General features: G+C 65.7%; 56 protein-coding genes (1 of these 56 cut by a window edge). 22 read left to right on the plus strand and 34 right to left on the minus strand.

Annotated elements, in window-relative coordinates; translation table 11 throughout:
• A protein-coding gene (gene glmS, locus AC06E9_RS04620; protein WP_121040048.1) for a glutamine--fructose-6-phosphate transaminase (isomerizing) crosses the window boundary here: on the minus strand, nt 1-879 show its beginning. It extends 963 nt beyond the left edge of the window; the window shows 879 of its 1,842 coding nt (coding positions 1-879); its start codon is at nt 877-879; its stop codon lies beyond the left edge, outside the window.
• A gap of 204 nt (nt 880-1,083) precedes the next feature.
• On the opposite strand from glmS, the gene AC06E9_RS04625 reads away from it, so the two are divergent.
• From AC06E9_RS04625 to AC06E9_RS04655, 7 genes are all read left to right on the plus strand, one after another.
• Nucleotides 1,084-2,349 (plus strand): efflux RND transporter periplasmic adaptor subunit, encoded by a 1,266-nt coding sequence (locus AC06E9_RS04625; RefSeq protein ID WP_121040051.1) that lies wholly within the window; start codon nt 1,084-1,086, stop codon nt 2,347-2,349.
• Nucleotides 2,350-2,392: 43 nt separating this feature from the next.
• Entirely contained in the window at nt 2,393-3,118 is a 726-nt protein-coding gene (locus AC06E9_RS04630) for an ABC transporter ATP-binding protein (protein WP_121040054.1), read from the plus strand.
• 8 nt (nt 3,119-3,126) lie between these two features.
• Nucleotides 3,127-4,431: an ABC transporter permease gene (locus AC06E9_RS04635; protein WP_121040057.1), complete on the plus strand. Its 1,305-nt coding sequence runs from the start codon at nt 3,127-3,129 to the stop codon at nt 4,429-4,431.
• A 16-nt stretch (nt 4,432-4,447) separates the two neighbouring features.
• Nucleotides 4,448-5,668, plus strand: a complete 1,221-nt coding sequence (locus tag AC06E9_RS04640) for an ABC transporter permease (RefSeq protein ID WP_121040060.1) — start codon at nt 4,448-4,450, stop codon at nt 5,666-5,668.
• Between the two features lies 1 nt (nt 5,669).
• Complete coding sequence (locus AC06E9_RS04645) at nt 5,670-6,071, plus strand: PDZ domain-containing protein (RefSeq protein WP_152151091.1); 402 nt, start codon at nt 5,670-5,672, stop codon at nt 6,069-6,071.
• Between the two features lie 78 nt (nt 6,072-6,149).
• The gene (locus AC06E9_RS04650; RefSeq protein WP_478055557.1) at nt 6,150-7,490 is read left to right on the plus strand and encodes a sigma-54-dependent transcriptional regulator; all 1,341 of its coding nucleotides are present in this window, start codon (nt 6,150-6,152) and stop codon (nt 7,488-7,490) included.
• Nucleotides 7,487-8,854: a sensor histidine kinase gene (locus AC06E9_RS04655; protein WP_121040069.1), complete on the plus strand. Its 1,368-nt coding sequence runs from the start codon at nt 7,487-7,489 to the stop codon at nt 8,852-8,854. The genes AC06E9_RS04650 and AC06E9_RS04655 overlap by 4 nt, the downstream gene beginning before the upstream one ends.
• A 19-nt stretch (nt 8,855-8,873) precedes the next feature.
• Here the strand turns inward: AC06E9_RS04655 and glmU are convergent, their stop codons facing one another.
• Entirely contained in the window at nt 8,874-10,238 is a 1,365-nt protein-coding gene (gene glmU / locus AC06E9_RS04660) for a bifunctional UDP-N-acetylglucosamine diphosphorylase/glucosamine-1-phosphate N-acetyltransferase GlmU (protein ID WP_121040072.1), read from the minus strand.
• 85 nt (nt 10,239-10,323) lie between these two features.
• Here glmU and AC06E9_RS04665 point away from each other — a divergent pair, with 85 nt between their 5' ends.
• On the plus strand, nt 10,324-10,707 hold the full coding sequence (locus AC06E9_RS04665; protein ID WP_478055558.1) for a GtrA family protein: 384 nt from the start codon (nt 10,324-10,326) through the stop codon (nt 10,705-10,707).
• A gap of 85 nt (nt 10,708-10,792) precedes the next feature.
• On the opposite strand, the gene AC06E9_RS04670 is transcribed toward AC06E9_RS04665, so the two are convergent.
• The 9 genes from AC06E9_RS04670 to AC06E9_RS04710 all read right to left on the minus strand — a co-directional run bounded on the left by AC06E9_RS04670 (nt 10,793) and on the right by AC06E9_RS04710 (nt 18,019).
• Complete coding sequence (locus AC06E9_RS04670; protein ID WP_019183637.1) at nt 10,793-11,215, minus strand: F0F1 ATP synthase subunit epsilon; 423 nt, start codon at nt 11,213-11,215, stop codon at nt 10,793-10,795.
• Between the two features lie 115 nt (nt 11,216-11,330).
• Nucleotides 11,331-12,737: a F0F1 ATP synthase subunit beta gene (gene atpD / locus AC06E9_RS04675; RefSeq protein WP_121040078.1), complete on the minus strand. Its 1,407-nt coding sequence runs from the start codon at nt 12,735-12,737 to the stop codon at nt 11,331-11,333.
• Between the two features lie 37 nt (nt 12,738-12,774).
• On the minus strand, nt 12,775-13,638 hold the full coding sequence (gene atpG, locus AC06E9_RS04680) for a F0F1 ATP synthase subunit gamma (RefSeq protein ID WP_088433765.1): 864 nt from the start codon (nt 13,636-13,638) through the stop codon (nt 12,775-12,777).
• Between the two features lie 76 nt (nt 13,639-13,714).
• On the minus strand, nt 13,715-15,262 hold the full coding sequence (gene atpA, locus AC06E9_RS04685) for a F0F1 ATP synthase subunit alpha (RefSeq protein ID WP_088433869.1): 1,548 nt from the start codon (nt 15,260-15,262) through the stop codon (nt 13,715-13,717).
• Between the two features lie 44 nt (nt 15,263-15,306).
• Entirely contained in the window at nt 15,307-15,834 is a 528-nt protein-coding gene (locus AC06E9_RS04690; protein WP_088433764.1) for a F0F1 ATP synthase subunit delta, read from the minus strand.
• A 3-nt stretch (nt 15,835-15,837) separates the two neighbouring features.
• Nucleotides 15,838-16,308 (minus strand): F0F1 ATP synthase subunit B, encoded by a 471-nt coding sequence (locus AC06E9_RS04695; RefSeq protein ID WP_088433763.1) that lies wholly within the window; start codon nt 16,306-16,308, stop codon nt 15,838-15,840.
• Between the two features lie 111 nt (nt 16,309-16,419).
• Nucleotides 16,420-16,722 carry a F0F1 ATP synthase subunit C gene (atpE, locus tag AC06E9_RS04700; protein ID WP_088433762.1) on the minus strand — a complete coding sequence of 101 codons (303 nt, stop codon included), beginning with the start codon at nt 16,720-16,722 and terminating at the stop codon, nt 16,420-16,422.
• 66 nt (nt 16,723-16,788) lie between these two features.
• Nucleotides 16,789-17,619 carry a F0F1 ATP synthase subunit A gene (gene atpB, locus AC06E9_RS04705; RefSeq protein ID WP_121040081.1) on the minus strand — a complete coding sequence of 277 codons (831 nt, stop codon included), beginning with the start codon at nt 17,617-17,619 and terminating at the stop codon, nt 16,789-16,791.
• Nucleotides 17,620-17,650: 31 nt separating this feature from the next.
• Nucleotides 17,651-18,019, minus strand: coding sequence for a hypothetical protein (locus tag AC06E9_RS04710; protein WP_172407534.1), 369 nt, complete (start codon nt 18,017-18,019; stop codon nt 17,651-17,653).
• Between the two features lie 538 nt (nt 18,020-18,557).
• Between AC06E9_RS04710 and AC06E9_RS04715 the strand changes: the two genes are divergently transcribed.
• Nucleotides 18,558-19,376 (plus strand): TonB-dependent receptor, encoded by an 819-nt coding sequence (locus AC06E9_RS04715; RefSeq protein WP_121040084.1) that lies wholly within the window; start codon nt 18,558-18,560, stop codon nt 19,374-19,376.
• Between the two features lie 489 nt (nt 19,377-19,865).
• Here the strand turns inward: AC06E9_RS04715 and lpdA are convergent, their stop codons facing one another.
• The 4 genes from lpdA to AC06E9_RS04735 all read right to left on the minus strand — a co-directional run bounded on the left by lpdA (nt 19,866) and on the right by AC06E9_RS04735 (nt 24,467).
• Entirely contained in the window at nt 19,866-21,680 is a 1,815-nt protein-coding gene (gene lpdA, locus AC06E9_RS04720) for a dihydrolipoyl dehydrogenase (protein WP_478055562.1), read from the minus strand.
• Between the two features lie 17 nt (nt 21,681-21,697).
• The gene (locus AC06E9_RS04725) at nt 21,698-22,345 is read right to left on the minus strand and encodes a hypothetical protein (protein WP_428999808.1); all 648 of its coding nucleotides are present in this window, start codon (nt 22,343-22,345) and stop codon (nt 21,698-21,700) included.
• Nucleotides 22,342-23,745, minus strand: coding sequence for a dihydrolipoyllysine-residue acetyltransferase (gene aceF, locus AC06E9_RS04730; protein WP_121040090.1), 1,404 nt, complete (start codon nt 23,743-23,745; stop codon nt 22,342-22,344). Before aceF ends, AC06E9_RS04725 begins: the two co-directional genes overlap by 4 nt.
• 200 nt (nt 23,746-23,945) lie before the next feature.
• Nucleotides 23,946-24,467 (minus strand): DNA-deoxyinosine glycosylase, encoded by a 522-nt coding sequence (locus AC06E9_RS04735; RefSeq protein WP_152151083.1) that lies wholly within the window; start codon nt 24,465-24,467, stop codon nt 23,946-23,948.
• A 192-nt stretch (nt 24,468-24,659) separates the two neighbouring features.
• On the opposite strand from AC06E9_RS04735, the gene AC06E9_RS04740 reads away from it, so the two are divergent.
• From AC06E9_RS04740 to glpK, 3 genes are all read left to right on the plus strand, one after another.
• On the plus strand, nt 24,660-25,292 hold the full coding sequence (locus AC06E9_RS04740; protein ID WP_019183623.1) for an OmpW/AlkL family protein: 633 nt from the start codon (nt 24,660-24,662) through the stop codon (nt 25,290-25,292).
• Nucleotides 25,293-25,454: 162 nt separating this feature from the next.
• Nucleotides 25,455-26,948, plus strand: coding sequence for a glycerol-3-phosphate dehydrogenase (gene glpD / locus AC06E9_RS04745; RefSeq protein ID WP_478055564.1), 1,494 nt, complete (start codon nt 25,455-25,457; stop codon nt 26,946-26,948).
• 48 nt (nt 26,949-26,996) lie between these two features.
• Nucleotides 26,997-28,496, plus strand: a complete 1,500-nt coding sequence (gene glpK / locus AC06E9_RS04750; RefSeq protein ID WP_152151079.1) for a glycerol kinase GlpK — start codon at nt 26,997-26,999, stop codon at nt 28,494-28,496.
• Between the two features lie 72 nt (nt 28,497-28,568).
• Here the strand turns inward: glpK and AC06E9_RS04755 are convergent, their stop codons facing one another.
• Nucleotides 28,569-29,363 (minus strand): MetQ/NlpA family ABC transporter substrate-binding protein, encoded by a 795-nt coding sequence (locus AC06E9_RS04755; RefSeq protein WP_121040102.1) that lies wholly within the window; start codon nt 29,361-29,363, stop codon nt 28,569-28,571.
• A 113-nt stretch (nt 29,364-29,476) separates the two neighbouring features.
• Entirely contained in the window at nt 29,477-30,442 is a 966-nt protein-coding gene (locus AC06E9_RS04760; protein WP_121040104.1) for a helix-turn-helix transcriptional regulator, read from the minus strand.
• Between the two features lie 90 nt (nt 30,443-30,532).
• Between AC06E9_RS04760 and AC06E9_RS04765 the strand changes: the two genes are divergently transcribed.
• Both AC06E9_RS04765 and AC06E9_RS04770 read left to right on the plus strand, forming a co-directional pair.
• Nucleotides 30,533-31,144, plus strand: coding sequence for a hypothetical protein (locus AC06E9_RS04765; protein WP_478055565.1), 612 nt, complete (start codon nt 30,533-30,535; stop codon nt 31,142-31,144).
• Between the two features lie 122 nt (nt 31,145-31,266).
• Complete coding sequence (locus AC06E9_RS04770) at nt 31,267-32,043, plus strand: DUF481 domain-containing protein (RefSeq protein ID WP_121040108.1); 777 nt, start codon at nt 31,267-31,269, stop codon at nt 32,041-32,043.
• A gap of 111 nt (nt 32,044-32,154) precedes the next feature.
• Here the strand turns inward: AC06E9_RS04770 and hemC are convergent, their stop codons facing one another.
• The 6 genes from hemC to AC06E9_RS04800 form a co-directional block, all read right to left on the minus strand.
• A complete protein-coding gene (gene hemC, locus AC06E9_RS04775) occupies nt 32,155-33,066 on the minus strand; it encodes a hydroxymethylbilane synthase (protein ID WP_478055566.1) in 912 nt (303 codons plus the stop codon).
• Nucleotides 33,067-33,121: 55 nt separating this feature from the next.
• Nucleotides 33,122-33,850: a LytR/AlgR family response regulator transcription factor gene (locus AC06E9_RS04780; protein WP_121040113.1), complete on the minus strand. Its 729-nt coding sequence runs from the start codon at nt 33,848-33,850 to the stop codon at nt 33,122-33,124.
• A gap of 10 nt (nt 33,851-33,860) precedes the next feature.
• Entirely contained in the window at nt 33,861-34,907 is a 1,047-nt protein-coding gene (locus AC06E9_RS04785; protein WP_478055567.1) for a sensor histidine kinase, read from the minus strand.
• 4 nt (nt 34,908-34,911) lie between these two features.
• Entirely contained in the window at nt 34,912-35,577 is a 666-nt protein-coding gene (locus AC06E9_RS04790; protein WP_282257418.1) for an alpha/beta hydrolase, read from the minus strand.
• Between the two features lie 75 nt (nt 35,578-35,652).
• On the minus strand, nt 35,653-37,560 hold the full coding sequence (mdoH, locus tag AC06E9_RS04795; protein ID WP_282257146.1) for a glucans biosynthesis glucosyltransferase MdoH: 1,908 nt from the start codon (nt 37,558-37,560) through the stop codon (nt 35,653-35,655).
• A 471-nt stretch (nt 37,561-38,031) separates the two neighbouring features.
• A complete protein-coding gene (locus AC06E9_RS04800; RefSeq protein WP_121040121.1) occupies nt 38,032-38,211 on the minus strand; it encodes a hypothetical protein in 180 nt (59 codons plus the stop codon).
• A gap of 194 nt (nt 38,212-38,405) precedes the next feature.
• On the opposite strand from AC06E9_RS04800, the gene AC06E9_RS04805 reads away from it, so the two are divergent.
• Complete coding sequence (locus tag AC06E9_RS04805) at nt 38,406-38,795, plus strand: DUF2628 domain-containing protein (protein WP_478055569.1); 390 nt, start codon at nt 38,406-38,408, stop codon at nt 38,793-38,795.
• Between the two features lie 30 nt (nt 38,796-38,825).
• Here the strand turns inward: AC06E9_RS04805 and arsC are convergent, their stop codons facing one another.
• Nucleotides 38,826-39,260 (minus strand): arsenate reductase (glutaredoxin), encoded by a 435-nt coding sequence (gene arsC / locus AC06E9_RS04810; RefSeq protein WP_461769535.1) that lies wholly within the window; start codon nt 39,258-39,260, stop codon nt 38,826-38,828.
• Nucleotides 39,257-40,006 (minus strand): arsenical resistance protein ArsH, encoded by a 750-nt coding sequence (arsH, locus tag AC06E9_RS04815; protein ID WP_121040125.1) that lies wholly within the window; start codon nt 40,004-40,006, stop codon nt 39,257-39,259. The genes arsC and arsH overlap by 4 nt, the downstream gene beginning before the upstream one ends.
• Nucleotides 40,007-40,045: 39 nt before the next feature.
• On the opposite strand from arsH, the gene AC06E9_RS04820 reads away from it, so the two are divergent.
• The 3 genes from AC06E9_RS04820 to AC06E9_RS04830 all read left to right on the plus strand — a co-directional run bounded on the left by AC06E9_RS04820 (nt 40,046) and on the right by AC06E9_RS04830 (nt 42,095).
• Nucleotides 40,046-40,372 (plus strand): ArsR/SmtB family transcription factor, encoded by a 327-nt coding sequence (locus AC06E9_RS04820; RefSeq protein ID WP_121040127.1) that lies wholly within the window; start codon nt 40,046-40,048, stop codon nt 40,370-40,372.
• 25 nt (nt 40,373-40,397) lie between these two features.
• Nucleotides 40,398-41,468: an ACR3 family arsenite efflux transporter gene (gene arsB / locus AC06E9_RS04825; protein ID WP_478055571.1), complete on the plus strand. Its 1,071-nt coding sequence runs from the start codon at nt 40,398-40,400 to the stop codon at nt 41,466-41,468.
• Between the two features lie 72 nt (nt 41,469-41,540).
• Nucleotides 41,541-42,095 (plus strand): DUF1003 domain-containing protein, encoded by a 555-nt coding sequence (locus AC06E9_RS04830; RefSeq protein ID WP_478055572.1) that lies wholly within the window; start codon nt 41,541-41,543, stop codon nt 42,093-42,095.
• A 15-nt stretch (nt 42,096-42,110) separates the two neighbouring features.
• On the opposite strand, the gene arcD is transcribed toward AC06E9_RS04830, so the two are convergent.
• The 4 genes from arcD to AC06E9_RS04850 all read right to left on the minus strand — a co-directional run bounded on the left by arcD (nt 42,111) and on the right by AC06E9_RS04850 (nt 49,034).
• On the minus strand, nt 42,111-43,535 hold the full coding sequence (gene arcD / locus AC06E9_RS04835) for an arginine-ornithine antiporter (protein WP_121040133.1): 1,425 nt from the start codon (nt 43,533-43,535) through the stop codon (nt 42,111-42,113).
• A 91-nt stretch (nt 43,536-43,626) separates the two neighbouring features.
• Nucleotides 43,627-46,221, minus strand: coding sequence for a methyl-accepting chemotaxis protein (locus AC06E9_RS04840; RefSeq protein WP_478055573.1), 2,595 nt, complete (start codon nt 46,219-46,221; stop codon nt 43,627-43,629).
• A gap of 330 nt (nt 46,222-46,551) precedes the next feature.
• Nucleotides 46,552-48,018 carry a SulP family inorganic anion transporter gene (locus AC06E9_RS04845; protein ID WP_121040137.1) on the minus strand — a complete coding sequence of 489 codons (1,467 nt, stop codon included), beginning with the start codon at nt 48,016-48,018 and terminating at the stop codon, nt 46,552-46,554.
• Between the two features lie 176 nt (nt 48,019-48,194).
• On the minus strand, nt 48,195-49,034 hold the full coding sequence (locus AC06E9_RS04850) for a helix-turn-helix domain-containing protein (protein WP_121040139.1): 840 nt from the start codon (nt 49,032-49,034) through the stop codon (nt 48,195-48,197).
• A gap of 166 nt (nt 49,035-49,200) precedes the next feature.
• Here AC06E9_RS04850 and AC06E9_RS04855 point away from each other — a divergent pair, with 166 nt between their 5' ends.
• The gene (locus AC06E9_RS04855) at nt 49,201-51,402 is read left to right on the plus strand and encodes a TonB-dependent receptor (RefSeq protein WP_121040141.1); all 2,202 of its coding nucleotides are present in this window, start codon (nt 49,201-49,203) and stop codon (nt 51,400-51,402) included.
• A 33-nt stretch (nt 51,403-51,435) separates the two neighbouring features.
• Here the strand turns inward: AC06E9_RS04855 and AC06E9_RS04860 are convergent, their stop codons facing one another.
• Nucleotides 51,436-52,485 carry a DUF5694 domain-containing protein gene (locus AC06E9_RS04860; RefSeq protein WP_259462123.1) on the minus strand — a complete coding sequence of 350 codons (1,050 nt, stop codon included), beginning with the start codon at nt 52,483-52,485 and terminating at the stop codon, nt 51,436-51,438.
• A 193-nt stretch (nt 52,486-52,678) separates the two neighbouring features.
• Between AC06E9_RS04860 and AC06E9_RS04865 the strand changes: the two genes are divergently transcribed.
• Together AC06E9_RS04865 and AC06E9_RS04870 are read left to right on the plus strand one after the other, a co-directional pair.
• Nucleotides 52,679-52,801, plus strand: coding sequence for a Sec-independent protein translocase family protein (locus AC06E9_RS04865; protein ID WP_259462124.1), 123 nt, complete (start codon nt 52,679-52,681; stop codon nt 52,799-52,801).
• 68 nt (nt 52,802-52,869) lie between these two features.
• A complete protein-coding gene (locus tag AC06E9_RS04870; protein WP_147433871.1) occupies nt 52,870-53,433 on the plus strand; it encodes a hypothetical protein in 564 nt (187 codons plus the stop codon).
• Nucleotides 53,434-53,461: 28 nt separating this feature from the next.
• On the opposite strand, the gene AC06E9_RS04875 is transcribed toward AC06E9_RS04870, so the two are convergent.
• Together AC06E9_RS04875 and AC06E9_RS04880 are read right to left on the minus strand one after the other, a co-directional pair.
• On the minus strand, nt 53,462-53,812 hold the full coding sequence (locus tag AC06E9_RS04875) for an outer membrane protein assembly factor BamE (RefSeq protein ID WP_070471870.1): 351 nt from the start codon (nt 53,810-53,812) through the stop codon (nt 53,462-53,464).
• 11 nt (nt 53,813-53,823) lie between these two features.
• Nucleotides 53,824-54,006, minus strand: a complete 183-nt coding sequence (locus AC06E9_RS04880; protein WP_121040147.1) for a hypothetical protein — start codon at nt 54,004-54,006, stop codon at nt 53,824-53,826.
• A 595-nt stretch (nt 54,007-54,601) separates the two neighbouring features.
• Between AC06E9_RS04880 and AC06E9_RS04885 the strand changes: the two genes are divergently transcribed.
• Nucleotides 54,602-55,003, plus strand: coding sequence for a hypothetical protein (locus tag AC06E9_RS04885; protein ID WP_121040149.1), 402 nt, complete (start codon nt 54,602-54,604; stop codon nt 55,001-55,003).
• Nucleotides 55,004-55,388: 385 nt separating this feature from the next.
• Here AC06E9_RS04885 and AC06E9_RS04890 read toward each other — a convergent pair whose 3' ends face one another.
• Complete coding sequence (locus AC06E9_RS04890; protein ID WP_478055574.1) at nt 55,389-55,580, minus strand: YegP family protein; 192 nt, start codon at nt 55,578-55,580, stop codon at nt 55,389-55,391.
• 216 nt (nt 55,581-55,796) lie between these two features.
• Nucleotides 55,797-56,055: TIR domain-containing protein (locus tag AC06E9_RS04895; RefSeq protein WP_478055575.1), on the minus strand; the 259-nt coding region annotated here is incomplete at its 5' end.

Consider the following 56,055-nt stretch of genomic DNA (forward strand, 5'->3'; position numbering starts at 1 on the left):
CAGCACGGCTTCGGCATTCTTGCCGAACAGGGTCGCCGGGAAGCCACCGGCGTCGATCGCCGCTTCGATGGTGTCGCCCAGCGCGCGCGGCTGCTCGTGGATTTCCTTCTGCATGAAGTGGCGGTACGGGCCCAGCTCCAGCGACGCCAGCGACACATCCGACAGGTGCACCTCACGCACGATCGGCTGGTTGTGCTCGTCGTAGACCTGCACGCCGTCGCGGCGGATGTCGGCGGTGTCGCCCTCTTCCAGGAAGATCACCGTGCGGGTGGCCTGGAGGATCGCCGAGACATCGGAGGCGACGAAGTTCTCGCCCTCGCCCACGCCGACCAGCAGCGGGCAGCCCATGCGCGCGCACACAAAGTGCTCCGGCTCGGCACGGCTCATCACCGCCAGCGCGTAGGCACCGGTCAATTCCTTGACCGTGCGCTGCAGCGCCGCCAGCAGGCTGTCGCCTTCCTTGAGGTGATGGTGCATCAGGTGCGCGATCACTTCGGTGTCGGTCTGCGACTCGAAGGTGTAGCCCAGCGCGCGCAGCTTCTCGCGCTGTTCTTCGTGGTTCTCGATGATGCCGTTGTGGACCAGTGCCACGCCGTGGCTGATGTGCGGGTGCGCATTGGCCTCGGTCACGCCACCGTGGGTGGCCCAGCGGGTGTGGCCGATGCCGAGCAGCGATTGGAAACCTTCGCTCGTGGCGGCCTTCTCCATCTCGGCCACCCGGCCGGTACGGCGCACACGACGGACATCAGGCTCGGCGGCGGCGGTATCGATCACGGCAATGCCGGAGGAGTCGTAGCCCCGGTATTCCAGTCGCTTCAGGCCTTCGATGAGGACCGGTACCACGTCGCGATGCGCGATCGCTCCCACAATGCCGCACATAGATTCAGATCCCAGCTGGTTAGCCTCGCATTCTAGCGTGGCCGCCCCGGCGGCTTGGGCGCTGCCGGCTTAACGAAAGTGTCCGGTCCGGTGTCCGCGGACACGCGGACACGCCGCCCCGATCGCAAGCCCTTGTTTTGAAAGGGTGAAAAGTTGGCACGAAGTCTGCTTTGGTACTTCACAACCCAACCGCGAACGAGCCCCATGATCCGCGACACTTCCGCCCAGGACCAGACCCTTTCCTCGCATGCCGCGCCCGCCCCGTGGAAGCGCTGGCTGTGGCCGGCGGTCGCCGCCCTGGTCGTGCTGCTGGCGATCGGCTTCGCCGCCCGCGCCTGGCTCGGCGCCAGCCGCTCGTTCGACAGCGCACGTGTCCGCGTGGCCGAGGTCACCCGGGGCGACATGGTCCGCGACATCGCTGCGGACGGCCGTGTGATCGCGGCCAACAACCCGGTGCTGTATGCGATCTCCGCCGGCAACGTGGATCTGAAGGTCGTGGCCGGTGATGTGGTCAAGCAGGGCCAGGAGCTGGCCGTGATCGACAGCCCTGAGCTGCGCAGCAAGCTGGCCCAGGAACAGGCCACGCTGGCCGGGCTGCAGGCCGAGGCGAGCCGCGCGAGCCTGGATGCCACGCTGGCCCGCGCCACCGCCCAGAAAGACACCGACCAGGCCGTGATCGAACGCCAGGCCGCGGTGCGCGACCTGGAGCGCTACAAACGCGGCTTCGATGGTGGCGCGGTGCCGCAGGTGGATGTCGCCAAGGCCGAGGACACCGTCAAGAAGAGCGACATCCAGCTCGAGCACGCCCGCAAGGACGCCATGCTCAAGGCCCAGGGCGCCGATCTGGATGCGCGCAACAAGCGCCTGCTGGCCGACCGCCAGCGCGCCGTGGTCACCGAAGTCGAACGTCAGGTCGACGCGCTCACCCTGCGCGCGCCGTTCGATGGCCAGGTCGGCCAGGTGCAAGCCACCCAGCACACCAACGTCGTCGCCAATGCGCCGATCCTGGGCGTGGTCGACCTGTCCCGCTTCGAGATCGAGATCAAGGTGCCGGAGAGCTTCGCGCGCGAGCTGTCGATCGGCATGCCGGCACAGCTGACCGGCGGCAGCGGCCAGTTCGCCGGTGAGATCTCCGCGGTGTCCCCGGAAGTGGTCGCCGGTGAGGTCAACGCCCGCATCCGCTTTGCTGACAAGCAGCCACAGGGCCTGCGCCAGAGCCAGCGGATGCAGGCACGCGTGCTGCTCGATACCCGCCGCAACGCACTCAAGATCGAACGTGGCCCGTTCGTCGAACAGGGCAACGGCTACGCCTACGTCATGGACGGCAGCAGTGCGGTCCGTCGCCCGGTCAAGCTCGGTGTGAGCAGCTTGGGCGAAGTGGAAATCCTCTCTGGCCTGCAGCCCGGCGATCGCGTCGTGGTGTCCGGCAGTGATCTGTTCGGCGACGCCGAGCGCGTCTCCATCAACTGATTCAGTCCCTTTCGATCTTCTCGACCCTCAAAGGAAAACAGCCATGCTTGAAATGCGCTCGGTCGCCAAAGTCTTCCGCACCGAACAGGTGGAAACCCATGCCCTGCGGTCGCTGGACCTGCATGTCCGCGAAGGGGAGTTCGTCGCCGTGACCGGTCCGTCCGGTTCGGGCAAGACCACCTTCCTCAACATCGCCGGCCTGCTGGAGACCTTCACCAGCGGCACCTATCTGCTCGATGGCCAGGACGTCAGCCAACTCGGTGACGACGCTCGCAGCCGCCTGCGCAACCAGAAGATTGGCTTCATCTTCCAGGGCTTCAACCTGATCTCCGACCTGAACCTGTTCGACAACGTCGATGTGCCGCTGCGCTACCGCGGCATGCCCGCGGCCGAACGCAAGCAGCGCATCGAGCACGCGCTTGGCCAGGTGGGCCTGGCCTCGCGCATGAAGCACTACCCGGCCGAACTGTCCGGTGGCCAGCAGCAGCGCGCCGCGATCGCACGTGCACTGGCCGGCAGCCCGCGCCTGCTGCTGGCCGATGAACCGACCGGCAACCTGGACAGCCAGATGGCCCGGGGCGTGATGGAGCTGCTGGAAGAGATCAATTCCAAGGGCACCACGATCGTGATGGTCACCCACGATCCGGAACTGGCCGCGCGCGCCAAGCGCAACGTGCACATCGTCGATGGCCAGGTCACCGACCTGCTGCGCGATCCGGTGCTCGCCACGCCGCGCCCCGCGGTTGCCGCCGCCATCGCCAACGACTGAGGCCGGCCATGATTGCTTACTACTTCCGACTGGCCCTGCGCAGCTTCCGGCGCAACAAAGTGCTGACCGCGCTGATGGTGATCGCCATCGCGCTGGGTATCGGCGCTTCGATGACCACGCTGACCGTGTTCCATGTGTTGTCCGGTGATCCGATTCCGCAGAAGAGCGACCGGCTGTTCAGCGTCCTGGTTGATCCACAGCCCCTGCTCGGTTATCAGCCCGGAGAAGAGCCCGCCGATCAGCTGACCCGATTCGATGCGGACAAGCTGCTTCGTGAGAAGCATGCCAAGCGCCAGGCGATGATGACCGGCGGTGGCGTCACCATTGAGCCGGACAGCAGCACGCTGCGCCCGTTCAGCACCGATGCGCGCTACACCTCGAGCGATTTCTTCCCGATGTTCGATACCCCGTTCCTGTACGGCCAAGGGTGGAAGGAGACTGAGGATGAAGGTCGCGGCCGGGTCGCGGTGATTTCCAAGACACTCAACCAGAAGCTGTTCGAGGGCGCCAACAGCGTCGGCAAATCGGTGCGCGTCAACGGCAACACCATGACCGTCGTTGGCGTGCTCGGCGACTGGCACCCCAATCCGCACTTCTATGATCTGTATACCGGTCGCTACGGCGACAGCGAGGACGTCTTCCTGCCGTTCTCCACGGCGATCGAGTTGAAGTTCGACCGCAACGGCAGTATCGACTGCTTCGGTCGTCGCAACGAGACCGATCCCACCGGGCCCAGCGCAAGCTGCACCTGGATCCAGTACTGGGTGGAGCTGGAAAACCCCGGCCAGGCCGCAGAGTACCGCCGCTACCTGGAGAACTACTCCGATCAGCAGCGTGCTGCCGGTCGCTTTGAACGACCCAACAACGTGCGCCTGCGCAATGTCATGGAATGGCTGGACTTCAAGAAGGTCGTCCCCGGTGATGTGCGCCTGCAGTTGTGGCTGGCGATGGGCTTCCTGCTGGTCTGCCTGATCAACACGGTGGGCCTGCTGCTGGCCAAATTCCTGCGTCGCAGTGGTGAGATCGGGGTACGCCGTGCGCTGGGTGCCAGCCGTGGCCAGATCTTCCTGCAATCGTTGATCGAGGCCGGCACGGTCGGCCTGGCCGGGGGCCTGCTCGGCCTGGTACTGGCGATGGTCGGGCTGTATGCAGTGCGCCAACAACCCGTGGACTACGCCAAGTTGGCCACGCTGGATGGACAGATGCTGCTGATGACCTTCGCGCTGACCCTGGTCGCCAGCCTGCTGGCTGGATTCCTGCCGGCGCTGCGCGCCATGCAGGTCACGCCCGCCATCCAACTCAAATCGCAGTAAGGATCCGGAGCACACCATGGATATCCGTCCCATCCTCTCCACCCTGCGCCGGCACAAGACCGCCGCGGCACTGATCGTGCTGGAGATCGCCCTGACCTGCGCCATCGTCTGCAATGCGCTGTTCCTTATTGGTCAGCGCATCGAGAAGATCAACCAGCCCAGCGGCATCGCCGAAACCGAACTGATCGAAGTCAGGCTGGGCGGCATCGGCCCCCAGGTCAACGCCGTGGCACGTACCCGCGAGGATCTGGCGGCGTTGCACGCGCTTCCCGGCGTCAAAAGCGCAGTGACGCTGAATCAGATCCCGTTCCGCAACAGCTCCTGGAATACCAGCCTGGGCCTGGTCCCCGATCAGGAGCGCCCAACGCTGAGCTCCTCCCAGTACTTCGCCCGGGAAGGTGCGCTGGATACGCTGGGCGTGGAGCTGATCGCCGGTCGCGATTTCCAGCCCGATGAATATCGCGATCTGGAAGAGGTCAAGAACGACGAAGTCGCGGCGGACAAGGGCTCGGCGGTGGTTGTCACCAAGGCAATTGCCGACAAGATGTTCCCCGGCGGCGATGCACTGGGCAAGACGATCTACAGCGGCTCCATGCCGCTGCGCATCATCGGCATCGTCAAGGTGCTGGCTCGCCCGACGGCACGTGATGGTGACACGCAGTTCTCGATCGTGCTGCCGCTTCGGACCACCTATGACGAGGGCTTCTACCTGGTGCGTGTCACCGATCCAACCCGCCGCGACGAAGTGCTCAAGTCCGCCGTCGCAGCCCTGGAGCGGGTGGACGCCAGCCGCCTGGTGCACGGCAAGTACACCTACGAGGAACAACGCAACAAGTACTTCGCCAATGACCGCGCCATGGTCGGCCTGCTCATCACCGTGTGCGTGGCATTGCTGGTCGTCACTGCACTGGGCATCGTCGGCCTGGCCAGCTTCTGGGTGCAGCAGCGCACCAAGCAGATCGGCATCCGCCGTGCGCTGGGGGCAACCCGCAGCCAGATCCTGCGCTACTTCCAGACCGAGAACTTCCTGTTGGCCACCGTGGGGATCGTGTTGGGCATGTTGATGGCCTACACGATCAACCTGTGGCTGATGAACAACTACGAGCTGCCGCGCATGCCCATCAGCTACCTGCCGATCGGCGCGGTGCTGCTGTGGCTGCTCGGCCAGATCGCTGTCTTCGGCCCGGCCCGTCGTGCCGCCGCCGTCCCCCCTGCCGTTGCCACCCGGAGTGCCTGAAATGCGCCAGACCAAACTCGCTACCCTGTTGTTCTCCCTCCTGCTGGCCAGCGCTCCCGCGCTGGCCGCCACCCAGACCGATACCGCGCGCCTGGAGTGGCGCGATGACAGCCACCACCTGGTGGTGGATGCACGGGATGGCATCGTGCGCGTTACCACCACCGAGCCAAGCACCTATTTCGGCGTGCGCAGCGGCGATCGGATTCTGCGTGTGGATGGCCAGCCCGTCCGGCGCATGGCCGACCTCACCCATGCACTGGTCGGCAACAAGGCCACCCGGGTGCCCGTCGTCGTGCTGCGCAAGGGCAACCAGGTGACCGTCGATGTCAACACCGCCGCCTGGAGCGACGTCCTGGCGGTGCAGACCCCGCCCATCCCCCAGGCGCCTGGCGCCGGCAACTGAGCCAAGCGCGCCGGGCCATCTGCCCCTTGGCCCGGCGCTCCGGTACTCTTGATTCCACTTCCGGCCCTACGCTGACGCATGCCCTCGATCCTGATCATTGACGACAACGCCAGCGTCGGCACCGCCCTCGACGTGCTGTTCTCGCTGCACGACATCGAGGCGCTGCATGCGATCTCGCCCGAACAAGGGCTGGCGATCCTGGAACAACAGCCGGTGGATCTGGTGATCCAGGACATGAACTTCACCGAAGACACCACCTCCGGCGAAGAAGGCGAAGCATTGTTCCAGCAGATCCGCGCGCGCCATCCGGATCTGCCGGTGATCCTGTTGACCGCCTGGACACATCTGAGCAGTGCGGTCGATCTGGTCAAGGCGGGCGCTGCGGACTACCTGGCCAAGCCATGGGACGACCGCAAGCTGCTGATCACGGTCAACAACCTGCTGGAGCTGTCGGAAACCCGCCGCGAACTGGACCGCCGCCGCGACCGCGAGCAACGGGATCGCTCGGCGCTGGAGGCCCGCTACGATCTGCGCGGCGCCGTGGTGGCCGATCCGGCCAGTGAGCGTGTGGTCAACCTGGCCTGCCAGGTGGCACGCTCGGCACTGCCGGTGCTGATCACCGGCCCCAACGGCGCAGGCAAGGAGAAGATCGCCGAGATCATCCAGGCCAACTCGCTGGTAGCCAAGGGAGCGTTCGTCGCGCTCAACTGCGGCGCGATTCCGTCCGAGCTGATCGAGGCGGAGTTGTTCGGTGCCGAGGCCGGTGCCTACACCGGTGCCAACAAGGCACGCGAAGGCAAGTTCGAGGCCGCCGATGGCGGCACCCTGTTCCTGGATGAGATCGGCAATCTCTCTGCCAGTGGACAGATGAAACTGCTGCGCGTGCTGGAAACCGGCCGCTTCGAACGGCTGGGCTCCAACCGCGAGCGGCAGGTCAAGGTGCGCGTCATCAGTGCGACCAACGCCGATCTGCCCGCGATGATCCGCGATGGCCAGTTCCGCGAGGATCTTTACTACCGCCTCAATACCGTCGAGCTGGCGCTGCCACCGCTGGCCGAGCGGCCCGGCGACATCCTGCCGCTGGCCGAACGCTTCCTGGACAGTGGCAAGCCACTGTCCACCGCTGCGGCCACCGCGCTTCAGCGGCATCCCTGGCCGGGCAATGTGCGCGAGCTGCGCAACGTGCTGCAGCGCGCCCAACTGTTCGCCACCGGACCGGGCATCGAGGCAGGCGACCTCAACCTGCCGCGCGCCGCGGCCCCGCGCGCGGCCAGCCCGACCGTGGACCCGGACCGCAGCCGCATCGAAACCGCGCTGGCCCACAACCACGGCATCATCGCCCAGACGGCGGCCGAGCTCGGGCTCAGCCGCCAGGCGCTGTATCGGCGCATGGACCGTTACGGCATCCCGCGCGAATGAAGCGGCGCTCGTTCACCTTCCGGCTGTTCCTGCGCCTGCTGCCGGTGCTGGCACTGGCGGCTGCATTTCCGTGGTATCTGGCGTTCTGGCTGGACCATGGCTGGGCGGTTACGTGCATCTCGGTTGTCGTGCTGCTGGCGCTGATGTGGTGGAGCCTGCGCCGCGCGACGGCGCCGATCCGCTCATTGCTGCGCGCCCTGTCCGGCACCACCAGCAGCTACCGCGACGGCGAATACAACTTCGGCATCTATTGGCCCTCAAATGATGAGCTGGGCGATCTGGTCCAGGCCCACCGCGAACTCGGCGATGTGCTGCGTGCGCAGCGCCAGGACCTGGTCCAGCGCGAGCTGCTGCTGGACACCATGGTGCAGAACACGCCGGTGTCGATGCTGTTGCTGGCGCACGGCGGCGACGGCGTGCAGCGCGTGGTGTTCTCCAACCTGGCGGCGCGCAAGCTGCTGCACAACGGTTGGAAGCTGGAAGGCCAGCGCATGGACGACGTCATGGCGACGATGCCGATCGAGCTGCGCGATGCCATCGCCCGCGGGGGCGACAGCCTGTTCGCGGTGCGCGGGGAAGGCCAGGACAATGATGATGAACGTGATGAAGACGACGAGCAGATCTATCACCTGTCCCGCCGCAACTTCCATCTCAACGGCCGCCCGCACGACCTGCTGTTGATCCGCCTGCTGACCGCTGAGCTGCGCCGTCAGGAAGTGCAGACCTGGAAGAAGGTGATCCGGGTGATCAGCCACGAGTTGAACAATTCGCTGGCCCCGATCGCCTCGTTGGCGCATTCCGGTGGCGAGCTGGTCCGGCGCGGCAAGACGGAACGGCTGGAAGAAGTGTTCACTACCATCGAAGAGCGCGCCCGCCACCTGGAAGGGTTCATCCGGGGCTACGCGCGCTTCGCCAAGCTGCCGCAGCCGCAGTTGCAGACCGTGCAGTGGAACCTGTTCCTGACCGGCCTTCAGCACCAGATCCCGTTCCGCATGGCCGGAATTCCCGATGATCTGCACAGCCGGGTGGACATCGCCCAGCTCGGGCAGGCGCTGTTGAACCTGCTCAAGAACGCGCATGAAGCCTGCGCGGACGCCGAACCACCGAATGAGGATGTCGAGCTGCGCCTGACCCGCCTGCCGCAGTGGCTGCGGCTGGAGGTATTGGACCGCGGCAAGGGCATGAACGAAGCGGTGCTGCAGAACGCGTTGATGCCCTTCTATTCCACCAAGCGCAACGGCACCGGCCTCGGCCTGGCGCTGACGCGCGAGATCGTCGAAGCGCACGGCGGCCGCATTTCATTGCAGAACCGCCGCGAAGGTGGCCTGTGCGTGGCGGTGTTCCTGCCTGCCGACACCCGCTAGCGCCGGCCGCAGGCCGGCACTACTTCTTCGTGGGGCGCTTCCAGCCGTCGATGGTTTCCTGGCGTGCGCGTGCGACGGTCAGCTTGTCCGCCGGCGCGCCACGGGTGATCACCGAGCCGGCCGCCACCGTGGCGCCCTCGCCGATCACGACCGGCGCAACCAGCGAGCTGTTGGACCCGATGAAGGCACGGTCGCCGATGGTCGTCTGCGATTTGTTTACGCCGTCGTAGTTGCAGGTGATGGTGCCCGCGCCGATGTTGACCTTGCTGCCGATCACTGCATCACCCAGGTAGGTGAGGTGGTTGGCCTTGCTGCCCGCGCCGAGCACGACCTTCTTGGTTTCCACGAAGTTGCCGACGTGCGCGCCCTCCGCGAGGACGGTACCTGGACGCAGCCGGGCGAACGGACCGATCTCCGCCGCGCCTTCGCTGATCACCCCGTCCAGATCGCAGTGCGGCTTGACCACGGTGCCCGCGGCCAGGCTGACATCCTTGAGCCGGGTGAACGCACCGATGCTGACGCCATCGCCCAGCACCACGCGTCCCTCCAGGATCACGTTGACGTCGATCTGCACGTCACTGCCCACGGTCACCGTGCCACGGATATCCAGCCGTGCCGGGTCCAGTACGCGCGCGCCCTGTGCGCACAACGCACGCACTTCACGCAGCTGCCAGGCGCGTTCGAGCTGGGCCAGCTGCCACGGGTCGTTGGCACCCTCGGCGTCCTGCGGATCCTGCACGAACGCCATCTCGGCCGGGGTGTAATCGCTGGCTGCCGCAGCAAAGATGTCGGTCAGGTAGTACTCGCCCTGCGCGTTCGCATTGGAGAGCTGGGACAACCAACGGCGCAGTGCCGTGGATTCGGCGGTGATGATGCCGGTATTGATGGTGCGGATGCTGCGCTGTTCGTCGGTGGCGTCTTTCTGCTCGACGATCGCGCCGACCTTGCCCTCGGCATTGCGCACGATGCGGCCATAGCCGGTCGGATCGGCCACCTCGGCCACCAGCACGGCCAGGCGGCCCGGCTGCGACAGCAGGTGGCGCAGCGTCTCGCCGCGGATCAACGGCACGTCGCCGTACAACACCAGAACGGTTGCCGCATCCGGCACTTCCGGCATGGCCTGCAGCACGGCATGCCCGGTGCCCAGCTGCTCGCCCTGCTCGGCCCAGCGCAGGTCAGGCTGATCGGCAAATGCCTGGCGCACCGCTTCGCCGCCATGGCCGTACACCACGTGGATCGCTTCAGGCTGCAGCTGGCGTGCGGTGTCGATGACGTGGGCGAGCATCGGGCGCCCGGCGATCGGCTGCAGCACCTTGGGCAGGGCCGACTTCATGCGCTTGCCGGCGCCGGCGGCCAGGATGATCACGTGCAGGGGCTGGGTCATGGGTAGATCACGTTCCGGGAATCGTTGATGGGAATTCTAGTGCGACGCTCGTTAACATGTGGGATTGTCCGCACCCGGAGTGCACGTGAGTCTCCTCCGCCAAGGCAGCCGCTATCTCGTCGTGGGCCTGATCCAGCTGGTGTTGGACTGGGCCGTGTTCGTGGCTGCCACCGTATTGGGAATGCCAGCCGCACCCGGCAACCTGCTGGGGCGCGTGAGCGGCATGCTGCTCGGCTTCTGGCTCAACGGCCGCTACACCTTCGCCCGCGATGGCGAGCACCGTCTGGGCTGGCCGCGTTTCGTGCGCTTCGCGCTGCTGTGGGCGGTGCTGACCGCGATCAGCACGCTGCTGGTGACGCTGGCGGCCGAGCACATGGGGCTACGCTATGCGTGGCTGGCCAAACCCTTGGTCGAAGGCGCACTGGCCGGTCTGTCGTTCCTGCTGATGCGGACCCTGATCTTCCGCTGATCCGGCGTACCGGGAGGCAGGCGAAAAAAAACGCCGGCAAGCCGGCGTTTTCCCCTTCGCGGATGGCGCCGTCGCGCCGCCCCGCTTAGTGCTTGAGGTTCTTGCGCAGGCGCTCAAGCGCCTGCAGCTGGGCGGACACTTCCGCCAGGCGCTGCTGCGCTTCGGCCACTTCCATTGCTTCACCACGGTTGGCCAGGATGCGCTCGGCTTCTTCCTTGGCCTTGCGGACCGAGGCTTCGTCGATGTCCTGGGCACGGATCGCGGTGTCGGCCAGCACGGTCACGACCTGCGGCTGCACTTCGAGAATGCCGCCGGAGATGGCGAAGTCGATCTGCTCGCCGCTCGGCGTGGTCACCACCACCTTGCCCGGCTTCAGGCGGGTGATCAGCGGGGCATGCTTGGGCGCGATGCCCAGCTCACCCAGCTCACCGGTGGCCACGACCAGGGTCGCCTCACCACGGAAGATTTCCTGCTCGGCGCTGACGATGTCGCAACGGATGGTGCTCATGAAACTCTTCTCGCTTTAGGGTGGGCTCGCGCCCACCGCAGGATGTCCTCAGCGGTGGGCGTGCGCCCACCCCGTGTGACGGGTCGGGACGGGCATCTCGCCCGTCCCCGCCGCATCAGGCCTTTTCAGCCATCTTCTTGGCCTTCTCGACCGCTTCTTCGATGCTGCCGACCATGTAGAACGCCTGTTCCGGCAGGTGGTCGTATTCGCCATCGACGATGGCCTTGAAGCCACGGATGGTGTCCTTCAGCGACACGTACTTGCCCGGCGAACCGGTGAACACTTCGGCCACGTGGAACGGCTGGCTGAAGAAGCGCTCGATCTTGCGGGCGCGGGTCACGGCCTGCTTGTCTTCTTCGGACAGTTCGTCCATGCCCAGGATGGCGATGATGTCCTTCAGTTCCTTGTACTTCTGCAAGGTCTGCTGGACGCGCTGGGCGGTGTCGTAATGCTCGTGGCCGATGACCAGCGGGTCCATCTGGCGGCTGGTCGAGTCGAGCGGATCCACGGCCGGGTAGATACCCAGCGAGGCGATCGAACGCGACAGGGTCACGGTCGAATCCAAGTGGGCGAAGGTGGTGGCCGGCGACGGATCGGTCAAGTCATCGGCGGGCACGTAGACGGCCTGGATCGAGGTGATCGAGCCGTTCTTGGTGGAGGTGATGCGCTCCTGCAGGACGCCCATTTCCTCGGCCAGGGTCGGCTGGTAACCCACGGCCGACGGCATACGGCCCAGCAGTGCCGACACTTCGGTACCGGCCAGGGTGTAGCGGTAGATGTTGTCGACGAACAGCAGCACGTCCTTGCCCTTGCCGTTTTCGTCCTTCTCATCGCGGAAGTACTCGGCCATGGTCAGGCCGGTCAGGGCGACGCGCAGACGGTTGCCCGGCGGCTCGTTCATCTGGCCGTACACCATCGCGACCTTGTCCAGGACGTTGGAGTCCTTCATCTCGTGGTAGAAGTCGTTGCCCTCACGGGTACGCTCACCCACGCCGGCGAACACGGACAGACCGCTGTGCGCCTTGGCGATGTTGTTGATCAGTTCCATCATGTTGACGGTCTTGCCGACGCCGGCGCCGCCGAACAGGCCGACCTTGCCGCCCTTGGCGAACGGGCACATCAGGTCGATGACCTTGATGCCGGTTTCCAGCAGCTCGGTGGCCGGGGACTGGTCTTCGTACGACGGCGCGGCACGATGGATTTCCCAGGTGTCGCTGGCGGTGACCGGACCGGCTTCGTCGATCGGGCGACCCAGCACGTCCATGATGCGGCCCAGCGTGCCTGCGCCGACCGGCACCGAGATGGCGCGTTCGGTGTTGGTGGCGACCAGGTTGCGCTTCAGGCCGTCGGTGGAGCCCAGCGCGATGCAACGGACCACGCCGTCACCCAGCTGCTGCTGCACTTCCAGCGTGATTTCGGTGTTGTCCACCTTCAGCGCGTGGTACACCTTCGGCACCGACTCGCGGGGGAATTCGACGTCGACGACGGCGCCGATGATCTGAACGATCTTGCCCTGACTCATTGCTGCAATCCTCTAATGTGTGCTTTGACTGTGCGCGTCAGACTGCTGCCGCGCCGCCGACGATTTCGGAGATTTCCTGGGTGATCGCTGCCTGGCGGGCCTTGTTGTAGACCAGCTGCAGGGTTCCGATCAGCTTGTTCGCGTTGTCACTGGCCGACTTCATCGCGACCATGCGGGCTGCATGCTCGGACGCGACGTTTTCCAGCACCGCCTGGTACACCAGCGACTCGACGTACCGCGTCATCACGTGCTCGAGCACGGTCGCAGCGTCGGGTTCGTACAGGTAGTCCCAGTCGTGATGCGCGACCTGCTTCTCAGCAGCCGGCAACGGCAGCAGCTGATCGAAGCTGGCTTTCTGCGTCATCGTATTGATGAAGCGGTTGTAGACCAGGTACACGCGGTCGACCTTGCCGTCGGTGAATGCATCGAGCATCACCTTGATCACGCCGATCAGCTGTTCCAGGTGCGGCACATCGCCCATGTGGGTGACCGTGCCGACCATGTTGACCTTGACGCGACGGAAGAAGGTCGACGCCTTCTGGCCGACGGTGACCACATCGATCTCGGCACCCTTGTCCTGCCACTGGCGCACTTCGCCCAGCATCTTGCGGAACAGGTTGTTGTTCAGGCCGCCGGCCAGACCGCGGTCGGACGAGACCACGATGTAACCGACGCGCTTGACCTCGTCACGCTGGACCAGGAACGGATGCTGGTAATCGGTGCTGGCCTGGGCCAGGTGACCGATCACCTGCTTCATCGCCTGCGCATACGGACGCGACGTCTTCATCCGCTCCTGCGCCTTGCGGATTTTGGAGGCCGAGACCATTTCGAGCGCACGCGTCACCTTGCGGGTGTTCTGCACGCTCTTGATCTTGGTTTTGATTTCGCGTCCGCTTGCCATCTCTTATTCCCGTAGAGCGAAGGGGTGCTCCGCTTTGTCACAGTGAAGCGGGGCAACGCCCCGCTCTACATGCGGCTTACCAGCTGCCGGTGGTCTTGAACTCGGTGATGCCCTTCTTGAAGGCAGCCTCGATATCGTTGTCCCAGCCGCCGGTCGCGTTGATCTTGTTGATCAGCTCGCCCTGGGTGTTGGCGAAGTGGGCATGCAGACCTTCTTCCAGCGCCAGCAGCTTGTTGACCGGCACGTCGTCGAGGTAACCCTCGTTGACGGCGTAGATCGACAGCGCCTGGTTGGCGATGGACATCGGGGCGTACTGCTTCTGCTTCATCAGCTCGGTGACGCGCTGACCGCGCTCAAGCTGCTTGCGGGTGGCTTCGTCCAGGTCCGAGGCGAACTGCGCGAACGCCGCCAGCTCACGGTACTGGGCCAGCGAGATACGGATGCCGCCGGACAGCTTCTTGATGATCTTGGTCTGGGCCGCACCACCGACGCGCGACACCGAGATACCGGCGTTCACGGCCGGGCGGATGCCCGAGTTGAACAGATCGGTTTCCAGGAAGATCTGGCCGTCGGTGATGGAGATCACGTTGGTCGGCACGAAGGCCGAGACGTCACCGGCCTGGGTTTCGATGATCGGCAGCGCGGTGAGCGAGCCGGTCTTGCCCTTGACGGCGCCGTTGGTGAACTTTTCCACATACTCTTCGGACACGCGGGCAGCGCGCTCGAGCAGGCGGGAGTGCAGGTAGAACACGTCACCCGGGTAGGCTTCACGGCCCGGCGGACGCTTCAGCAGCAGCGAGATCTGGCGGTAGGCCACGGCCTGCTTGGACAGATCGTCGTACACGATCAGCGCGTCTTCGCCGCGGTCCATGAAGTACTCACCCATGGTGCAGCCCGAGTAGGCGCTGATGTACTGCATCGCGGCCGATTCGGACGCGGTCGCAGCGACCACCACGGTGTGCGCCAGGGCGCCGTTCTCTTCCAGCTTGCGCACGATGTTGGCCACGGTCGACGCCTTCTGGCCGATCGCGACGTACACGCACTTGATGCCGGTTTCTTTCTGGTTGATCACCGCATCGATGGCCAGGGCGGTCTTGCCGGTCTGGCGGTCACCGATGACCAGCTCGCGCTGGCCGCGGCCGATCGGGATCATCGAGTCGACGGACTTGTAACCGGTCTGCACCGGCTGGTCGACCGACTTGCGCCAGATCACGCCCGGCGCAACGCGCTCCACCGGCGCGGTGGCCTTGGCCGCGATCGGGCCCTTGCCGTCGATCGGCTCGCCGAGCGCGTTCACGACGCGGCCCAGCATTTCCGGACCGACCGGCACTTCCAGGATGCGACCGGTGGTCTTGGCGACGTCGCCTTCGCGCAGGTTCTGGTAATCACCCAGCACCACGGCGCCGACCGAGTCGCGCTCCAGGTTCAGGGCCAGTGCGAAGGTGTTGTTCGGCAGTTCGATCATTTCGCCCTGCATCACGTCGGCCAGACCGAAGATGCGCACGATGCCGTCGGACACGCTGGTCACGGTGCCTTCGTTGCGCGATTCCGCGGCCAGCTTGACCTTCTCGATGCGGTTCTTGATCAGTTCGCTGATTTCGGAGGGGTTGAGCGTGGTTGCCATCGTCAAGTCCTAGTGCCGGCGATCACGCCGGACGTTAAATGAATTCAGTTAGCGAGCGCGGTCTGCAGGCGCGACAGCTTGCCCTTGAGCGAGCCATCGATGACCACATCACCGGCGTCGATCACGGCACCGCCGATCAGCGACGCATCCACTGCGGTCGTCACATCCACCTCGGCGCCGAAGCGCTTGCGCAGCGCGGCCTTGATGGCGTCCAGTTCGGCGCCGGACAATTCGGTGGCCGAGGTCACCGTGGCCTTGACCACGTGTTCGGCTTCAGCGCGCAGCTGGTCGTACATGCCGGCGATTTCCGGCAGCAGCGGCAGACGGTGCGCATCGGCCAGGATGGCCAGGAAGCGACCGAAGGTCTCGCTGGACGATTCCGGCACCAGCATCGCGACGGCATCGCCACGATCCAGTTCCGGGTTCGACAGCAAGGCCGCCACGCGCGGGTCGGCAGCTACGTGGGCGGAGAACGCAAGCGCGTCCGACCACGGCGCGAACGTGCCTTCGTCGCGCGCGGTCGCGAACGCGGCGCGGGCATACGGGCGTGCAAGCGTGAGGGCCTGGCTCATCGATCAGATCTCCGAGGCCAGCTCGTCGAGCAGCGCCTTGTGGGCGTTGGCGTCGATTTCGCGCTTGAGCAGCTTTTCGGCACCGCTTACGGCCAGCGCGGACACCTGCTTGCGCAGATCTTCACGGGCACGGTTGGCGGCAGCGTCGATCTCGGCGTAGGCCAGATCTTTCTGGCGGTTGGCTTCGACGATGGCTTCATTCTTGGCGGCATCAACGATCTGGTTGGCGCGTGCATGGGCCTGATCGATGATCTCGTTGGCCTTGGTGCGCGCATCCTTCAGTGCATCGTTGACCTTTTCCTGGGCCTGGGCCAGGTCTTTCTGGCTGCGGTCAGCAGCGGCAAGGCCTTCAGCGATCTTCTGCTGACGCTCTTCGATGGCGTTCATCAACGGCGGCCAGATCTTGGTCGCGATGATCCAGATCAGTCCGGCAAACGCCAGTGCCTGGGCAACGAGGGTAAAACCGATATCCATGGGGTTCGCTCAATCTGGGGTGATGGGGTGGTTGCGCCGCCCGAAGCGGCGCAGCCGTCCTTCATCCGCGATCAGGCGCACAAGGCGCCTGATCGTTTCGCTTTCGCTGGATCAGCCCGCAACGGCCGGCAGACGTGCAACGAACTCGCCGATGGTCGGGTTGGCAAAGGCCAGCAGCAGGCCGACGGCGACCGAGATGATGAACGCGGCATCGATCAGGCCGGCGGTGATGAACATGCGGACCTGCAGCACCGGAATCAGTTCCGGCTGGCGCGCGGCCGATTCCAGGAACTTACCGGACATGATGGCCAGACCGAGACCGGCACCCAGCGCGGCCAGGCCGATCATGATGCCGACGGCGAGGACGGTGGAGCTCTGGACTTGGGCGAGGTTGGTCAGGACGGCGAAGTACATGGTTTTCTCCTGGAACTTTGGATAACTAAGGGTTTAGAAACAAACGGATGAAGGGTGAAGCGAAACTCAGTGAGCGTCTTCCGACAGGCTCAGGTACACGATGGACAACATCATGAAGATGAACGCCTGCAGCGGAATCACCAGCAGGTGGAACAGCATCCAGCCCAAGCCGAATGCACCGCCTGCGATGGCACCGGCGATACCCGCACCGCCCAGCACCCAGATCAGCAGGAAGACGATCTCACCGCCGAACATGTTGCCGAACAGTCGCATCGCCAGCGAAATCGGCTTGCTCAGCCACTCGACGATGTTGAGGATCAGGTTGAACGGGAGCATCCACTTGCCGAACGGCGCGGTCAGGAATTCCTTGGTGAAGCCACCCAGGCCCTTGGAGCGCAGCGCGAAGAACAGCATCAGGAAGAACACGCTGATCGACATGCCCAGGGTGGCATTGACGTCGGCGGTGGGAACCGGCTTCCAGAACGCGTAATCATGCGGATGGGCGGCGCCCATCATGCCGGCCACCCACTGGGTGAAGGCATTCATCGGGTAGCCGATGAAATCCGCAGGAATCATCTTGATGAGGTTCATCAAGAGGATCCAGAAGAAGATGGTGATCGCGATCGGGGTCACCAGCTTGCTGGTGCCGTGGTAGGTGTCCTTGGCCTGGCGGTCAACGAACTCCAGGCAGATCTCGATGAACGCCTGCCACTTGCCCGGGACGCCTGCGGTCGCTTTGCGCGTGGCCATCCAGAAGGCGAACACCATGATCAGGCCCATCAGGACCGACGTGGCGATAGTATCCAGATGCAACGCCCACGGGCTGTCACGCATCACCACAAGATTCTGCAGGTGATGTTGGATGTAGGAGGTGGGAGTTAGCGCCTCGCCTGCCATGTGTCCGGAACCTTGAGTTAAATAAATTGGATCAGCGCCTGGCCAGAGCCAGGACCTGGAACATCAACCCGACGGCGATACCGGCCAGCAGCGCCAGTGCAGGCAGCTTGAAGACCAGGAACCCCACCATCAGGACGCCGAATACGAGCACCCACTTTGCCACCACCGCCAGGATCAGGCGGGTCATCGCCGAACCTGCCGCCTGCACCCCGCCGCCCAGCGCCATCCGCGCGGCGACCCAGCCGGCTGCAGAAACCGCCACACCGGAGAGCAGCGCCCCCAGAGCGGCCTTCGGGCCTCCCCACAGCAGCAGGGCAAGAGCCAGGACAGCCACTGCAGCCAGCGGGTAAACCGCTGCGCGCAGCATCAGTCGCCGACCCGCGTCAACGGAGTTCAGCACGTGAATGTCCTGCATGGTTGTGAGTAGGAAAGGCCGAGGCAGCAAGCCAGCGCCTCGTCGAGCCGCCAAATTATAGCAATGGGACAATTTGAGAGACAACCGCTGCCTGTTCATCCCGGATGTAAGCCCGCCGTTGGGGGGTTGTGGAAACCTGTTCCACCCTCGGGCCAATCCCACTGCGCAAAGAGGCGCCCGATGCGGCAGTGCAACATGTTGAACTTTGGTCGCGCACCCGGGTCAGACCCATCAGCCTGCCGTTGAATCCTCGTCGGCGTCCCGCGCGCAGGCCAGTACAGGGTGGCCCCGAAGCCCTCTCCGGGGCCACCCTCTTTTTGCGGTGCTGCCTGTGTGATCCAGAATCAGGCCCAGCGCGGCCGGTCGTGAACGGTGATTCCATCCGAAAACGGCCACGGGGCAGACCTGTGTGCCCTCTGTCTGCATGAACGGTACACACTGCGTCCACCATACCTTCACGAATGGTGGACGTCGCAGTGGGCAATGTGACGGCACATCACTAGAACCACCGCAAGGACCCCCGATGCGCCCGATGCTCTCCCTGCTTGCCGTGCCAGTCGCTCTGGCCGCACTCTCCTACGCCGCTCCGTCCCACGCCGCCGAAGGCGATGACCGCTTCGCCCTGCGCCTGGGTGCGATGCAGATCGATTCGGACAACACGATCCGTGGCAACACCAACATCGCGGGTCAGGACGTTGGCTTCTCCGAAGATTTCGGCCTCGGTGGCAAGGAATGGGAGCCGCGCATTGACGGCATGTTCCGTATCAGCAACCGCCAGCGCCTGCTGTTCAACTACTTCAAGTACGACAAGGATCGCCGCGAGACCCTCGATCAGGGTGTCAGCTTCGGCGATACCACTGTGCCGGCCGGCAGCTTCATCAAGGGTGAGCTGAAGTACCAGGTCGCCAGCCTGGTGTATGACTACTCGGTGGTGGACACCGAGAAGTTCGACCTCGGCCTGCAGCTGGGTGCCGAGTACGCCAAGGTCAGCACCAAGGCCTACGCCGATGTCGGCGACCTGTACCAGGGCGAGTTCCTGGACGAGAAGGCCGACGGTGTGGCGCCGGTGGTCGGTGCACGCTTGAGCTTCACGCCGTCCGAGAAGTGGATGATCACCTTCCAGGGCCAGTACCTGAACACCAAGTGGGGCAACTTCGACGATTACGACGGCGACCTGAGCCGCGCCAATGCGATCGTCGATTACCGCTTCACCAAGAACTTCGGCGTGTTCGCCGGCTACGACTGGTTCAAGCTGGACGTGGACCAGAGCGGCAGCGATGGCACGATCGGTCTGAAGCAGGAGTTCAAGGGTCCGGTGGCTGGCGTCAGCTTCGTCTTCTAAGCCCTTCGCACTACCTCTCTCCAAGCGCGGCCTCCGAAATATCGGGGGCCGCGTTTTTTTTGTGCGCTTTGTTTTGGGGAGCAACTGCGGGTTGTTTGGGGGTCGGGCACGGACACCCTGTCGTGCGAATGTCCCCCGGCGACGGCCTGTGGCCGCCACCTCCTCCTTGATTTCGCACCACAGGGTATCCGTGCCCGCCTCGACAAATTCCGGTGGTGGCCTGCAGGAGAGCGTCAGGCGCTTCGTTCCGCAAACCGGGCCCCGCCGCGGCCGGTAGGCCGTTGGGCAAAATCAAGGAGGAGGCAGCCGCCGTGAGGCGGATGCCGGGGGACATTTGCCGAACGGCCTACCGGCCGCGGCGGGGCCCGGTTTGCGGAACGAAGCGATCCCGAGCGAAGCTGGATCGACAACACCAGCAACAAAAAACCCCGGCGTTCACCGGGGTTTTTCGTTGAACCGGCGTCACCACCCAGGGCGGTGATCGACCGATTATTTCTTCTTCGGCATGTACAGATCGGTGATCGTGCCGTCGTAGATTTCCGCGGCCATCGCGACCGATTCGCTCAGCGTCGGATGGGCGTGGATGGTGTGGCCGATGTCTTCGGCCTCCGCACCCATCTCGATCGCCAGGCCGATCTCGGCCAGCAGATCACCCGCGTGCACGCCGACGATCGCACCACCGATGATGCGGTGGGTCTCTTCGTCGAAGATCAGCTTGGTGAAGCCCTCGGTACGACCGATGCCGATCGCGCGGCCGCTGGCGGCCCACGGGAACTTGGCCACGCCGACCTTCAGGCCCTTGGCCTTGGCTTCGGTTTCGGTCACGCCGACCCACGCGATTTCCGGATTGGTGTAAGCCACCGACGGAATCACGCGCGCCACCCACTCCTTCTTCTCGCCGGCGGCCACTTCCGCAGCCAGCTTGCCCTCGTGCGTGGCCTTGTGGGCCAGCATCGGGTTGCCGACGATGTCGCCGATCGCAAAGATGTGCGGCACATTGGTGCGCATCTGGCGGTCGGCCGGGATGAAGCCACGGTCGGTGACCTGCACGCCAGCCTTCTCGGCATCGATCTTCTTGCCGTTCGGCGAGCGGCCCACCGCGACCAGCACGCGGTCGAAGGTGGTCGCGTCCAGACCCGGCTTTTCGCCTTCCACGGCCGCTTCGAAGGACACGGTGATACCGGCCTTCTCGGCCTTGACGTCGGTCGCCTTGGTCTTCAGGTGGACCTCGACGCCCTGCTTCTTCAGGCGATCGGCCAGCGGCTTGACCAGGTCCTTGTCAGCGCCCGGCATCAGCTGGTCCATGAACTCGACCACGGTCACCTTGCTGCCCAGCGCCGCATACACCGTCGCCATTTCCAGGCCGATGATGCCGCCACCGACCACCAGCAGCGAACCCGGCACGTCGGCCAGTTCCAGCGCATCGGTGGAATCCATGACGCGCGTGTCGTCCCACGGGAAGTTCGGCAGCTTCACCGCCTGCGAACCGGCCGCGATGATGCACTGCTCGAAGCGCAGCAGCTGGGTCTTGCCGTCGTCGCCGACGATCTCCAGCTCATTGGCCGAGACGAACCTGGCCAGGCCCTGCACGGTGCGCACCTTGCGCTGCTTGGCCATGCCGGCCAGGCCCTTGGTCAGCTGGGTGACCACCTTTTCCTTGTAGCCGCGCAGCTTGTCCAGGGTGATGGTCGGCTTGCCGAACTCCACGCCGAAATCACCGGCGTGGGCGACTTCATCGATCACCGCGGCGGCGTGCAGCAGCGCCTTGGACGGGATGCAGCCCACGTTGAGGCAGACGCCGCCGAGGCTGGCGTAACGCTCGACCAGCACGGTGTCCACGCCCAGGTCGGCCGAACGGAAGGCAGCGGTGTAACCGCCCGGGCCTGCGCCCAGCACCACCATCTTGCACTCGATATCGGCCGGCTTGCCCGACGACAGCGCCGGCTGCGGCGCGGCCGGTTCGGCCGGGGCGCGGTGCGACGGGGTCACCGGCGGCTTGCTGGCCGGGGCAGCCTCGGCCTTCGGCGCCTCCGCCTTGGCCGGCGCGGCAGGCGCGGCGGCCTCGCCTTCGGCTTCCAGCAGCAGCACGACGTCGCCTTCGGAGAGGTTGTCGCCGAGCTTGACCTTGATTTCCTTGACCACACCGGCGGCCGAGGACGGCACTTCCAGCGTTGCCTTGTCCGATTCCAGCGTGACCAGACCCTGGTCCTTCTTCACCGTGTCACCCACGGCGACCAGCAGTTCGATCACCGGGACACCGCTGTAATCGCCGATGTCAGGAACCTTGATTTCAATTGCGGCCATTCGTGTTCTCCTGGTGCTCAGCCGGCCTTGCCGCCGAGCAGTTGCTGCAGTTCGTCGAGCGACTCGTCCAGATCTTTCCAGCGACGGTCGAGCTTCTTTTCCTTGGTGTCGCTGGCTTCGATCAGCAGCGCCACCTGTTTCATCATCAGCCGGCCCGCGCCGCACGCCGGCCGGGTGCCGCTGTAACGCTGGCCATCCACGGTGAAGGACAGCACGTCACCGTCCAGCACCGGCGCCTTGCGGTCGCCCGGCACCTGCGCGGCCAGCGCGGCCTGCCAGCTGTGCAGCATCCGCTGCGCCAACGGCGCCGGGATGCTGACCTGGTACTGGTCCGGGGCCTGGTCCACACGCAGTTCCACACCGCCCTGGCGGGCGCCGCTGTTCCAGGTGTAGACGCGCTTGTCGGCCCGGCTGTAGCGCAGGGTCCATGCCTGGTCCTGGGAGCCGGGCAGCAAGGCGACGCCGGTCTCCACGCCACTCTTGGGCAGGCTCACCAGTGACAGCGCAGGCTGCACCGTGCCATCGAACAGGGTTTCCACCGCCTGGCCATAGTTGCCGACCGCCGGTGGCCAGCCATGGCCCAGGTCGGACGCGCATTCGCGCGCGCCCGCCTGCGCCATCGGCAGCGCCATCAGCAGCCCGGCCAGGACCAGGCCCTGCTTCACAGCAGGACGCGCCGCATGTCGGCCAACACCTGCGAGAGGTAGGTGGTGAAGCGGGCGGCCAGCGCGCCGTCGATGACGCGGTGGTCATAGCTCAGCGACAACGGCAGCATCAGCTTCGGGGCGAACTCCTTGCCATTCCAGACCGGCTGGATCGACGACTTGGACACGCCCAGGATGGCCACTTCCGGTGCATTGACGATCGGGGTGAATGCCGTGCCACCGATGCCGCCCAGCGAGCTGATCGAGAAGCAGCCACCGCTCATGTCGGCCGGGCCGAGCTTGCCGTCGCGGGCCTTCTTGGCCAGTTCGCCGGATTCCTGCGCGATCTGCACCACACCCTTCTTGTCGACGTCGCGGATCACCGGCACGACCAGGCCGCTCGGCGTATCGGCCGCGAAACCGATGTTGAAGTACTTCTTCAGGGTCAGGTTCTCGCCGCTGGCATCCAGCGAGGCGTTGAACTCCGGGAACTTCTTCAGCGCCGCGGCGCTGGCCTTGACCAGGAAGGCGAGCATGGTCAGCTTGATGCCGGCCTTCTCGTTTTCCTTGTTCAGCGCCACGCGCAGGGCTTCCAGCTCGGTGATGTCGGCCTGCTCGAACTGGGTGACATGCGGAATCATCGCCCAGTTGCGGGCCAGGTTCGCGCCCGAGATCTTCTTGATCCGGGACAGCGGCTGGACCTCGACCTCACCGAACTTGCTGAAGTCGACCTTCGGCCAGGGCAGCAGGTTCAGACCGCCACCGGCCGCCACAGTACCGCCGGTGGCAGCGCCGCCGCCGGCCAGGGCCGACTTGACGAACTTCTGCACGTCGGACTTGGTGATGCGGCCCCCCTTCTCGGTGCCGCTCAGCTGGTTCAGGTCCACGCCCAGCTCGCGGGCGAACACGCGCACGGCCGGCGAAGCGTAGGGCACCTTCTGCGGCAGCACGCTGTCGGCGTTGAAGGCCACCGGCGGGCTGGTCGGCGAGCCACCCGACGGGGCAGCGGCGGCCGGGGCCGGCTGGGTCGGCTTGGCAGCGGACTGCTCGATATCACGGGCGGCCAGCTTGTCCGGCTCGGCCTGGGTGGCGACCGGCTCGACCTTGGTCGCGGTCTCGGCGGCTTCGGCCTTGGCAGCGGGGGCCGGGGCAGCAGCAGCGGCCGGCGCAGCGGCGGCTTCGCTGACTTCGATCAGGGCCACAAGCTTGCCCTCGGAGAGGTTGTCGCCGATCTTGACCTTGATTTCCTTGACGATACCGGCCACCGAGGACGGCACTTCCATCGTGGCCTTGTCCGATTCCAGCGTCACCAGACCCTGGTCTTTCTTGACGGTATCTCCAACGGCGACCAGCACCTCGATTACCGGGATATCGCTGTAGTCACCGATATCGGGGACAAGTGCTTCCTTGATTTCGGCCATGGGGAAAACTCCGGCAATCTGGTGTAGGGAATCGCCTATTGTGGGGGCTTCGCGCGCCAGCGCCAACCAGCTTGGCGAATTTTCAGCGCCGCTGTCCCGGGACAGGCTGTTGCAGGCATCTGCTTTGGCCGGATTGGGCTTGGCACAGTGCAAAGTGGAATTTTCCAGTCGGTACCGTATTGTCCGGCGCTGTCCCCGCCTCAGCGCCGGATGGCATCGGCCAGCGGCTGCCATGCCTCCACCAGCCGAGGCAACGGCCACGCCGCGTTCGCCGGGCTGGTGGAGGGCAGCGACCAGACCGGCACCTCGTGCGCCGCATCAAGCAGCGCCGGCACGATGAAACGCTGGAACGCCCGGTACGCGGTGCCGCCATTGCAGGCGATCGCGCGCAGCGCAGGCCATCCGTCGATCAGTACCCCAAGCGCATTGGGCACTTCACTGCCGCGCACGATCGACGCATCCAGGCTGCCGCGTCGCTCGCACTGCCCGATCACATCCCACACGCCCACACCGCGCGCGTTCAATGCGCGCACGCGATCCGGATAAGGAAGCGCCGCGTCGATCCCGCACAGCACGCCCATCAGCGGCCAGAAACGATTGCGCGGATGGGCGTAGTACTGCCCCGCCTGCAGCGATGCGACACCCGGCATCGAACCGAGTACCAGCACGCGGCAGTCGACGTCCAGCTGCGCAGGGAGGCCGATGCACGTTGTGGTTTCCATCACACCATCACCAGATGAATGAATGTCAGGCATCGCATCATCGCCCGTAAATGCAGCGGTTTCGCACTGATCGCTGAATGGAAACAACTAAATTTTAACGTGCGTCGGATGCGATTCATATTGCGGGGACTACGGTTGCCTCGCCCCACAACACCGGGGCCCAGAACAAAAACATCCTGAGGAGATTCCCCCATGCGCTCCATCCGTACCCTGACCCTGGCTACCCTGACTGCTCTTGCTTTTGCGCCGGCTGCTTTCGCGCAGGACAGCACTGTTGATACCGCTTCTGGCAAGCACTTCGCCGTGGTCGGCGGCGTGTCGCTGCTGCAGCCCAAGAACGATCCGCTCGATGGCGTGCGCAAGGTGGACGGCGGCCCGGCCCCGACCCTGAGCTTCAGCTACTACATCAACGACAACTGGGCCGTGGAACTGTGGGGCGCAGCCGACAAGTTCGATCACCGCGTGCGCGGCACCGATGGCGCCCGCCTGGGCACCGTCGAGCAGCAGCCGATCGCGCTGAGCGGCCAGTACCACTTCGGCCAGGCCGACAACGTGTTCCGTCCGTTCGTGGGCGCCGGTTACTACGAGTCCAACTTCAGCAATGAAGACCTCGCCAGCGACATCGGCCATATCGGCGTCAAGACCGCCAAGGGCGCGATCGGCACCGTCGGCGTGGACATGAACATCAACAGCACCTGGTTCGCCCGTGCCGATGCCCGCTACATGCATTCGCGCCCGGAGCTGACCGTCAACGGTGAAGGCACCGGCGACAAGGCCAAGCTGGATCCGTGGACCGTGGGCTTCGGCATCGGCGCGCGCTTCTAAGCACGCCGTTCCACTTCCACGCAATACGTACAACGGGCCCCTCGCGGGCCCGTTGTCGTTGTGGGGCCTGCAACGTGGGGCCTGAAACTTTCATCGGGCGTTGCCGGCCGGTGGCCGACACTGGGGTGACGATGGACCGGACCGGTCCGCCCCGGGGAGCCGATGAGCGAATCCTTCGACGTGCTGGTGGTGGGCGGGGGCATCAACGGCGCCGGCATCGCCCGCGACGCAGCAGGACGCGGCCTGTCGGTCTGCCTGTGCGAGCAGGATGACTTGGCCGCGCACACTTCCAGCGCCAGCACCAAGCTGATCCATGGCGGCCTGCGCTACCTGCAGCAGGGCGAGTTCGCGCTGGTACGCAAGGCGCTCAACGAACGCGAAACGCTGCGCCAGCTTGCGCCGCATCTGATCGCCCCGACCCGCTTCGTGCTGCCGCATGCGCGCCATCTGCGCCCGGCGTGGATGCTGCGCACGGGCCTGTGGCTCTACGACCACCTTGGCCATGCCACTCCCCATTTTCCGCGCTCGCAGCGCATCGACCTGCAGCGCGATCCGAGCGGCGCTGCATTGCAGCCCGCCTACCGGACCGGCTTCACCTACGCCGATGCACGCGTCAACGATGCCCGGCTGGTGGTGCTCAACGCGCTCGATGCGCATGAGCGCGGCGCCGACATCCGCACACGCACCCGCTGCGAACAATTGATCCGCCACCACGATCACTGGTGGGCCGTACTGCGCACCGCCAACGGCGACGTGCAGCGCCTCCGCGCGCGCTGCGTGGTCAATGCCAGTGGGCCGTGGGCCGGCACTGTGCTGGAACGGGCCGGACTCGATGCCCCGTTGGGAGTGCGGCTGGTGCAGGGCAGCCACCTGGTGGTGCCGCGCCTGTTCGCCCATGACAGTGCGTACCTGTTCCAGCAACCCGACCAGCGGGTGGTGTTCGCGATTCCGTTCGAACAGGACTTCACCCTGATCGGCACCACCGATACCGACTACGACGGCGACCCGGCGCAGGTGCAGCCCCGCGCCGACGAACAGGCCTATCTGCTCGAGGCGGTGAACCGGTTCGTGCGCGTTCCGGTGCGCGCCGAGGACATCGTCTGGCGCTACAGCGGGGTGCGCCCCCTGTTGGCCGATCATCACCGCGATGCATCGCGGGTCACGCGCGACTACCGGCTGGCGGTGGATACGGCCGGCGCGCCGCTGCTGAGCGTGCTGGGCGGCAAGCTGACCACCTACCGCGCACTGGCCGAGGACGCGCTGGGGCGGCTCGCACCCGCGCTGCCGGAGATGGGCGCGGCGTGGACTGCCGGTGGGCCACCGTTGCCGGGGGGCGATGGCGGCACCGCCATAGAGGTGGCCGAAGCGCTGCAGCGTGACCACCCTCGCCTGCCCCCTGCCCTGATGCAGCGCCTGGCCCGCAGCTACGGCACCCGTGCGGTCGGGCTGCTCGCCGGCGCACAGACACTCGACGCGCTGGGCCAGGACCACGGCGGCGGCCTCTACGACCGCGAACTGGACTACCTCATCGCGCACGAATGGGCCCGCACCGCTGACGACGTGCTGTGGCGCCGAAGCCACCTGGGCTTGCGCGTGGGCGCGGCACAGCGAGAAGCGCTGGCCGCCAGCCTGCAGGCGCGTGTTTCGATGCCGTAGGCTGTACGCCTGTCACGCCTCACGGCATCGATTTCCACGGAGCAGACCATGGACAAGCACTACGTGCTCGCCATCGACCAGGGCACGACCAGTTCGCGCGCCATCCTGTTCGATCATGCCGGGCGCATCGCCGGCAGCGCGCAACGCGAGTTCACCCAGATCTTCCCGCAGCCGGGCTGGGTGGAGCATGACCCGCGCGAGATCCTGACCAGTGTCTACACCACGATCACCGAGCTGTTGAACCGCTACCAGGTGGACCCGCGCACGATCGCCGGCATCGGCATCACCAACCAGCGCGAGACCACGGTGGTCTGGGACAAGGCTACCGGGCAGCCGATCCACAACGCCGTGGTGTGGCAGTCGCGGCAGAGCCATGCGATCTGCGAACAGCTCAAGGCCGATGGCCACGAGCCGCTGATCCGGCGCAAGACGGGGCTGTTGATCGATGCCTATTTTTCCGCGACCAAGATCCGCTGGATCCTCGATCACGTCGATTGCGCACAGGCACGTGCTGAACGCGGCGAGCTGCTGTTCGGCACCATCGACAGCTGGTTGATCTGGAACCTCAGTGGCGGCCAGGCGCACGTCACCGATGTCACCAATGCCGCGCGCACGCTGCTGTTCGATATCCATGCGCTGCAGTGGGACGATGAACTGCTGGCGCTGTTCAACATCCCGCGCGCGATGCTGCCGCAGGTGCGCAGTTCCAGCGAGGTGTATGCCACCACCCAGGCGCAGTTCTTCTTCGACCAGCACCTGCCCATTGCCGGCATCGCCGGCGACCAGCAGGCCGCGCTGTTCGGCCAGGCCTGCTTCGAGCCGGGCATGGCCAAGAACACCTACGGCACCGGCTGTTTCATGCTGATGAACACCGGCGAGAAGGCAGTGGTATCCGAGAACGGCCTGCTGACCACCATCGCGTGGGGCATTGATGGACGGGTGGAATACGCACTGGAGGGCTCGATCTTCGTCGCCGGCTCGGTGGTGCAATGGCTGCGCGACGGGCTGCGGATGTTCGGCAAATCCAGCGATTGCCAGGCCTATGCCGAGCGTGCCGCGGACAATGGCGGCGTGTACCTGGTACCCGCGTTCGTGGGGCTTGGGGCGCCGTACTGGCGCAGCGATGTGCGCGGCGCGATGTTCGGGCTGACCCGCGGCACCACCAAGGAGCACTTCATCCGCGCGGCGGTGGAATCGATGGCGTACCAGACCCGCGACGTGCTGGCGGCGATGCAGGCCGATGCGGGGATCGAGCTGAAGGAACTGCGCGCCGATGGCGGTGCGATCGCCAATGACTTCATGGCGCAGTTCCAGAGCGACATCCTGGGCGTGCCGGTGCTGCGCCCGCAGGTGGCCGAAACCACCGCGCTGGGCGCGGCCTATCTGGCCGGGCTGGCCACCGGGTTCTGGCGCAGCCGGGCGGAGATCGCCGAGCAATGGGCGGTGGACCGCCGCTTCACCCCGCAGATGCCGGTGGATCAGCGCGAGGCGCTGTACAGCGGCTGGCAGCAGGCGGTGGAGGCGACGATGGGCTTCCGCGTGGGGTGACGCCCGCGTCGGCGATCATTGCCGCGCGGGTGCGGCCAGCCACGCATGGCGTGGTTCTACCGTGGGTGCCGGTCAGAATGCCGGGAGGACCGCACCCTTGTACTTCTCGGCGATGAAAGCCTTCACTTCCGGGCCGGTCAGGGCCTTGGCCAGCTGCTGCACGCGGGCATCGTCTTTGTTGTCCGGGCGGGCAACGAGGAAGTTCACGTACGGCGAATCCTTGCTTTCGATCGCCAGCGCATCCTGGGTCGGGTTGAGCCCGGCATCCAGCGCGTAATTGGTGTTGATCAGGGCCAGATCGACCTGGTCCAGCACGCGCGGCAGCATCGCCGAATCCAGCTCGCGGAACTTGAGCTGCTTCGGGTTGGCGATGATGTCGCGCTGGGTCGCCAACGCATTGGTCGGGTCCTTGAGCGTGATCACGCCAGCCTTGTGCAGCAGGATCAGCGCGCGGCTGTTGTTGCTCGGGTCGTTGGGGATCACCACGTCGGCACCGTTGGGCAGCGCATCAAGCGATTTGAAACGACGCGAGTACGCACCGAAGGGCTCGATATGCACGCCGATCACCTTGACCAGGTCGGTCTTGCGGTCCCGGTTGTAGGCGTCCAGATAGGGTTCGGTCTGGAAGTAGTTCACGTCAACCTGCTTCTGCACCAGCTGGTCGTTGGGCTGCACGTAGTCATTGAAGACGCGCACATCCAGGGTCAGGCCTTCCTTTTCCAGGATCGGCTTGACCACGGCGAGGATCTCGGCGTGCGGCACCGCGGTGGCGGCAACCACCAGCTTCTTGGAATCGTTGGCCGGCTTGCCGCAGGCGGCCAGGGCCAGCGAGGCGGCAAGCAACGGGAGCAGCAGGTACTTTTTCATGGGGGCAGCGGGATCCATAAGGGCAGCAACGCCCCACGATACCGCACGCCCCGGCGCTTGCGGAATCCGGGGCATATGACCCCACGGCATGAGCCGATGCCGGCCCGGCCGGCTTACTCGTAACTGGTCAGTGCCAGTGCCAGCAGCGCCTTGGCCTGTTCGCGCAGCATCACCGGCTCCACGATTTCCGCGTCCGAGCCGTAGTGCAGCACGTCCATCAGCAGTTCGCGCGAGACGCTGTAAGGCAGTTTCAACTCATAGCGGCCATCGGGCAGGAAGCGGCCCTGCTGCTTGGAATGCCAGTGCTCATCGGCCACCCAGCGCGCAGCCTTGGCACTGAACACGATGGTGGCCCAGCCCTTGGGCGGCCCGGAGAAGATGCCGTAGCTGGCGCCCAGCTGTTCGTCCAGCTCGGTCTCATCCACATCGCGCGCGGTGGTATCGATCACGCGTGCCTTGTAGATGCGGTCCACCGCGAAACTGCGCAGGCCTTCGCGGCCGTGATCCCACGCATCCAGGTACCAGTTGTCGCGGTAGTGGGTCATGCGCTGCGGCGACACGGTGCGCTGGGTGGCCTCATCGGTGGAGCGGGCCCGGTACTCGAAGGCCAGCTGCTTGCGCTCCAGTACCGCCGAGGCGACGGCGCGGAAGCTGGCTTCATCGAACTTGCGGCCGCGGTGCGGAATCACCCGGACCCGGTCAACCGGCCAGGTCGAGACGCCGGCCTGTGCGGCCAGCAGGCCTTCAATCCGCTGCTGCAGCGGGGCCAGCACCGAGGACAGCACGCCGCCCCCCGTGCGCGAGAGCAGGTGCTGGGAGGCCAGCAGCGCGTGCAGTTCTTCCGAGCTGAGCCACAGGCCCGGCAGCTCGAAGCGGTCGCTCTCGTCGGCCTGGTAACGGAAGCCCGCCTCGCCGTCGCCTTCCACCGGGGCCATCAGCGCATCGCGCAGGAAGGCCAGGTCGCGGTAGACAGTCGCGCGGGAACACTCCAGTTTTTCCTGCAGGGCCGCCACCGTTACCGGGTAACGGGCGGACTTGAGCAGGCGATGCAGGGCGTTGATGCGTTCATATCGGTCCATGACCCGATTATGTCCGAGTCGCCGTCGTTGTGGCGGCTTCGGCTGCATCTTCGGCTATCGTGGGGCCCCCACCGTCTGCTGCCGCCCGTCATGCGCCTGTTGCCCGCCCTTGCCCTGTCCGCCGCCGCCCTGCTGCTCAGTGGCTGCGGACGCAGTGAAACGCCCGCGGCTGCGGTGCCTGCCGCGGCCGCACCGGCGGCCGACCCGGTCGGCACCGTGCTGGCCGCCAGCCAGCGCTTCGGCCAACTGCACAGCTTCCACGCGGTGATGAAGATGCAGGGCCCGCGCGCCCTGGAGGCGCAGATGGACTACGTGGCCCCGGACCGCTATCGGCTGATCACCGACGATGGCCCGCAGACCATCATTGGCAGCATGTTCTTCCTGCAGCGTGCCGGCGAAGTACGCCAGATCCCGGTGCCCGAAGGGATGCTGGCCCAGTGGCGCAATCCATTGCCGGCCGATCTGGAGCCGGCACAGCTGCAGGTGCGCGACCTCGGCGAAGACCGCGCCGGTGGCCAGCGCGCGCACAAATACGAGGTGCGCCATGCAACCGCCGCGCCGGATGGCCTGCTGTACTGGGTCAATGCACAGGGCCTGCCGGTGCAGATCGAGCGCAAGGGTGAAACCAACGGGCAGCCGTTCCGGATCACCGTGACCTATTCGCGCTTCGACGACGCCTCTCTGCGCATCGATATTCCCTGAACAGGGGCCGAGGCCGAACGTGCCCTAAAGCCGGGGCCCGTCGCCGAATGTGACGCTGAACGCATCAAGTATCATCCCCCCCTTGTTGTCCCTCCCCCTTGTCCGATCACGGAGAACCGTTGATGTCCCTGCGCGTTTCGTTGCTTGTTCCCCTGCTGCTCTGCGCCCCGGCGGTTTATGCACAGGACGCTGCCGAACTGGCGGCGATGACCTCCCCCTGGAGCGGCAGTGGCGGTGAACTGGGCTTTGCCTCGGCCCGCGGCAACAGCAATACCGAGAGCTTCAACGGTCGTCTGCGCCTGCGCTACACCGACGATGACTGGGTGCACAGCATGGATCTGTTCGGCCTGCGCTCGCGCTCGGAATACACCGATACCAACGACGACGGCACCACCATCCGCCGCCGCAACACCACCGCCAACCGCTACACCGGCAGTGCCGGCAGCGCGCTGCAGCTGGGCGAACACCGCCAGATCACCGCCACGGTGCGTTACGAGCGCGACGATTTCGCCACCTACGACCGCCAGAGCTCGTTCGGTCTGGGCTACGGCACCCGCATCATCGATGCCGAGCGCTTCTACATGGATGCGCAGATCGGCCCCGGTGTGCGCCGCACCCACAACACCGAAGACGACGCGACCCGCACCGGCCTGATCGGCCGCGGCCTGTTCGATCTCAAGTACACGCTGACCCCGAACACCGACCTGGTGAACACGCTGCTGGTCGAATCGGGCTCGTACAACACCTTCGCGCAGAACGATTTCGGCGTGTCGGTGAGCATGAACGAACATCTGGCGCTGAAGGCCGGCTGGCAGGCGCGCCACAACAGCGACGTCGCCGATGACAAGCGCAAGACCGACACGCTGACCACCATGAACGTGGTCTACAAGTTCAAGTAATCGCTGCGGGCGCCTGTGCGCCCGCCGTCGTGATGTAGTGCCGGCCGCTGGCCGGCTCATCGCGTACCTTGTGCAGCATGGACTGCCGGCCAGCGGCCGGCACTACGCGCCTCAGACCGCGAGCAGCTCCCCGGCACCGGCATCGAGCAGGCCACGCGCCACGCGCTGGCCCAGCGCCTCCGGATCATTGGCCGGGCCACGCGCTTCAGCGCGCACGATGCGGCCATCGGCGACACCGCCGACCAGGCCCTGCAGGAACAGATCCTCGCCTTCCCATTGCGCAAAGCCGGCGACCGGCACGTGGCAGCTGCCGTGCAGTGCACGGTTCATGGCACGCTCGGCTTCCACACAGGCACGTGTGTCGGCATCGTCCAGCGCTGCGAACAGGCCCATCACCTCCGCGTCCTCACCGTTGCATTCCACCGTCACCGCGCCCTGTGCCGGGGCCGGCAGCCAGTCCGGTGCCGCCAGGCGCGCCACGATGCGGTTGCCCAGGCCGAGCCGCTCCAGCCCCGCCACGGCCAGCACGATCGCGTCGTAGCCGCCGTTGTCCAGCTTGGCCAGGCGCGTGTTGACGTTGCCGCGCAGGTCCTGCAGCTCCAGGTCGGGGCGCAGCGCGCGCAGCTGGGCCTGGCGGCGCAGCGACGAGGTGCCTACCCGCGCGCCGATCGGCAGCGCGTCCAGCGAGGCGTACAGATTGGAGATGAAACCATCGGCCGCGTCATGACGGGTCAGCATCGCCGGCAGCGCGAACGGCGCATCCAGCTCCATCGGCACATCCTTGAGCGAATGCACGGCGCAGTCCGCTTCGCCACGCAGCATGGCCAGTTCCAGTTCCTTGAGGAACAGGCCCTTGCCGCCGATCGCGGCGAGCGAACGATCCAGCACCTCGTCGCCGCGCGTGCTCATCGGCACCAGCACCACCTCCAGACCGGGATGCGCCTGGCGCAGGCGGTCGGCAACATATTCGCTCTGCCACAGGGCAAGCGGGCTCTTTCGGGTGGCGATGCGCAGGGTCTTCATGGCGCCATTATCGACGCACAGGGGCGTATCGACCAACGGTCGCGCACAGCCCCGCTTACAGGTACTTGAGGTCCTGCTTCAGGCTGGCCACGCAACGGCGGCTGACTTCCAGCGGCCCGTGGCCATGCCGCAATACCGCCTGGACCTGCCCTGCGCCATTTCGTCGCAGCTCGACCAGTTCGTGCCGGGCGACCAGGCAATTGCGGTGGATGCGCACGAAGCGGTTGCCGAATTCCTCTTCCAGCGACTTCAGCGACTCCTCCAGCAGGTCTTCGCCGCGGGCGTGATGCACCACGACGTATTTTTCTTCGGCCTGCAGGTAGTGGATGTCCTCGACCGGGATCAGCCGCAGGCTGCCGCGCAGGCGTGCGCACAGCAGGGTACGCGCCTGCTGGCTGGCGGGGGTCGCCGGGCCACTGCGGCCGGCGAGGAAGGTGCGCGCACGCTCCAGCGCGGCCGCCAGGCGCTCGGGGCGCACCGGCTTCATCAGGTAGTCGATCGCGGCTGCCTCGAAGGCGGACAGCGCATGCGCGTCGTACGCGGTGCAGAACACCACCGCCGGGCGTGGCTCGAAGGTGGCCAGATGGCGCGCGGCTTCCAGCCCGTCCAGGCCGGGCATGGCGATGTCGAGCAGGACCAGGTCCGGTTGCAGCTCGGCGCAGGCGTGCAGCGCCTGTTCGCCGTTCTCGGCCTCGGCCACCACCTCGATGCCGGCCTGGTCAGCGAGCAGGGAGCGCAGGCGCTCGCGGGCCAGCGGTTCGTCGTCGGCGATCACCACCTTCAATACAGTTTCCTCACTGGACCGGGACCGTGATTTCGCAAGCATAGTAGCCGTCGGCCCACGCCCCCGTCATCCGCGCGGCCGGGCCGAAGCGCCAGGCCAGGCGATGGGCGATGTTGCGTTGTGCATGCCCGGCGCCCTGCAGGAGCGGCAGCCCGCGCGTGGCCGGGTCCGGTGCCGGGTTACGCACGCGGATGCGCAGATTCGCGCCGTCACTGGACAGTGCCAGCACGATCGTGCCACCGGCGGGCACCCGCGAGATGCCATGCAGCACGGCATTTTCGACCAGCGGCTGCAGTACCAGCCGCGGCATCGGCAGCGACCAGGGCAGCGGCTCGTCGCGCAGCCAGATCACTTTCAGGCGTTCGCCCAGCCGTAGCGATTCGATCGAAAGATAGCGCTCGGCCAGTTCGCACTCGGCCTGCAGGGTGGAATCGCCATCGCCGGCACCGAGGGCTGCGCGGAACAGATCGGACAGATCCAGCACCGCGCGCTCGGCCACGTCCGGATCACGCCGCAGCAGGCTGGCGATCAGGTTCATGCTGTTGAACAGGAAGTGCGGCCGGATCCGCGCCTGCAATGCATCCGCCTGGGCTCGTGCGTTGGCCAGCATCTGCGCGCTGCCGCGGTCGCTGACGTAGAAGTAGCGCAGCGCCAAGGCAGTGATCAGCGCGGTCATCGCCGCACTGCCCAACGTGAACCGCCAGAAGCCGACCGCCTGGGCAAAGCTGCTGCCGCCGAGCACGCCGTACAGCGCATGCACGATCGCCGCGCACGCACCGGCGATCAGCCCGGTCATCAGCACCACCAGCACCATGCCCGGCACTTCGGGCAAGCGCGAGAGCACCGCGCGCACGCTGCACAGGCTGACCGTCACTGCCAGCGCCAGCCACAACGCGAAGCCGCTGGCGGACAGGAAGTCCGGCAGCGTCCAGTGGCGACTGCCATCGGGGGCCAGCGCCACCAAGACGACCACCAGCTCGGCCAACCCCAGCATCGCCGCCAGCCGCGGCAGGCGGCACAGCTCGGGCAACCAGGACTGCTGGCGCGGGTCGCTCATGGCGTCAGGCGGCGAAGCGCGCCTCGAGCCAGTCGCCCAGCGCCTGCAGTTCCTCGGCGCAGACCTGGTGGGCCATCGTGTAGGTGTGCCACTGCACCGGCAGGCCGAGCGCGCTCAGCGTCTGCGCGGTGTGCTCGGCGATCGCCACCGGGATCACCGGATCCTGGGTGCCATGGGCCATGAACACCGGCACGCTGATGGCATCGGCCACGCGCGCGGCAGCTGCCTTGGCCGGATCCGGCAGATAGGTCGACAGTGCGATCAGCCCGGCCAGCGGACGGGTGCGACGCAGCAGTGCGCTGAGGATCACCGCCCCGCCCTGCGAGAAGCCGGCCAGCAGGATGCGTTCGGCCGGAATGCCGCGGGCGACCTCGCGCTCGATCAGCAGTTCCAGTTCCACGATCGAGGCGTCCACGCCGGCGCTGTCCGCGCGCGAACGGAAATCCATGCTGACGATGTCATACCAGGCGCGCATCGGCACGCCGTTGTTGATCGTGATCGGCTGCACCGGCGCATGCGGGAACACGAAGCGGATCGCCGGCCAGTGCGGGCGCACCAGTTCGGGCACGATCGGGGCGAAGTCATGGCCGTCGGCACCCAGGCCATGCAGCCACAGCACCGACCACTGCGGGTCGGCGCCGGTTTCGTTTTCCACGGTATCCAGCATCAGGCGGCTCCAGTACGTTCAAGCCGCATTATGACCGCGCCCCGCGGCAATGGGGCGGCGATACCTGGATTGCCGTGATCAGCCGGGGGGATGTGCCTCGGCCGCAGCACGGCGCAGCTCGGCCGCGCGCACCAGCACCTTCGGCGGTGCCGATTCTTCCGGGATTTCCATCAGGCCCAGCCGGTGCATCCAGACGCCAGCGGTGCGCGAGGAGGTGAAGCCCACCACCGGAATCGCCAGCACCATGCCGATCACCACCGGTGCCATCCATGCGGCCAGCGAGGGCGAGACCGCGTAGGCCAGCGCGCCCATGAACAGGCCGAACACACTCAGCCCGCCGTAGCCACGCGCCAGCGCCAGCCAGGACACGCCGCCATCGTCGCGCTGCTGCGCGTCCCAGCCCGAGTCCTTGCCGGCCAGCACCTCAGCCACACCGCGCGACTGCACGTACATCACCACCGGTGCCATCAGCGCGGCGAGGATGGTCTCCAGCAGCATCGAAATGAAGGCGCGGATCGTGCCACCGCAGCCACGGCGTTCGACCGGCTCCAGCAGCATCGCCAGGTAGCCCAGTACCTTGGGCGAGAGCAGCACCACCATGGTGATCGCGAACATGCGGATCACCTGGGTCTCATCCTGGTGGCGCCAGTAGACACCGGGCGAGAGATGCAGCACTTCATTGAGGTCGATGCCGCCCTGGAACAGCGGAATCGCGATGCCGATCAGCATCAGCATCGCCCACATCGGCGCGGTGAAGTAATGCCCGATGCCGACCAGCATGTGCATCCGGCTGACCCAGTGCAGGCCCTTGGAACCGACCACCTTGGCGTGCTGCAGGTTGCCCTGGCACCAGCGCCGGTCGCGGACCAGCAGATCGGTCAGGGTCGGCGGGCCTTCCTCATAGCTGCCTTTCAGGTAGGGCACCATGTGGGTGGCCCAGCCGCCACGGCGCATCAGCGCGGCCTCGACGAAATCGTGGCTGAGCACGTGCCCACCAAACGGCTCCTTGCCCGGCAGCGACGGCAGGCCGGCCTGCTCGGCGAAGGCCTGGGTGCGGATGATCGCGTTGTGGCCCCAATAGTTGCTCTCCGCGCCATGCCACCACGCCACGCCGCGGCCGATCACCGGGCCGTATACGCGCCCGCCGAACTGCTGCATGCGGGCAAACAGGGTGCGCCCACCAACCACCGCCGGCAGGGTCTGGATCAGACCAACATCCGGGTTGTGTTCCATGCCCGCGACCAAGCGCACGATGGTGTCGCCGGTCATCAGGCTGTCGGCGTCCAGGATCAGCATCTGCGGGTAGGCACCGCCGAAACGGCGGACCCAATCGGCGATGTTGCCGGCCTTGCGCCCGCTGTTGTCGCCGCGGCGACGGTAGAAGATGCGGTCATGGCCGCCCACCGCATCGCACAAGGCGTGGAAGGCCGCTTCCTCGGCCTGCCCGATGTCATCGCGGCGGGTATCGCTGAGCACGTAGAAATCGAAATTCGCCAGCTGGCCGGTCTCGGCCACCGACTCATAGATCGCCTGCAACCCGGCCAGCAACCGGCGCGGATCTTCGTTGTAGGTGGGCATCAGCAGCGCGGTGCGCGTATGCACGGTCGGCAGCGGCGCGTCCGGATCGATGCCGAGCTTGTAGCCCCGATCGAATACCGCGGTCAGGAAACCGGCCACCGCCCCGGCGAAGGACAACGCGATCCAGGCGAACAGGCCCACGAACAGCACCAGCAGGCAGGCTTCCAGCACACTGATGCCATTGACGGCGAGCACCTTCCACATCATCCGGCTGGCGGCGGCGGTCATCGCCGCGGTACCGCCCAGGATGTAGAAACGACGCAGCCCGATCATCCGCGGTGAGGTGCGCTGGCGCGGAACCTGCAGCTGCCCTTCGCGCAGGGACTGCTCAGGCATCGGCAACGGCGACTCGGCCGGCAACGTCGCCCGGCCGGCGTCCAGCGGGGCGTTCAGGGTCTGGGTACTCATGCGCGGTGTCCCTGTGCAGGGCGTGCCAGGCCGGGGGTGCCAAGTGTGGAAAGGGGCATCCTGAGCCCGGCGTACACGATGGCACGCATGCGTCCTGTCGGCGCGGGCCGGAGACCGGCACGCAGCGTATGTCTGTGACTACCGGAACCCACGAACTCTCCAAACCGCTTGAGACGAAAAATGCGGCTCAGTCTAGGGCGCGAATCGTAAGGTGCGCGCGAAGGGCGGCGCGGGGATTTCTCCGCATTCAGCTTTTGGATCGAGACAAGTGGAGGCCCCCTCGCGGCCAAGGGCGCGCAGGCCCTGTGCCATGGGCTTCTGCCCATTCAGCTTGCTGGTGGCGCCGATCAGCCCCCTACTGCAACGCGACCGGTCCTCATCGCCTGCGCAGGATCAGGCGGCGCCGGTGGTGCGCAGTTTTTCTGCCCTGGAGGGGGTCGGGCCGGCAGCGTTGACAGGCGCGGCAGCGGCTCAGGCGGCGGTGGCGGCGATGGCCAGGTCGGTCTCTACCGGCGGGCGCGACAGCGCGCGCGCGCTCACCTGCGAAAACTGCAGCTGGGCGAGCAGGTGTTGCGCCTGGGTGGCAACCGGGCACGGGGTAATCTGCGGCCCTGCTTGCGGGCGCTCGGGGGACATCACATCAATGGACATGGTCTGGCATCTCGTTGACTTCTCATTTCCCACGGGGCTTCCTGCCGCGCGGATTGCGCACCCTATCGGAAAACCGGGACGAATGTGTGACGGTCCGCGCAGTCCCTGACAGGCGGCATGTAGAGCGTCGAAAAATTGGCGCGGATCAAGAGCTTGCGGCTATCATGTAATCGTTTTCAACACACGATTCGGATATGGATTCCAACACTGCTTCCCCCTACAGCCCCAAGTGGCAGTTCCGCTTCAGCTTCTTCGAACAGCACGGCGCCCCTAATTCGCCAACCTTCAAGGCCGCGTACAAGACGCTGCCGTTCGGCCAGAAGATCAAGGTCAACTTCAACTTCTTCGCCCTGTTCTTCAGCTGGATCTACCTGCTGATCCTGGGCATGTGGCGCAAGGCGCTGACCATCCTGGGCATCACCCTGGTGCTGATGGTCGTCGTGGCCTTCCTGCCGGACGTGGTCGGCCGTGCGATCGGTGTGGCCTGGTCGGTGCTGATCGCGTTGACCACCAACTATTCGTACTACCTTGAAAAGGTAAAGGGCGATACCAGCTGGAACCCCTTCGCCGGCATGCGCTGGTAAGGCAGCACGCAGGCGTGGATAAGAGCCCGGTCATTGACCGGGCTTTTTTGTGGCGCGTCGGCCGTGGGCGTCGATCACCACCTCGCCATCTTCCTTGCGGAACGGCGCCTGCACCGGCGGCAGGATCTCCAGCACGGTCTCCGAGGGCCGCGCCAGGCGCACCCCCAGTTCGGTCTGCACGAACGGCCGGTTGATCAGGATCGGATGGGCCAGCATCGCATCCAGCAGTCGGGTGTCGTCCAGCGTTGGATCGGCCAGGCCCAGTGCGGCATACGGGGTGCCTTTCTGGCGAAGCGCATCGCGGACCTGCAGGCCGGCAGCGGCGATCAGTGCGATCAGACGCTCGCGATCCGGCGGGGTGCGCAGGTACTCCACCACCTCCGGCGCCACGCCGGCATGGCGCATCAGCGCGAGCACATTGCGCGAGGTCGCGCAGGCCGGGTTGTGATAGATCACCGCCTTCATGCGCGGTCTCCCACGGCAAGCGGCAGCGTCGCGGCCGGCTCCACCACGCCGGCATCGCGGGCCAGCTGCGCCGCCTGCGCGTCGTCCTTGCGCTCGCTGTAGCGGTCGGTGAGGTAATCGCTGTTGTCACGGACCAGCAGGGTGAACTTGACCAGCTCCTCCACTACATCCACGACACGGTCGTAGTACGCCGAGGGTTTCATCCGCCCCTGCGCATCGAACTCCTGCCAGGCCTTGGCGACCGAAGACTGGTTGGGGATCGTCACCATCCGCATCCAGCGCCCGAGCACCCGCAATGCGTTGACCACGTTGAAGGACTGCGAGCCGCCACACACCTGCATCACCGCCAGGGTGCGGCCCTGGGTGGGGCGTACGCTGCCTTCGGACAACGGCAGCCAATCGATCTGGTTCTTGAACACGGCGCTGAGGGTGCCGTGGCGCTCCGGGCTGATCCAGACCTGGCCTTCGGACCACTGCGACCAGGCGCGAAGCTGCTGGACCGTGGGGTGATCGGCGTCCACCGCATCGGCCAGCGGCAGTCCGTGTGGGTCAAACAGACGGACCTCGGCGCCCAGGTGCTGCAGCAAGCGCTCGACTTCCCTGGCCAACAGGCGGCTGTAGGACTGGGGACGCAGCGATCCATACAGCACCAGGATCCGGGGCGGGTGGGCACTGGCGGGCCCGGCGAACCGGCTGGGATCCGGGAGATCGACCGCCGCACAGGTCAGGTTGGGCAGCAAGGACATGAGGTTGCTCCGGCTTAATTGTTCGACTATTCTAGAAACATGGAACATAAAACTGCAACCCACGCCCTGGCCGCCCTCGGGCATACCACCCGCCTGAGCGTTTTCCGCCTGCTGGTCCAGGCCGGCCGGGGTGGCCGCCTGCCCGGGGAAATCGCCGCCGACCTCGGCCTGCCCGGTGCCACGCTGTCCTTCCACCTCAAGGAACTGAGCGCGGCCGGTCTGGTCAGCGCGGAGCCGCGTGGGCGCAGCATCTGCTACCGCGCCGACTTCGAGGCGATGAACGGCCTGATCGGCTACCTCACCGAGAACTGCTGCGCCGGCGAGGCGGACTGCGGTTCCGCTGGCCCATGCGCGCCGTCGTGCTGATCCGTTGGTTGCCGGGCCCATCGCGATGACGACACCTGCCACGCCACGCCTGTCCTTCCTGGACCGCTGGCTCACCCTGTGGATCTTCGCGGCGATGGCGGTTGGCGTGGCCCTGGGCACCCTGTTCGACGGCCTGCCCGCCGCGCTGGACGCCATGACCATCGGCGGCACCAACCTGCCGATCGCCGCCGGCCTGATCCTGATGATGTACCCGCCCCTGGCCAAGGTGAAGTACGAGGCGCTGCCCGCCGTCTTTGCCGACAAGCGCGTGCTGGCGCTGTCGCTGCTGCAGAACTGGGTGGTGGGGCCGGTGCTGATGTTCGCGCTGGCCGCACTGTTCCTGCACGACCGGCCGGAGTACATGACCGGGCTGATCCTGATCGGCCTGGCCCGCTGCATCGCGATGGTGCTGGTCTGGAACCAGCTCGCGCGCGGGGACAATCAGTACGTGGCCGGCCTGGTCGCGTTCAACTCGCTGTTCCAGATCGCCTTCTTCAGCGTCTATGCGTGGCTGTTCCTGACCGTGCTGCCGCCGTTGTTCGGGCTGCAGCGCAGCGTGATCGATGTCAGCACGTGGACCATCGCCGGCGCGGTGCTGGTGTATCTGGGCATTCCCTTCGCGGCCGGCTATCTCGGGCGACGACTGCTGCTGCGGGTGCGCGGGGCTGACTGGTATGAAACGCGCTTCCTGCCCGCCATCAGCCCGATCACATTGGTCGCACTGCTGTTCACCATCGTGGCGATGTTCAGCCTCAAGGGCGGCGATCTGGTGCGCATTCCGCTGGATGCGGTACGCATCGCCATCCCGCTGACGATCTACTTCTTCGTGCAGTTCCTGCTGAGCTTCTTCATGGGCCGCTGGATCGCACGCGACTATCCGCGCACCACCGCCATCGCCTTCACCGCGACCGGCAACAACTTCGAACTGGCCATCGCCGTAGCGATTGCCGCCTTCGGGCTGGGTTCACCGGTCGCGTTCGCCGCCGTGATCGGGCCGCTGGTGGAGGTGCCGGTGTTGATCGTGCTGGTCCATCTGGCGCTGCGGCTGGGGCGTCGCGGTTTCCAGACACCACCGGCAGCCTCCGGCGGAGCGTGAAGCAGCCACATCATCACCACGCGTTCTCCCACCGCGGCTCACCCTGCCCGCACCTGTCCGCCGGAGTCCGCAATGTCCACGCATCCCAACAGCGAACGACTGGAAAAAGCCGCCCGGTGGCTGGGCCGCCAGACCCATGACCTGGACGCGATCGCCAAACGCGTCATCGGCCGCCAGGCGGTCATCGACGATCCCAACCAGCGCCTGGCCGAGCAATCCACCTTCGGCGAACGGCTGGCCGACCAGGTCGCGCGGTTCGGCGGCTCGTGGCGCTTCATCCTGCTGTTCGGCGCAGCCCTGCTGATCTGGGTGGTGCTCAACACCGAGGTGCTCGGTGCGACCGCGTTCGATCCTTACCCTTACATCTTCCTCAACCTGATGCTGTCGATGCTGGCCGCGATCCAGGCGCCCGTGATCATGATGAGCCAGAACCGCCAGGCGGAAAAAGACCAGCGCATGGCCAGCTACGATTACGAAGTGAACCTCAAGGCCGAACTGGAGATCATGGCGTTGCACGAGAAGGTCGATACGGTCAGCAACCAGATCCTGCTGCAGGTCCTGCAACAGCAACAACAGCAGATCGATCTGCTCACCGAACTGGTGGCGCGCGGCAACCGGGAAGGCTGAGCCGATCCGGCGCGGTCATGCCAGGTGCAGATGACCCTGGTAGAGGCCCCACGCCGCCCAGCCGGCAACGACGATCACGGCCGCCACGATCACCTGCTCGGCCCGGGTGAACAGCTGCTGCCCATGCTGGTGCTTGGCGGCCGCGAACATGGCAATGCCCGGGGCGTACAGCAACACCGACAGCAGCACCTGTGACAGCCCACCGGCATAGACCAGCCACAGCGCGTATACCGTGGCCAGACCGGCCACCAGCAGATCGCGGACCCGCAGCCCGGGCTGTCCGCCATAGGTTTCCCCGCGCAGCGCCAGCAATGCACCGTAACCTGCCGAGAACAGATACGGCACCAGGCTCATCGATGCCCCCAGCAGCACCAGGCTGGTATAGGTGCCTGCACTGAACAGGGTGATGATCAGAAACAGCTGGATCAGCCCGTTGGTGAGCCACAGCGCGTTGGCGGGCACCTGCCGTGCGTTCTCGCGCCCGAGGAACGCCGGCATCGTGCCATCCCCCGCTGCCGCGTACAGCACTTCGGCGCACAGCAGCACCCATGCCAGCAATGCCCCCAGCACCGAGACGATCATGCCGATGATGATCAACGTGGCGCCCCAGGGCCCGACGATGGCCTCCAGCACGAAGGCCATCGAGGGATTGCGCGCCTGTGCCAGCGCCTCCTGGCGCAGTACGCCCATCGACAGCAGATTGACCAGCATCAGCAGCGCGAGCACGCACACAAACCCGATGATCGTCGCGCGCCCGACATCCGAACGCTTGGCCGCGCGCCGCGAGTAGATGCTGGCACCCTCGATGCCGATGAACACCCAGACCGTGATCAGCATCATGCCCCGCAGCTGCTCACCCAGGCTGCCCAGTTCCGCCGTGCCCCAGAACTCGCCGGTGAAGATATCGGCCTTGAAGCCCACGGCGGCGATGATCAGAAACACCACGATCGGCACGATCTTGGCGACAGTGACGACCGCATTGACCAGGGCCGCCTGGCGGATGCCACGCAGGATCATTGCGTGCATCGCCCACAGCAGCACGGAGGCGCATGCCACCGCCTGCCAGGTATTGCCCTCGCCGAAGGCCGGCACGAAATAGCCCAGGCCGCTGAAGATCAGCACGAAGTAGCTGACATTGCCGAGCAGCGAGCAGACCCAGTAGCCCCACGCCGCGGAAAAGCCGATGTAATCGCCGAACCCGGCGCGCGCGTACGCATAGATACCGGTATCCAGCTCGGGCTTGCGGTTGGCCAGGTTCTGGAACACGAAGGCCAGCATCAACATGCCCAGGCCGCTGATCATCCAGCCGATCAAGGCCACACCCGGGCCGGCGCTGCGCGCGATGTTCTGTGGCAGTGAGAAGATGCCAGCGCCGATCATCGATCCGACCACCAGGGCAGTCAACGCGGTCAGGCCGAGCCGGTCGGAACGAGAGGTCATGTGCTCACCATCGGCAAACAGAATAGCGCCGATTACCAACGCCCGGCGGTGAGCACCGGGTGAACCGGCCCTGCCGGCGCGCCGGTCCGGATCAGAAGGTCTGCCAGTCCTCGCCGACCACTGCCGCCGCAGGCACGCGCGCAGCGGTCCGCGCGGGGGTGGCACGACGCGCCGGTGTGCCCGCCGCCGCCGCACTGGCCTGCAGGCGGAAGATCGCCACCGCCGTGCCCAGCTGCTGCGCCTGCTCTTCCATCGCGCGCGCGGCCGCCGTCGCTTCCTCCACCAGCGCGGCATTCTGCTGGGTAGTCTCGTCCATCTGGGTGATGGTCTGGTTGACCTGTTCGATACCGGCGGACTGTTCCTTCGAGGCTGCCGAGATCTCGGCCATGATGTCGTTGACCCGGCGCACGCCGGTGACGATCTCTTCCATCGTCCGGCCGGCGGTCTGCACCAGGGCCGAGCCCGCGCTGACCTGGGTGACCGAGTCGTCGATCAAGGTCTTGATCTCCTTGGCCGCCCCGGCGGAGCGCTGCGCCAGTGCGCGCACTTCGGTGGCCACCACCGCGAAACCCCGGCCCTGTTCGCCGGCACGGGCGGCTTCCACCGCAGCGTTCAGTGCCAGGATGTTGGTCTGGAACGCGATGCCGTCGATCACCGAGATGATCTCGGCAATGCGCTTGGACGAGGCCTCGATGCCCGCCATGGTGGTCACCACCTGGCCGACCACCTCACCGCCCTTCGACGCCACATCGGCTGCGCCCGCGGCGAGCTGGTTCGCCTGCACGGCATGGTCCGCGTTCTGACGTACGGTGGAGGTGAGTTCTTCCATCGATGCGGCGGTCTCTTCCAGGCTGGCAGCCTGCTGCTCGGTGCGGCGCGACAGGTCGCTGTTGCCTGCGGCAATCTCGCCGGCGGCGAGGTTGATGCTGCCGGTGGCCTGCTGGATGCGGCCGACGATGTCGGTCAACTGCGCTACCGTGGTATCGGCATCGTCACGCATCCGCGCGAACACGCCATGGAACTCGCCGCGCATGCGCGCCGTGAGATCACCCGCGGCAATGGCACGCAGCAGCGCGGAAATCTGCTGCAGGTTGTCATCGCTGACCTGCATCATGGTGTTGAGGTTTTCGACCATCGCGCGGAAGTCGTGGTCAAAGCGCACCACATCGCCACGCTGGCTGAAATCCCCCACCGCCGCCGCCCCGGCCAGATCCCCGATCTGGGTATTGATGGCGCGCAGGTTGGCCTTGGTGGTATCCATTGCAGCAGTAAAGGCGGCCTGCTCGCCGGGCAGGCGGTCCATGTCCTGGCTCAGGTCACCGACCGCGTAGCGCTGCATCACTTCGACCAGGCGATGCGTGACCGCGATGTTGGCGCCCACCAGCTGGTTGGTGTCTTCCACCATCTTGCCGTACTCGCCCGGGAAGGTCTGCGCGTCCATGCGGTAGCTCAGCTCGCCCCCCTCATGTCGCTGGGCCATCTCACCCTGCGCGGCCATCACCGCGCGCAGCTGGCTGCGCATGCGCTGCATCGATTCGAGCAGGCGGCCGACTTCGTCATTACGCGCGGGCGGCAGCGGTGTATCCAGACGCCCCTCGGCCACCTCTGCGGACAGGCGGACGGCATCGGCCAACGGACGGATCGCCTGACGGCGCAGCAGCACGTACACGCTGCCGCTGAGCACCAGTGCCGCACCCAGACCAACGGCCAGGATGATCCACAGCAGCGCACGTGCCTGCGCGGTGATCAGCGCATGCGGCACAATCACACCCAGCGCGAAATGCTCTTCGCTGCCGCCGATGCGCAGCGGCACGTAGGTTTTCACGTTGCCTGCCGCATCCGGCTCGAAGGCATCAAAGGTCTTGTCTGCCTTGACCGCCGCCAGTACCTGCGTAGTCAGCGCATCCTCGCGACGCTTGCCGATCTCGCTGGCGTCCTTCGCGGCCAGCACGATGCCGCCGGGCGAGATCAGTTCCACATGGCCTTCCTCCATGGGCCGCAGCGCGGCCAGGTGCTTCTGCAATGCGGCCAGCGCGAAATCCACCGTCACCGCACCAACGAACGTCCCTTGGTCGATCACCGGGGTGGACAGCGTGGTCATCAGCACTTTCTGGCCGCCGACTTCATAGGTATACGGTTCGGCCACGGTCTGCCGCTTGAGCGCCTTCGGCTTGAGATACCAGTCGCCATCGCCGGGCACGTCATAGCCGGTGAGCGCATCCTGCATCGGCGCGCCGTCGTGCCAGGCCCAGTAGCTCATGAACCGGCCGGTGTCATCGTGTGCCTCGGCGCCGACGAACTCGGCATCCTTGCCATCGAAGGCGTCGGGTTCCCACAACGTGCCGAAGCCCACCCATTCCGGGTGCACCTGCACCTGCTGGTGGATCACCGCAGACACCGTCGCCCGCGACAGCGTTCCCGCAGCGCGCTGCACCAGCAGGTTCTGCGCGAGCGCCTGGCTGGTGGCGAAAGCACTGGAGAGATCACCACTCACCCGCAGCGCTTCGGCCTGGGCCTCGCTCTGCATGGTGTGGCGGGAGGCATCCACCAGCGACGCGCTGGCTTCGCGATAGCTGATGGCAGCGGTGACACCGAAGCAGAGCATGGCGATCAACGCCGTACCCAGCATCAGTCGGTTGGCGATGCTGCCAGGGCGCTTGGAAGCAGTGGGGCGGGACACGGGCATGGGGGCGGTTCCGGAAAAAGGGCATACCGGCGGACGCAGTCACGCGCCGCCACGGAAACACGCAGTCCATTGCGGGCCGGCACGCACGCGGTGCAATCACGGCGCGGCCAGCAGGGATCGATGCAACGTCGGATCAGCACAGGCAGCCCGCCGCCACTCCCGGGAGGGCTGGTCCTGTGCTGGGGGTCACCGCGTCGTACGCCACGGTGCCACCGCCCTGCCCTGTGGAGATGCCGCCTGCCCGCACCGTGACGGCGCTGGCCCAGAGAAGGGACTCAGCTGGATAACGGCGTCATCGGCGCGATGTTTAGCGCGGCTTCCTGACCGTGTTCAGTGAACGCCCGCACCACGCTCGCCGCGCCCCAGCCGCTCCACCAGCGTCTGGCTGGCCGCGTTGAGTCCGATCACCTCCACCTGCGCCCCGCGTGCGCGCAGTTTGCCGGTCACCCGTTCCAGCGCGCCCACGGCGCTGAGGTCCCAGAAGTGCGCGCTGCTCAGATCGATGGTCACGCGCTCAGGCACCTGCAGCAGGTCGAAGGCCGCCGCGAACTGCCCGGCCGAGGCGAAGAACACCTGCCCGCTGACCGTGTAGACACGGGTGCCGTCGGCCGTGTCGGCCTCGGCGATGTCCAGCATCCGTCCCACCTTGCGGGCGAAGAATAGCGCCGACAGCAGCACGCCGGTCAGCACCCCCTTGGCCAGATCGTGCGTGGCCACGGTGACGACCACCGTGCCCAGCATCACCACCGAGGAGCTTTTCGGATGCAGCCGGAACTCGGCGAACGAGCGCCAGTGGAAGGTGCCGATGCTGACCATGATCATCACCGCGACCAGCGCGGCCATCGGAATCTGCCGGACCCAATCCGCGCCGTAGACCACCAGCAGCAGCAACAGCACGCCCGCGACCAGGCAGGACAACCGGCCACGTCCGCCGGAGGACACATTGATCACCGACTGCCCGATCATCGCGCAGCCGCCCATGCCGCCGAACAGCCCAGCGGTGATGTTGGCCAGGCCCTGGCCAGCGCACTCACGGTTGCGCTGGCTGGGCGTATCGGTCATGTCTTCCACAATCTGCGCGGTCATCATCGACTCCAGCAAACCGACTACCGCCAGCGTGGCCGAGACCGGCAGCAGGATGCGCAATGTTTCCAAGGTGAGCGGCACGTCCGGCAGCAGGAAGGCCGGCAAACTGTCCGGCAGCGCGCCCATGTCGCCCACGGTGCGGATGTCCAGGCCGAGCCAGATCGACAGTGCGGTCAACACCACGATCGCCACCAGCGGCGAGGGCACCGCGCGGGTCAGCATCGGCAGCAGATAGATGATCGCCAGGCCGGCCGCGCATACGGCGTACACCGTCCATGGCATCCCGATCAGCTCGGGCAACTGCGCCAGGAAAATCAGGATGGCCAACGCGTTGACGAAGCCGGTGATCACCGAGCGCGAGACGAAGCGCATGAGTGCACCGAGCTTGAGCGCGCCGGCGACGATCTGCAGCAGCCCGGCCAGGATCGTCGCAGCCAACAGGTACTGCAGGCCGTGGTCGCGGACCAGATCGACCATCACCAGCGCCATCGCGCCGGTGGCGGCGGAGATCATGCCCGGCCGGCCACCGGCGATGGCGGTGACCACCGCGATGCAGAACGAGGCGTACAGGCCAACCTTGGGGTCGACCCCGGCAATGATGGAAAAGGCGATCGCTTCGGGAATCAGCGCGAGGGCAACCACGGCGCCGGACAGCAGATCACCGCGGATGTTGCCGAGCCATTGCTGGCGCAGCGGGTAGGACACAGACATGGACAGACTCCACGCACCGGCGATGCGCACGGCGCGTTGTGTGATGAAGACAAAGCACTCCCTGAGCCAGCGCAGAGGCCGGCGCGTCGTCAACGCGGTATCAGGGTGGCGTCATCACAGGGGTCCTGCCGGGGCAGCGGAAGCGGCGCGCAGGATAGCGCAGTCCTCCGATGGTCTCAAACACGGGCCGCCAGTTCACCTCGCGCGTTGCCTGCCCAGCGCGACGGTGCCTGCCCGGTCACCCGCCGGAACGCCGCGGCGAACTTGCCGGGGTTGGCATAGCCCATCGCCAAGGCGACCTCGGTGACGCTGCGGCCGGCCAGCAGCATCGGCTTGGCCGCCTCCATCCGGCGCCACGTGAGGTACGCGTAAGGCGTCATGCCGGTTGCGATCCGGAAGCCGCGGCTGAATCCGCTGGCCTCCTGCCCGACTTCCTGCGCCATGCGGGCAACGCCCAGATCGTCGCCGAGATGGGCATCGATCAGTTCCTGCACGCGCTTGAGGTGCGTCGGCGACAACGCGCGTCGCGTCGCGGGCGCCGCAACCGGCAGACCCGCCAACCGCTTCAGCACCAGGTCGACACCGTGCTCAAAGAACGCGGCAGAACCGGCATGTGCTTCGGCGCAGTGCCACAACGCCCCCATCACCGAGGCGATCACCGGGTCCTCCTGCAGCGCCGACGCCGCCCAATGCAGCTGCTCCACGCGCACACCGCGACCCTGCAGATGCCGCGCGTCGATCGCCAGGCCCAGCAGCGCCAGCGCTGGGCTGCGGAATTCGCCCGGGCAGTCCGGCAACACCACAGTGAACGCGCCTGCCCGCCAGGGCTGCGCGATGCGTCCAAGCGCCGTGCGCTGATACAACGCGCCACCGCCCGCCGTGAGCAGCCCGATGCGCAACGCACTGCCCTCACCCATCGCGCCCTGCGCCGCGGCGAACGTATGGCGGAGCATCAGCACCGAGCCGTCGGCATTGCCCACGCACGCGTCCAGCGGACCGCCACTTTCGGACGCCACGCGTGCAGCCAGGGCAGTCGTTGGTGAGGAAAAGGCGCAGGTCATCGGGTGTCCCGTTCTGGAGCGGCCGCTCCGGAAATGGAGCAGCGGCACCTGATTGTTACACAATAACATTCGCGATTCCTCCCCATCACCGTGGTGCGCGCCACCACCCCAGAGGCTCCTCGTGAAACACGCTGTACTTGCCGGCGCCGTGCTCGCCGCGCTTCAGTTGCTGCCCAGTGCGCCCGCCCAGGCCCAATCCACCCCGCCCGCCACGGCCACCGAGCTGGACGGCATCATGGTGACCGGCAGCAAACGCGATACGCCCTACCTCAAGAGCGACATGTCGGTCACCGTGCTCAACCGCGACGCACTCAAAGAAGCGCACGTCACCGAGTTCCGCGACCTGGACAAGCTGGCCCCCAACGTGAAGTTCAACGTGATGGGCCAGCTCAGCGACATGTTCATCTCCATTCGCGGCATCGAGTCCAACCCGTTTCTGGTCAACCGGGCCTCGGTCTATATCGATGGCATTCCGTTCCGCGAGCTGAGCAACGCGGTGTTGAACCATGTGGCGTCGGTGGAGATCCTGCGCGGGCCGCAGGGCACGCTCTACGGCGCCAACAGCGAATCCGGCCTGGTACTGGTGCGCACGCGTGCACCGTCGGCAACCACCGAGGGCGAGGTCAATGTCGGCGTCACCTCGTTCGGCAACGGCCACGGCAGCAGCGTGGATGGTTTCCTCGGCGGCGCGCTGGGCAACAGCGACCGGTTGTTCGGCTCGGTGGCGTTCATGGCCTCGGATGAAGACAGCCACCTCAAGAACCTCACGCCCTTCAACGGGGTCAACGGCAAGGTCAAGGAGACCTATCTGCAAGGCAAACTGCGCTGGGAGCCGACCGATACGCTGGCCATCAACGCGATCGCCTACCACCTGGGCACGCGTGCACCCGGGATGTTCGAGTACGAGTACCTGCCGCTGGATGTCGGCCTGTATAACCGTACCTACGGCGATCTCTACAACGGCGGCCGTCGTACCGGTGACTTCACCTACATCAACGATGCGCCCAAGCGCACCACAAAGAACGAAACCGTCGCCGGGACCAGCGCGCAATGGCAGTTGTCCCGCGGCACCCTGGATGCGGCATTGTCATATCGCCAGGAGGAAGACACCTCCGCCGGCTACGATTTCGACATGACTGCGACGCCCGCGCTGGCCGGCCGCATCTACGACAAGCAGCACAGCTGGAACGGCGAACTGCGTTTCAGCTCCCCCAGCGATCAAGCGCTGACCTACATCGCCGGCATCTCCACCTACCGGCACCACAAGGACTCCATCCTGGGCACGCTGGTCGGCCCGCCGTTGCGCGGCCTGGGCAGCTATGACCTCGCACCGCTGCAGGGCTCGGATGGCCAGGACTACAGCGTGTTCGGCACCGCCAGCTACACCCCACCCTCGCTGCCGAAACTGACCGCCAGCCTCGGTCTGCGCCATGAGCAGGCCAAGCGTTCCACCCGCCAGCGTGAAGGCACGCTCGACCTTGGCCCGGGCGGGCTGGTGTTCTATCGCGATGCCGAACTCGCACATACGTTCACCGCCACGCTCCCGCGCGTCTCACTGCGCTACGACGCCAGCGACACGCTCTCGTTCTACGCCGCATCCGCCAAGGGCTACATTCCGGGCGGCTTCAATCTGGCGGCCGCACAGAGCGACGTGGTCAACGACAAAGTGCTGCGCTACGAATCGGAAATGATGTGGAGCCACGAGCTCGGCTTCAAGAAGAACGTGCTCAACGGGCGCGGGCATATCGGTGGCGCGGTGTTCCACATCACCTCGGACAACTGGCAGGAGATCCAGCTGGCCACCGATGCCAACGGCCGGCCGATCTCCTCCGACTACGTAGGCTCGGATGCATCCATCCGCTCGCGCGGTGTGGAGCTGGAAGGCGCGCTGGAGGTCCTGCCCGGCCTGACGCTGATGGCAAATGCGGGTTACGTCGACGCCGAGTACCGCAAGCTGTTCGTCGGCGTCAATGAGAGTCTGGCCGGCAACGACGTCAAACTCACTCCGCAGTACACGGCGTATCTTGCCGCACGCTACCAGCACCGCTCCGGGCTGTTCGCGCGCGTGGAATCCTCTTTCAATGGCCGCATGGCGCTGGACGAACGCAATCGCGCCTACCAACCGGCGGTGGCCATCCTCGGCGTACAGCTCGGCTACGAAACCGGGCCGTGGAGCACGCGCGTGTACGTCGACAACCTGACCAACAAGCGGCGCATCAACGGGTTGATCTTCGACAACCTGGCGTTCGGCCGTGACGGCAACTACTACGGTCCCATCGACCGCCCGCGCATCGTCGGTGCGCAAATCGGCTATCGGTTCTGAGGCAGCGTGGAGGGGGCCGCGGGCGGTGCCCTCCTACTCCTTGAGAACGTCCTGTGCATCCACGATATCCACCCCCGAGACCTGCCGCAGCCAACCATCGAACCAAGGCTTGTGCGAAGCGCCGACGATGGAGAGCACGCGGGAGCCCGGGTGGTCGCGCACGACCTCGAGAATGTTGGCGACCATGCGCAGATTGCGGATCTCCCAGCCCTGCACCCAGATCTGAGGGTAGTGCTGCGGTGACACGGCGGCCAGCGTCGGGCGCACGTTGGACTCGGCGAGCACCTGCAGCGCCGCGGGCTCATTGACGCTGCGATACAGCGAGAGCAGATCGTTGGACGCGATGAAGGCCGCTTCGCGTTCCGTCATGGCATCGAACGTGGGGCCATACCCGCTCCACGCCTGCTGGAGCGCCGCGCTGAACGCCTTGCGGTCCGCGATCTGATGATTGTCACCGGTATGGTCGTCGACCGCGTACACGCGCTGCAGGCCGAGCCGCGCGGCCAGGACCGCGGCGATCTGGTAGCTCTCGTTCTTGCGCGCTTGAATCTGCTTGAGCAGCTCGACCAGGGTGCCATCCAGGCCATCGCCCGCGCGTCGCTCGGCCACGGGCAGCTGCAGCCACTGCACGTACGCAGACGCCCGTTCGCCAGCGGCAAGGAACAGGGCGGCCAGTTGGCGACGCTGCGCAGGCGTGGGCGACGCCGGCCAGGTTGCGAACGTCTTGTTGACCTGCACGATCGCGGCAGGCACATCCAGCCCCGTAGCGGTCTTCGCGGTCTCCGTGCTGGCGCAGTAGTCATCGCCGTAGACCGCCGCATGGCGCTTGGCCAGGTCACACTGCTCGCCGCTGATGGCTTCGATGGTGATGTAGCCGGGCTTGAAGGCTGCGAGCCTGTCCAGCAGCGGATACAGTGCTTTGGGATCGAAGGCCTCGTGCTCGCTGAGGTGGACGCTGCCCAGCACGAGGACGTCGGTGCGTGGGCCGACCATGTCCTTGTCCAGGTTCGCCAGGTCGATCTGCGCCTGGGCGCAGAACGGGGTCAGGGCCATCACGCAGGCCGACAACACGCGTTGCTTCATGCATCACCCCCGGGGAAGTCCGTGACAGCCTTTCTAGCAGGCAGATGCGGCGCCGGCCACGTGCCGGATGGCATAGGGGTCCAAAGGCGCTGTGCGAGCGTTCTTTCCGGCTTATGGGCTCCAGCACCCAGTTCCCGATGCCGCCTACGGACAAAAATAGTAGGATTGAAGCAACCAACGGAAGGTCTTACGCATGGGCAGTTTCAGTATCTACCACTGGATCATCATCGGCGGCTTGATGCTCATCCCGGTCGCCATCGCAGCGGTGATCGCCATCGTCGTCCTCAGCCTGCGAAAGAAGTCACCCAACCGCTGACGAGCGCCCCCTGCCGGGTCAGAATGGCCGGCTCCCCGGGTATTGCGGGGTGACTCAAGGGATCCGGCATGGCGACAAGAAACAACACGGTCGAGTGGATCACGGGGGTATTGCTGCTCATCTTCTTTGCCATGCTGTTCGGTATCCCCAACAGCTCACCGTGGTTCGGGCTGGTGTTCGTGTACCTGATGGCCGCCGCGCTGTTCATCGTAGGCAGCATGCTGTGGAGTGCGTTGCGCAGCCGCCGCGCAGCACTGGCATTAGGTCGCATGCCACCCACGCGCGCACTGCACACCCGCGAGGCGAAAGCGCTGGAGTGGTTCGGCCAACCCGAGCGCATCGTTTGGCGCATGCCGCGCGGGAACGTGATCGATCTGATCAAGGCGACACGGGCCGCAGGCAGCCGGCCGGTAGTGCGCACACTTCGCGGGCCGTATCGCGTGATGGTGCGCGCCCGGCATCACGAGCGGCATGACTTCATCGGCGATGTGGAGGTACTCATGCTGCCGGGGGCGGATCGCTACCTGCGCGAGAACAACGAGGCCGACGTGTTGCTGTGCGGAAGGTTCGCGGTGGTGCTCGCGTTGAATGGTGCGTGGCGGATCGACCAGGCGCCATCGCTGTTGCGATGACGCGCGTGCGCATCGCGTTGTCGTTCAATCAGTAGCGCGGCTTGATTGGCTCACTGGAATCCAGGTACCCCGCGGCGAGAGCCTTCTCGCAGGCGATATAGCCTGCGTTGACGACGCGCCCCTGCGCGTTGAAGACCACATAGTAGGGCGAGGTGTTGCCGCGGTTGCGCAGGAGATAGTTGTAGCAGACGCCGTTGATGCCGGGCACCACCATTGCATCCAGCGGCCGTCCCGCGGCGCTCAGGACTGACTCGCGGGTCGCCCCCTGCTGCAGCGAACTGATCACGACCGGATTGCCGCGGTCATATTGAAGAACGCTGGGCATGCATGCGGACAGACCCGCGCAGACACCACACGCCAGCAGGATCGCCTTGGTCATGGGGGCGGCGCTCACTGCCGGCGCGCACGCGCTGCCGCCGCGTTGGCGTCGCGGATGCGCTGGTTGCGCGCCTGCTTGTCATAGTCATCCTTTGCCTGCATCACGCCACCGGCCGCCTGGATCCAGCTGCTGGTTGTGCATCCGGACACAAGTAATGTCGCGGCAAGGGCTGCCGGGATAATGAGAAACTTCATGAATCAACCTCTCTGAAAGCCATCGACACGTGGCCGATGGAAAGCTGCGCCGCACGACCGGCAAGCGCACATGAAGCGATGCGAAAAACTAAATCGCGAAATCGGTGAAGCCATTACTGGCGCCGCAAACCGGGGCGGAACGATAGTTGACACACACTTAACAAAAACGAAATGTGCCGTGCTTCTATTTTTGTATATTCCTATTCCATGCGATTTCATGCCCAGTGCAGGACGTCGCGACAGAAGTTTCCGGTGAAACCTTCAATGACGCACTGCCCACGGGCTCATGGGTGTTGGCATCTGATCCTGGCCGCAGCATGCTGAGAGCAGCAGATGCCTTATAAATCTAAGCTCAGCCGACGCTGGGTTTTCAGGGGACCGGATACACGATGAAACGCAAGGTAGTTGTAGTGGCGTCTGTCATGATTGTCGCGTTGTCAGGAACGATGCCAGTGCCACGACGACATACGAACTGGTTGAAACAAATCTGCGTTGTCAGATTGATCGCGAGGCCTCCGCCACCACGGGTCACGTCAGGAGTACGACCGACGAGCTCTGCAAGGATCTTTGGCTTGAGCCGCTGAGTCGTGAAGAGGTGTTCACCGCGATCACCCATGCCGCCGAGCATGGAAACATCCGCGCCCAGCTCGATTACGCGCTATACGCTTCGAGGATTTTTGAAGACGAACATAACTCGCTGGATCCGGATCTGATCCGTGACTACAAGCAGAACACCGTTAGATTCCTCGAGTCCGCGGGAGCGGCCGGCGAATCGAACGCATATGTGCGTTTGAGCGACATCTACAAGAACGGCACATTGGCCTCGAAAGACCCGGTCATGGCCTATGCATACGCGGAAGCATACTTCCGCACAGGTTCAAGTCGCTATGGCGCCTCGTTCTTGAACAATGCCGCAGCTGGTCTGGACGGCGCCCAATTGCGCCGCGGCAAGGAACTCGCAAATCACCTTCTCAACAAAAGAAGTGCGTCGCCGTGACTATGGAAGAAGCTGTCGCACCTGCGAATCGGCAGTGCGGTTTGTGGGCGTGACCACAAGTTGGCCAGAAATTTACAGCAAAAGTTGGCCGCCGGGACAGAAGCCAGCTTGGAAAGAATGATAACCTGTTGAATTCGTTAGACATCTATGGCAGCGGGCGACGCTCCATGTGCCGGTGGTCGCTAGCTAGGCACGCCGGACGGTGGTCCATTGACCAGAGGAACCAGCTTCAGCGTTCCCAGGCATTTCGAGGTGACTAGCGTCTGGGATGCCGGCAAACTCCCGCTACTCCCGTCGGCCGTCAGTCATGGAGCCTCCCTCGAGCCTTGGCACTTGTTTAGGATGCGCAAGGTGACACTTCAGAGGGAGACAGTCCCGACTCGTATCAGTTCTGGTAGAACTCCGGGCTAGTTGCTGATCCCTTGAGAATTTGGATGGAGCGATCACAATCCGCCTTCGCGACGTAGGATTCACTACTACGAGCGATAGCAAGTCCATTCGACGCGTAGTAGACCCAATACCAATGTCCCTTCGCGTCCTTCTTCTCCCAGTAGCACGGATAAGTCACAGTAGCCATGTCGCCTCCTTTTCAGGTGATCCCGTCTAGTGCAAAAATTCGCATGCCTTCAGCTGTGGCTGAGCCAGCGTCGCCGCGAGGCATGTCGTCCGCCAAGCACTAATTTTCCGGACTCAACGCCGCACGACACCAACCCTAGGCTTGCTTCAGTGAGCTCCGCTGTGGCGGTCGCCATCGCTAAGCATCTCCCCGGCCACGCCCCAGATGCCGAAACACTCAGGCCTTCGCCCGAAACTCGTTGAACGTTTTCAGCAGCTTCATGGTCGCATCGTAGTCGAGCTTGTCTCCCTCATACTCGCAGCGATACAACCCCTGAAGGTTCGACGGCAAAGCAACTCCCTTCTGCACGAGCAAGATGACCCGCTTGTTGAAGAGAGCGATTGCAGCCCCGATCTCGATGAGAACGTTGTGGTTAAGGTGGACGTGCTTATTGCCCTCCGAATCCAACATTTCCCCTTCACTATTGACGTGGATC

Source organism: Stenotrophomonas sp. Steno-Z10-BAI (genome assembly GCF_056393115.1).

Coding starts and splice junctions, on each gene's coding strand:
- AC06E9_RS04880 (WP_121040147.1), bottom strand. CDS start 54,006: ATGAAGTTTCTCATTATCCCGGCAGCCCTTGCCGCGACATTACTTGTG.
- AC06E9_RS04765 (WP_478055565.1), top strand. CDS start 30,533: ATGCGCCTGTTGCCCGCCCTTGCCCTGTCCGCCGCCGCCCTGCTGCTC.
- glpK (WP_152151079.1), top strand. CDS start 26,997: ATGGACAAGCACTACGTGCTCGCCATCGACCAGGGCACGACCAGTTCG.
- AC06E9_RS04800 (WP_121040121.1), bottom strand. CDS start 38,211: ATGTCCATTGATGTGATGTCCCCCGAGCGCCCGCAAGCAGGGCCGCAG.
- atpA (WP_088433869.1), bottom strand. CDS start 15,262: ATGGCAACCACGCTCAACCCCTCCGAAATCAGCGAACTGATCAAGAAC.
- AC06E9_RS04860 (WP_259462123.1), bottom strand. CDS start 52,485: ATGAAGCAACGCGTGTTGTCGGCCTGCGTGATGGCCCTGACCCCGTTC.
- AC06E9_RS04640 (WP_121040060.1), top strand. CDS start 4,448: ATGGATATCCGTCCCATCCTCTCCACCCTGCGCCGGCACAAGACCGCC.
- AC06E9_RS04830 (WP_478055572.1), top strand. CDS start 41,541: ATGTCCACGCATCCCAACAGCGAACGACTGGAAAAAGCCGCCCGGTGG.
- AC06E9_RS04740 (WP_019183623.1), top strand. CDS start 24,660: ATGCGCTCCATCCGTACCCTGACCCTGGCTACCCTGACTGCTCTTGCT.
- atpE (WP_088433762.1), bottom strand. CDS start 16,722: ATGTACTTCGCCGTCCTGACCAACCTCGCCCAAGTCCAGAGCTCCACC.
- AC06E9_RS04865 (WP_259462124.1), top strand. CDS start 52,679: ATGGGCAGTTTCAGTATCTACCACTGGATCATCATCGGCGGCTTGATG.
- atpB (WP_121040081.1), bottom strand. CDS start 17,619: ATGGCAGGCGAGGCGCTAACTCCCACCTCCTACATCCAACATCACCTG.
- AC06E9_RS04690 (WP_088433764.1), bottom strand. CDS start 15,834: ATGAGCCAGGCCCTCACGCTTGCACGCCCGTATGCCCGCGCCGCGTTC.
- AC06E9_RS04645 (WP_152151091.1), top strand. CDS start 5,670: ATGCGCCAGACCAAACTCGCTACCCTGTTGTTCTCCCTCCTGCTGGCC.
- AC06E9_RS04785 (WP_478055567.1), bottom strand. CDS start 34,907: ATGAGCGACCCGCGCCAGCAGTCCTGGTTGCCCGAGCTGTGCCGCCTG.
- AC06E9_RS04870 (WP_147433871.1), top strand. CDS start 52,870: ATGGCGACAAGAAACAACACGGTCGAGTGGATCACGGGGGTATTGCTG.
- AC06E9_RS04805 (WP_478055569.1), top strand. CDS start 38,406: ATGGATTCCAACACTGCTTCCCCCTACAGCCCCAAGTGGCAGTTCCGC.
- AC06E9_RS04670 (WP_019183637.1), bottom strand. CDS start 11,215: ATGAGCACCATCCGTTGCGACATCGTCAGCGCCGAGCAGGAAATCTTC.
- AC06E9_RS04770 (WP_121040108.1), top strand. CDS start 31,267: ATGTCCCTGCGCGTTTCGTTGCTTGTTCCCCTGCTGCTCTGCGCCCCG.
- AC06E9_RS04755 (WP_121040102.1), bottom strand. CDS start 29,363: ATGAAAAAGTACCTGCTGCTCCCGTTGCTTGCCGCCTCGCTGGCCCTG.
- AC06E9_RS04635 (WP_121040057.1), top strand. CDS start 3,127: ATGATTGCTTACTACTTCCGACTGGCCCTGCGCAGCTTCCGGCGCAAC.
- AC06E9_RS04875 (WP_070471870.1), bottom strand. CDS start 53,812: ATGACCAAGGCGATCCTGCTGGCGTGTGGTGTCTGCGCGGGTCTGTCC.
- aceF (WP_121040090.1), bottom strand. CDS start 23,745: ATGGCCGAAATCAAGGAAGCACTTGTCCCCGATATCGGTGACTACAGC.
- atpD (WP_121040078.1), bottom strand. CDS start 12,737: ATGAGTCAGGGCAAGATCGTTCAGATCATCGGCGCCGTCGTCGACGTC.
- AC06E9_RS04625 (WP_121040051.1), top strand. CDS start 1,084: ATGATCCGCGACACTTCCGCCCAGGACCAGACCCTTTCCTCGCATGCC.
- AC06E9_RS04760 (WP_121040104.1), bottom strand. CDS start 30,442: ATGGACCGATATGAACGCATCAACGCCCTGCATCGCCTGCTCAAGTCC.
- AC06E9_RS04840 (WP_478055573.1), bottom strand. CDS start 46,221: ATGCCCGTGTCCCGCCCCACTGCTTCCAAGCGCCCTGGCAGCATCGCC.
- AC06E9_RS04845 (WP_121040137.1), bottom strand. CDS start 48,018: ATGTCTGTGTCCTACCCGCTGCGCCAGCAATGGCTCGGCAACATCCGC.
- arsC (WP_461769535.1), bottom strand. CDS start 39,260: ATGAAGGCGGTGATCTATCACAACCCGGCCTGCGCGACCTCGCGCAAT.
- AC06E9_RS04715 (WP_121040084.1), top strand. CDS start 18,558: ATGCGCCCGATGCTCTCCCTGCTTGCCGTGCCAGTCGCTCTGGCCGCA.
- arsB (WP_478055571.1), top strand. CDS start 40,398: ATGACGACACCTGCCACGCCACGCCTGTCCTTCCTGGACCGCTGGCTC.
- lpdA (WP_478055562.1), bottom strand. CDS start 21,680: ATGGCCGCAATTGAAATCAAGGTTCCTGACATCGGCGATTACAGCGGT.
- arcD (WP_121040133.1), bottom strand. CDS start 43,535: ATGACCTCTCGTTCCGACCGGCTCGGCCTGACCGCGTTGACTGCCCTG.
- AC06E9_RS04650 (WP_478055557.1), top strand. CDS start 6,150: ATGCCCTCGATCCTGATCATTGACGACAACGCCAGCGTCGGCACCGCC.
- arsH (WP_121040125.1), bottom strand. CDS start 40,006: ATGTCCTTGCTGCCCAACCTGACCTGTGCGGCGGTCGATCTCCCGGAT.
- mdoH (WP_282257146.1), bottom strand. CDS start 37,560: ATGAGTACCCAGACCCTGAACGCCCCGCTGGACGCCGGCCGGGCGACG.
- AC06E9_RS04890 (WP_478055574.1), bottom strand. CDS start 55,580: ATGGCTACTGTGACTTATCCGTGCTACTGGGAGAAGAAGGACGCGAAG.
- glmU (WP_121040072.1), bottom strand. CDS start 10,238: ATGACCCAGCCCCTGCACGTGATCATCCTGGCCGCCGGCGCCGGCAAG.
- AC06E9_RS04820 (WP_121040127.1), top strand. CDS start 40,046: ATGGAACATAAAACTGCAACCCACGCCCTGGCCGCCCTCGGGCATACC.
- AC06E9_RS04630 (WP_121040054.1), top strand. CDS start 2,393: ATGCTTGAAATGCGCTCGGTCGCCAAAGTCTTCCGCACCGAACAGGTG.
- AC06E9_RS04655 (WP_121040069.1), top strand. CDS start 7,487: ATGAAGCGGCGCTCGTTCACCTTCCGGCTGTTCCTGCGCCTGCTGCCG.
- AC06E9_RS04695 (WP_088433763.1), bottom strand. CDS start 16,308: ATGGATATCGGTTTTACCCTCGTTGCCCAGGCACTGGCGTTTGCCGGA.
- hemC (WP_478055566.1), bottom strand. CDS start 33,066: ATGAAGACCCTGCGCATCGCCACCCGAAAGAGCCCGCTTGCCCTGTGG.
- atpG (WP_088433765.1), bottom strand. CDS start 13,638: ATGGCAAGCGGACGCGAAATCAAAACCAAGATCAAGAGCGTGCAGAAC.
- AC06E9_RS04735 (WP_152151083.1), bottom strand. CDS start 24,467: ATGGAAACCACAACGTGCATCGGCCTCCCTGCGCAGCTGGACGTCGAC.
- glpD (WP_478055564.1), top strand. CDS start 25,455: ATGAGCGAATCCTTCGACGTGCTGGTGGTGGGCGGGGGCATCAACGGC.